This is a genomic window from Pectobacterium polaris (assembly GCF_002307355.1).
Classification (GTDB): Bacteria; Pseudomonadota; Gammaproteobacteria; order Enterobacterales; family Enterobacteriaceae; genus Pectobacterium; species Pectobacterium polare.
The window spans coordinates 3,226,970-3,284,640 of record NZ_CP017481.1 but is presented as its reverse complement, the minus strand read 5'-3'; the positions used below and the strand labels follow the sequence as shown (position 1 = coordinate 3,284,640).

The 57,671-nt window shown below is 51.0% G+C and carries 49 protein-coding genes, 1 tRNA gene and 2 pseudogenes (2 of these 52 running past the window's edge); 20 read left to right on the top strand and 32 right to left on the bottom strand.

What is annotated here, in order from left to right:
• On the bottom strand, positions 1-171 hold the 5' portion of the coding sequence (ftnA, locus tag BJJ97_RS14735; RefSeq protein WP_039480733.1) for a non-heme ferritin. 336 nt of this gene lie to the left of the window's left edge; 171 of the gene's 507 nt are visible here — the first part of the coding sequence; its start codon is at positions 169-171; the stop codon falls past the left edge of the window.
• Between the two features lie 372 nt (positions 172-543).
• Here ftnA and BJJ97_RS14730 point away from each other — a divergent pair, with 372 nt between their 5' ends.
• Positions 544-774, top strand: coding sequence for a DNA polymerase III subunit theta (locus BJJ97_RS14730; protein WP_039480736.1), 231 nt, complete (start codon positions 544-546; stop codon positions 772-774).
• 345 nt (positions 775-1,119) lie between these two features.
• Here BJJ97_RS14730 and BJJ97_RS14725 read toward each other — a convergent pair whose 3' ends face one another.
• Positions 1,120-3,171: a S9 family peptidase gene (locus tag BJJ97_RS14725; RefSeq protein ID WP_095994415.1), complete on the bottom strand. Its 2,052-nt coding sequence runs from the start codon at positions 3,169-3,171 to the stop codon at positions 1,120-1,122.
• Positions 3,172-3,370: 199 nt separating this feature from the next.
• Here BJJ97_RS14725 and purT point away from each other — a divergent pair, with 199 nt between their 5' ends.
• Positions 3,371-4,549 (top strand): formate-dependent phosphoribosylglycinamide formyltransferase, encoded by a 1,179-nt coding sequence (purT, locus tag BJJ97_RS14720; RefSeq protein ID WP_095994414.1) that lies wholly within the window; start codon positions 3,371-3,373, stop codon positions 4,547-4,549.
• 95 nt (positions 4,550-4,644) lie between these two features.
• Here the strand turns inward: purT and BJJ97_RS14715 are convergent, their stop codons facing one another.
• Both BJJ97_RS14715 and zwf read right to left on the bottom strand, forming a co-directional pair.
• Positions 4,645-5,286, bottom strand: coding sequence for a bifunctional 4-hydroxy-2-oxoglutarate aldolase/2-dehydro-3-deoxy-phosphogluconate aldolase (locus tag BJJ97_RS14715; protein ID WP_039480467.1), 642 nt, complete (start codon positions 5,284-5,286; stop codon positions 4,645-4,647).
• A gap of 172 nt (positions 5,287-5,458) precedes the next feature.
• On the bottom strand, positions 5,459-6,934 hold the full coding sequence (gene zwf / locus BJJ97_RS14710) for a glucose-6-phosphate dehydrogenase (protein ID WP_039480464.1): 1,476 nt from the start codon (positions 6,932-6,934) through the stop codon (positions 5,459-5,461).
• A gap of 383 nt (positions 6,935-7,317) precedes the next feature.
• Here zwf and BJJ97_RS14705 point away from each other — a divergent pair, with 383 nt between their 5' ends.
• Both BJJ97_RS14705 and pyk read left to right on the top strand, forming a co-directional pair.
• Positions 7,318-8,187, top strand: a complete 870-nt coding sequence (locus BJJ97_RS14705; protein ID WP_010275858.1) for a MurR/RpiR family transcriptional regulator — start codon at positions 7,318-7,320, stop codon at positions 8,185-8,187.
• A 383-nt stretch (positions 8,188-8,570) separates the two neighbouring features.
• Positions 8,571-10,013 (top strand): pyruvate kinase, encoded by a 1,443-nt coding sequence (pyk, locus tag BJJ97_RS14695; protein WP_011094029.1) that lies wholly within the window; start codon positions 8,571-8,573, stop codon positions 10,011-10,013.
• A gap of 151 nt (positions 10,014-10,164) precedes the next feature.
• On the opposite strand, the pseudogene lpxM reads toward pyk, so the two are convergent.
• The 3 genes and pseudogenes from lpxM to znuA form a co-directional block, all read right to left on the bottom strand.
• A pseudogene (gene lpxM, locus BJJ97_RS14690) lies at positions 10,165-11,135 on the bottom strand (lauroyl-Kdo(2)-lipid IV(A) myristoyltransferase).
• Positions 11,136-11,322: 187 nt separating this feature from the next.
• Positions 11,323-12,645 carry a murein DD-endopeptidase MepM gene (gene mepM / locus BJJ97_RS14685; RefSeq protein ID WP_095994412.1) on the bottom strand — a complete coding sequence of 441 codons (1,323 nt, stop codon included), beginning with the start codon at positions 12,643-12,645 and terminating at the stop codon, positions 11,323-11,325.
• Positions 12,646-12,657: 12 nt separating this feature from the next.
• On the bottom strand, positions 12,658-13,659 hold the full coding sequence (gene znuA, locus BJJ97_RS14680; RefSeq protein ID WP_095994411.1) for a zinc ABC transporter substrate-binding protein ZnuA: 1,002 nt from the start codon (positions 13,657-13,659) through the stop codon (positions 12,658-12,660).
• A gap of 76 nt (positions 13,660-13,735) precedes the next feature.
• On the opposite strand from znuA, the gene znuC reads away from it, so the two are divergent.
• Together znuC and znuB are read left to right on the top strand one after the other, a co-directional pair.
• Positions 13,736-14,494 carry a zinc ABC transporter ATP-binding protein ZnuC gene (gene znuC, locus BJJ97_RS14675; protein WP_010275871.1) on the top strand — a complete coding sequence of 253 codons (759 nt, stop codon included), beginning with the start codon at positions 13,736-13,738 and terminating at the stop codon, positions 14,492-14,494.
• Positions 14,491-15,276: a zinc ABC transporter permease subunit ZnuB gene (znuB, locus tag BJJ97_RS14670; protein WP_095994410.1), complete on the top strand. Its 786-nt coding sequence runs from the start codon at positions 14,491-14,493 to the stop codon at positions 15,274-15,276. Before znuC ends, znuB begins: the two co-directional genes overlap by 4 nt.
• An 87-nt stretch (positions 15,277-15,363) precedes the next feature.
• Here znuB and BJJ97_RS14665 read toward each other — a convergent pair whose 3' ends face one another.
• On the bottom strand, positions 15,364-16,323 hold the full coding sequence (locus tag BJJ97_RS14665; RefSeq protein ID WP_095699304.1) for a LacI family DNA-binding transcriptional regulator: 960 nt from the start codon (positions 16,321-16,323) through the stop codon (positions 15,364-15,366).
• Positions 16,324-16,782: 459 nt separating this feature from the next.
• Between BJJ97_RS14665 and BJJ97_RS14660 the strand changes: the two genes are divergently transcribed.
• The 3 genes from BJJ97_RS14660 (at position 16,783) to BJJ97_RS14650 (ending at position 20,128) form a co-directional block, all read left to right on the top strand.
• Complete coding sequence (locus tag BJJ97_RS14660; RefSeq protein WP_095994409.1) at positions 16,783-18,111, top strand: PTS sugar transporter subunit IIC; 1,329 nt, start codon at positions 16,783-16,785, stop codon at positions 18,109-18,111.
• 167 nt (positions 18,112-18,278) lie between these two features.
• Positions 18,279-18,584 (top strand): PTS lactose/cellobiose transporter subunit IIA, encoded by a 306-nt coding sequence (locus tag BJJ97_RS14655; protein ID WP_039481540.1) that lies wholly within the window; start codon positions 18,279-18,281, stop codon positions 18,582-18,584.
• A 164-nt stretch (positions 18,585-18,748) separates the two neighbouring features.
• Positions 18,749-20,128, top strand: coding sequence for a carbohydrate porin (locus tag BJJ97_RS14650; protein ID WP_095995382.1), 1,380 nt, complete (start codon positions 18,749-18,751; stop codon positions 20,126-20,128).
• Between the two features lie 76 nt (positions 20,129-20,204).
• Here BJJ97_RS14650 and ruvB read toward each other — a convergent pair whose 3' ends face one another.
• The 6 genes from ruvB to aspS all read right to left on the bottom strand — a co-directional run bounded on the left by ruvB (position 20,205) and on the right by aspS (position 25,525).
• On the bottom strand, positions 20,205-21,215 hold the full coding sequence (ruvB, locus tag BJJ97_RS14645; protein WP_095701903.1) for a Holliday junction branch migration DNA helicase RuvB: 1,011 nt from the start codon (positions 21,213-21,215) through the stop codon (positions 20,205-20,207).
• A gap of 7 nt (positions 21,216-21,222) precedes the next feature.
• Positions 21,223-21,840, bottom strand: a complete 618-nt coding sequence (gene ruvA / locus BJJ97_RS14640; RefSeq protein ID WP_039480444.1) for a Holliday junction branch migration protein RuvA — start codon at positions 21,838-21,840, stop codon at positions 21,223-21,225.
• Positions 21,841-21,931: 91 nt separating this feature from the next.
• The gene (gene ruvC, locus BJJ97_RS14635) at positions 21,932-22,453 is read right to left on the bottom strand and encodes a crossover junction endodeoxyribonuclease RuvC (RefSeq protein WP_010307920.1); all 522 of its coding nucleotides are present in this window, start codon (positions 22,451-22,453) and stop codon (positions 21,932-21,934) included.
• A gap of 63 nt (positions 22,454-22,516) precedes the next feature.
• Positions 22,517-23,260: a YebC/PmpR family DNA-binding transcriptional regulator gene (locus BJJ97_RS14630; RefSeq protein WP_039480440.1), complete on the bottom strand. Its 744-nt coding sequence runs from the start codon at positions 23,258-23,260 to the stop codon at positions 22,517-22,519.
• 23 nt (positions 23,261-23,283) lie between these two features.
• The gene (nudB, locus tag BJJ97_RS14625) at positions 23,284-23,727 is read right to left on the bottom strand and encodes a dihydroneopterin triphosphate diphosphatase (protein WP_095994408.1); all 444 of its coding nucleotides are present in this window, start codon (positions 23,725-23,727) and stop codon (positions 23,284-23,286) included.
• 1 nt (position 23,728) lies between these two features.
• Positions 23,729-25,525 carry an aspartate--tRNA ligase gene (gene aspS, locus BJJ97_RS14620; protein ID WP_095994407.1) on the bottom strand — a complete coding sequence of 599 codons (1,797 nt, stop codon included), beginning with the start codon at positions 25,523-25,525 and terminating at the stop codon, positions 23,729-23,731.
• Between the two features lie 542 nt (positions 25,526-26,067).
• Between aspS and BJJ97_RS14615 the strand changes: the two genes are divergently transcribed.
• From BJJ97_RS14615 to cmoB, 5 genes are all read left to right on the top strand, one after another.
• Positions 26,068-27,285, top strand: a complete 1,218-nt coding sequence (locus tag BJJ97_RS14615) for an EAL and HDOD domain-containing protein (RefSeq protein WP_095994406.1) — start codon at positions 26,068-26,070, stop codon at positions 27,283-27,285.
• Between the two features lie 91 nt (positions 27,286-27,376).
• Positions 27,377-28,189 (top strand): DUF72 domain-containing protein, encoded by an 813-nt coding sequence (locus tag BJJ97_RS14610; RefSeq protein ID WP_095699298.1) that lies wholly within the window; start codon positions 27,377-27,379, stop codon positions 28,187-28,189.
• A gap of 154 nt (positions 28,190-28,343) precedes the next feature.
• Positions 28,344-28,739, top strand: a complete 396-nt coding sequence (locus tag BJJ97_RS14605; protein WP_011094055.1) for an MAPEG family protein — start codon at positions 28,344-28,346, stop codon at positions 28,737-28,739.
• Positions 28,740-29,020: 281 nt separating this feature from the next.
• Positions 29,021-29,764 carry a carboxy-S-adenosyl-L-methionine synthase CmoA gene (gene cmoA, locus BJJ97_RS14600; protein ID WP_095994405.1) on the top strand — a complete coding sequence of 248 codons (744 nt, stop codon included), beginning with the start codon at positions 29,021-29,023 and terminating at the stop codon, positions 29,762-29,764.
• Positions 29,761-30,744, top strand: coding sequence for a tRNA 5-methoxyuridine(34)/uridine 5-oxyacetic acid(34) synthase CmoB (gene cmoB / locus BJJ97_RS14595; protein ID WP_039480427.1), 984 nt, complete (start codon positions 29,761-29,763; stop codon positions 30,742-30,744). The genes cmoA and cmoB overlap by 4 nt, the downstream gene beginning before the upstream one ends.
• Positions 30,745-30,916: 172 nt before the next feature.
• Here cmoB and cutC read toward each other — a convergent pair whose 3' ends face one another.
• Positions 30,917-31,675: a copper homeostasis protein CutC gene (gene cutC, locus BJJ97_RS14590; RefSeq protein ID WP_095994404.1), complete on the bottom strand. Its 759-nt coding sequence runs from the start codon at positions 31,673-31,675 to the stop codon at positions 30,917-30,919.
• Positions 31,676-31,957: 282 nt separating this feature from the next.
• Positions 31,958-32,506, bottom strand: coding sequence for a VOC family protein (locus BJJ97_RS14585; RefSeq protein WP_095994403.1), 549 nt, complete (start codon positions 32,504-32,506; stop codon positions 31,958-31,960).
• A gap of 653 nt (positions 32,507-33,159) precedes the next feature.
• Between BJJ97_RS14585 and argS the strand changes: the two genes are divergently transcribed.
• Positions 33,160-34,890 (top strand): arginine--tRNA ligase, encoded by a 1,731-nt coding sequence (gene argS / locus BJJ97_RS14580; RefSeq protein WP_095994402.1) that lies wholly within the window; start codon positions 33,160-33,162, stop codon positions 34,888-34,890.
• A gap of 113 nt (positions 34,891-35,003) precedes the next feature.
• Here argS and murJ read toward each other — a convergent pair whose 3' ends face one another.
• The 4 genes from murJ to rimJ all read right to left on the bottom strand — a co-directional run bounded on the left by murJ (position 35,004) and on the right by rimJ (position 38,905).
• Positions 35,004-36,539: a murein biosynthesis integral membrane protein MurJ gene (gene murJ, locus BJJ97_RS14575; RefSeq protein WP_095994401.1), complete on the bottom strand. Its 1,536-nt coding sequence runs from the start codon at positions 36,537-36,539 to the stop codon at positions 35,004-35,006.
• Positions 36,540-36,666: 127 nt separating this feature from the next.
• Complete coding sequence (locus BJJ97_RS14570; RefSeq protein ID WP_095994400.1) at positions 36,667-37,647, bottom strand: Gfo/Idh/MocA family protein; 981 nt, start codon at positions 37,645-37,647, stop codon at positions 36,667-36,669.
• A gap of 28 nt (positions 37,648-37,675) precedes the next feature.
• A complete protein-coding gene (locus BJJ97_RS14565) occupies positions 37,676-38,311 on the bottom strand; it encodes a YceH family protein (protein ID WP_095994399.1) in 636 nt (211 codons plus the stop codon).
• Positions 38,312-38,320: 9 nt separating this feature from the next.
• The gene (gene rimJ, locus BJJ97_RS14560; RefSeq protein ID WP_039480408.1) at positions 38,321-38,905 is read right to left on the bottom strand and encodes a ribosomal protein S5-alanine N-acetyltransferase; all 585 of its coding nucleotides are present in this window, start codon (positions 38,903-38,905) and stop codon (positions 38,321-38,323) included.
• Between the two features lie 315 nt (positions 38,906-39,220).
• On the opposite strand from rimJ, the gene mdtH reads away from it, so the two are divergent.
• From mdtH to BJJ97_RS14545, 3 genes are all read left to right on the top strand, one after another.
• Positions 39,221-40,426, top strand: a complete 1,206-nt coding sequence (gene mdtH / locus BJJ97_RS14555) for a multidrug efflux MFS transporter MdtH (protein WP_095699288.1) — start codon at positions 39,221-39,223, stop codon at positions 40,424-40,426.
• A gap of 182 nt (positions 40,427-40,608) precedes the next feature.
• On the top strand, positions 40,609-41,256 hold the full coding sequence (grxB, locus tag BJJ97_RS14550; protein WP_095994398.1) for a glutaredoxin 2: 648 nt from the start codon (positions 40,609-40,611) through the stop codon (positions 41,254-41,256).
• Between the two features lie 199 nt (positions 41,257-41,455).
• Complete coding sequence (locus BJJ97_RS14545; RefSeq protein WP_095994397.1) at positions 41,456-42,022, top strand: lipoprotein; 567 nt, start codon at positions 41,456-41,458, stop codon at positions 42,020-42,022.
• A 93-nt stretch (positions 42,023-42,115) separates the two neighbouring features.
• Here the strand turns inward: BJJ97_RS14545 and BJJ97_RS14540 are convergent, their stop codons facing one another.
• Together BJJ97_RS14540 and BJJ97_RS14535 are read right to left on the bottom strand one after the other, a co-directional pair.
• Positions 42,116-42,694 (bottom strand): TorD/DmsD family molecular chaperone, encoded by a 579-nt coding sequence (locus BJJ97_RS14540; protein ID WP_095994396.1) that lies wholly within the window; start codon positions 42,692-42,694, stop codon positions 42,116-42,118.
• 64 nt (positions 42,695-42,758) lie between these two features.
• Positions 42,759-43,496: a phosphatase gene (locus tag BJJ97_RS14535; RefSeq protein WP_095994395.1), complete on the bottom strand. Its 738-nt coding sequence runs from the start codon at positions 43,494-43,496 to the stop codon at positions 42,759-42,761.
• A gap of 279 nt (positions 43,497-43,775) precedes the next feature.
• Between BJJ97_RS14535 and BJJ97_RS14530 the strand changes: the two genes are divergently transcribed.
• Positions 43,776-43,865, top strand: a tRNA-Ser gene (locus tag BJJ97_RS14530).
• Positions 43,866-44,130: 265 nt separating this feature from the next.
• On the opposite strand, the gene BJJ97_RS14525 is transcribed toward BJJ97_RS14530, so the two are convergent.
• From BJJ97_RS14525 to rlmKL, 7 genes are all read right to left on the bottom strand, one after another.
• Positions 44,131-45,690 (bottom strand): methyl-accepting chemotaxis protein, encoded by a 1,560-nt coding sequence (locus tag BJJ97_RS14525; RefSeq protein WP_095699281.1) that lies wholly within the window; start codon positions 45,688-45,690, stop codon positions 44,131-44,133.
• Between the two features lie 428 nt (positions 45,691-46,118).
• Positions 46,119-46,286: a ribosome modulation factor gene (rmf, locus tag BJJ97_RS14520; protein ID WP_010276992.1), complete on the bottom strand. Its 168-nt coding sequence runs from the start codon at positions 46,284-46,286 to the stop codon at positions 46,119-46,121.
• Between the two features lie 316 nt (positions 46,287-46,602).
• Complete coding sequence (gene pqiC / locus BJJ97_RS14510; protein WP_095994394.1) at positions 46,603-47,172, bottom strand: membrane integrity-associated transporter subunit PqiC; 570 nt, start codon at positions 47,170-47,172, stop codon at positions 46,603-46,605.
• Positions 47,172-48,839 (bottom strand): intermembrane transport protein PqiB, encoded by a 1,668-nt coding sequence (pqiB, locus tag BJJ97_RS14505; RefSeq protein WP_370761854.1) that lies wholly within the window; start codon positions 48,837-48,839, stop codon positions 47,172-47,174. Before pqiB ends, pqiC begins: the two co-directional genes overlap by 1 nt.
• On the bottom strand, positions 48,799-50,043 hold the full coding sequence (gene pqiA, locus BJJ97_RS14500; RefSeq protein ID WP_254592939.1) for a membrane integrity-associated transporter subunit PqiA: 1,245 nt from the start codon (positions 50,041-50,043) through the stop codon (positions 48,799-48,801). The genes pqiB and pqiA overlap by 41 nt, the downstream gene beginning before the upstream one ends.
• Positions 50,044-50,263: 220 nt before the next feature.
• Positions 50,264-52,174: an ABC transporter ATP-binding protein gene (locus tag BJJ97_RS14495; protein ID WP_095994391.1), complete on the bottom strand. Its 1,911-nt coding sequence runs from the start codon at positions 52,172-52,174 to the stop codon at positions 50,264-50,266.
• A gap of 3 nt (positions 52,175-52,177) precedes the next feature.
• On the bottom strand, positions 52,178-54,295 hold the full coding sequence (gene rlmKL / locus BJJ97_RS14490; protein WP_095995381.1) for a bifunctional 23S rRNA (guanine(2069)-N(7))-methyltransferase RlmK/23S rRNA (guanine(2445)-N(2))-methyltransferase RlmL: 2,118 nt from the start codon (positions 54,293-54,295) through the stop codon (positions 52,178-52,180).
• A gap of 110 nt (positions 54,296-54,405) precedes the next feature.
• Here rlmKL and BJJ97_RS14485 point away from each other — a divergent pair.
• Positions 54,406-55,508, top strand: a pseudogene (locus BJJ97_RS14485) (YcbX family protein).
• Between the two features lie 53 nt (positions 55,509-55,561).
• On the opposite strand, the gene BJJ97_RS14480 reads toward BJJ97_RS14485, so the two are convergent.
• From BJJ97_RS14480 to pepN, 3 genes are all read right to left on the bottom strand, one after another.
• Complete coding sequence (locus BJJ97_RS14480; protein ID WP_095699275.1) at positions 55,562-56,149, bottom strand: cell division protein ZapC; 588 nt, start codon at positions 56,147-56,149, stop codon at positions 55,562-55,564.
• Positions 56,150-56,349: 200 nt separating this feature from the next.
• Positions 56,350-57,360, bottom strand: coding sequence for a quinone-dependent dihydroorotate dehydrogenase (gene pyrD / locus BJJ97_RS14475; protein ID WP_095699274.1), 1,011 nt, complete (start codon positions 57,358-57,360; stop codon positions 56,350-56,352).
• Between the two features lie 205 nt (positions 57,361-57,565).
• Positions 57,566-57,671, bottom strand: partial view of an aminopeptidase N gene (gene pepN, locus BJJ97_RS14470; protein WP_095994390.1) — the final stretch only. It continues 2,510 nt past the right edge of the window; the window shows 106 of its 2,616 coding nt (coding positions 2,511-2,616); its start codon lies off the right edge, out of view; the stop codon is at positions 57,566-57,568.

The following is a 57,671-nucleotide window of genomic DNA, read 5'->3' as shown; positions in this document are numbered from 1 at the left end:
CAGACGCTGCATGTGCTGCATTTCTTCCTGAGAATGTGTCTTCAGGAAACTGGATGCGCCTTCAAAACCTTTGTCACCGCACCATGCGCTCATTTGCAGATACAAATTCGCGGAATAAAACTCCAGATTAAGTTGCTCATTCAGCTTCTGAATCATTTCTTTTTTTAACATGCTAACTCCCTATTTTCCCGGCAGGTGAAATTATTCAGGGCATTATGCCTGAAAAAACAAAATAAAAAACACTTTATTAACATTGATGGGAGATCAAAATAAAAAACATAATAATCAATAAATTAAATATAAATTGATTGATATTTATTATCATTTAACTCTTAGTTTAAATATATTATTGCGAATCGTTTTTATTATCAAAAATAACAACCTCGAGCGATATCATTTATGGCACACCTGTATTAAAAATGATTCCCATTTCATAATGAGAATAATAAACATCCACATGCTCAGGTGAACACTTGCCATTTTCCTGTCGCTACTTTACCGTGGCACACATCAATTTGTGGTCAGTAGGCAGGAGAAAACGGTATGGGATACAATCTGGCAGAATTGTCCAAAGAAGAGATGGATAAAGTTAACGTAGATTTGGCGGCCTCAGGCGTTGCCTTCAAAGAACGTTACAATATGCCGGTCATTCCAGAGGTCGTTGAGAGAGAGCAACCTGAGCACTTGCGTAACTACTTTCGCGAACGCGTGATGTTTTACCGCCAGCGTTCACTGCAATTCTCTCGTTTACCCTACGAACCCAAGTCTAAATAGCGATTCCCCTCTAAGGCTACCTTACCGTGGAAAACATCCCTTTCCACGGGTTACATTCTTACACAGCAAAAACGATTTTCTGCTTGCATATCGGTCCGCACAAGAGGTTAATGGAGTGGCAACCTACCCTTTTATCACGCGAGGCAAGATATGAGTAAAGGTCTGGATAGCAAAAAGAACAGTAAGAAGAAGCCCCTGAAAACGGCCGCCGAAAAACGGGCTGATAAAAGGGCAAAGAAACCGCAGGCAGATATTACCTGAGTTGTGATGTGATCTAAGTAATGAGCCATGCCGATCGGGTAAACCCAAAAATGGGTTTACCCTCATAACCGCAGTTGTTAGCTCTTATTCATGTGTTTCCTCAACCATTTCAAGCACCATCAACAAAAAAGCATATTCCAACGCAATATCATCATAGCGTTTAAAACGACCGGATTTTCCACCGTGCCCCGCATCCATATCGGTGTATAGCAGCACCAGACGATCGTCCGTTTTAACTTCCCGTAATTTCGCCACCCACTTCGCAGGTTCCCAATACTGAACCTGAGAGTCGTGTAACCCAGTCGTCACCAGCAAATGCGGATAGCGTTGCGCGGTAATACCGTCATAGGGACTATATTGCTTGATGTAGTCATAATAGATTTGTTCATTCGGATCGCCCCACTCGTCATATTCTCCGGTCGTCAACGGGATAGATTCATCCAGCATTGTCGTCAGTACATCAACGAAGGGAACCTGAGCAACAACGCCCTTAAATAGATCGGGAGCCATGTTCACTACCGCGCCCATCAATAGTCCGCCCGCACTGCCTCCCATCGCGAACATGTTATCCCTGTCGCCATAGCCTTTTTCTATCAATGCCTGAGACACATCGATGAAATCAGTGAAGGAATGCATTTTATTGAGCAGGCGACCATCGTCATACCACTGTTGACCTAGCTCACCGCCACCGCGAATGTGCGTTAAGGCAAAAACGAACCCTCTGTCCAGTAAGCTCAGACGGCTAACGCTAAAATCGGGATCCATACTATGGCTATAAGCGCCATAGCCGTAGACCAGTATCGGGTTCTTACCAGGGCTGAAATGATCGCGATGATAAACGAGGGAGACGGGCACATCGACGCCATCCCGAACCGTGATCCACAAGCGTTCGCTCCGGTAATTGTCCGGGGAGAAATCCTTCACTTCGGCTTGTTTAAGTAACTGCTGTTCACCCGTATCCAGATTCAATTCATACAGCGTGCTGGGCGTTGTCATTGATGAATAGCCATACCGCATCAATGCCGTTTCTGGCGTAGGGTTGTACGACAGCCACGTCACATAGCTCGCATCATTAAAGGTGATCGCTTTTTCTTCCTGCGTATGCCAGTGAATCTGGCGTAAGCTGGTCAAACCGCGTTCCCTTTCTTCAACCACCAGCCAATCACGGAAAAGCTCAAAGCTCTCCAGCACACGGTTTTCACATGGTGCAATCAGCGTTTCCAGCGTTTGCTCATCGGGCTTAGCTGAACGGTAGAGGCCAAAATTTTTACCCTCTCGATTGGAACGCAGATAAAACGAGTCCTGATAGTGATCGATACCATATTCATGATCTTTTCGACGTGGAATGCATACCTGCGGCACCGCATCCGGGCGCGTCGCGTCGAGTAATAACACCTCGCTCGTCGTGGTACTACTGAGATAAATGGTGATGTAGTGCTCTGATGTTGTCTTACTCAGGCTAACGTAATAGGTATCGTCTTTCTCTTCATAAACCAGCTCATCCTGTGCCGGATCGCTACCCAAGCGATGTCTGTAGACCTGATACGGCAACAGCGTTTTCTCATGTTTGCGCACGTAATACAGAACCGTCGAATCCGCCGACCATTCCGCCCCTGCGGTCACATTTTCGATCACATCCGGTAGCCACTCACCGCTGTTCAGATCGCGAAAACGAAGCGTGTACTGCCGACGGGATAAAAAATCCTCCGAGAGCGCCAGCAGTGTGTTGTCAGGGCTAACCTCAAGCGTGCCGAGACTGTAAAACTCATGCCCCTCAGCACGTTGATTCCCATCCAGCAGCGTTTCCCACGCGTCTGTTGCCTGCTCAGGCTGACGCAGATAAATGGCGTACTCTTTACCCTGCTCATAGCGACTTTGGTAGCGATAGCCTTTTCTGACATACGGCACAGACATATCCGTCGATGGAATACGTTTGACCATTTCGTCATACAGTGACCGTTTGCGTGCGTCATGAGGTGCCATGACGGCTTCGCTATAGGCGTTTTCCTGCTTAAGATAGTCCAACACCTGCGGATCGGTACGCTGGTCATCACGCAGCCAGTAATAATTGTCAATACGCGTATCGCCATGCGTACTTAGTGCGTGGGGTCTTTTTTCAGCTTGCGGTGTCTTCATGGCGTCGGATCTCGTTGTCTTGACATAAAATTTTCGCTTTCAAGAAGAGTGGCACGATTGCCCAGCAATGCCAAGCCACGTCCTTGTCTCTTGGTGCGCTTTTGCGCACCGCATTCCACTGCACGCCCTCTTTAATGCGCACGCAAACGTTTTCGTTTATACTACGGCCATTTTTCACAACCCGATCAGGTATAAGGTTATGTTAACAATTGGAACCGCCCTGCGTGCGGATGCCACACGAGTGATGCTGCTTGGCTCCGGTGAATTAGGCAAAGAAGTGGCGATTGAATGTCAGCGCCTGGGAATCGAAGTGATTGCGGTCGATCGCTATGCCGACGCCCCCGCCATGCAGGTTGCGCATCGCAGCTACGTCATCAATATGTTGGATGGCGACGCATTAAAAGCGTTGGTTGAAGCCGAACGCCCTGATTACATCGTGCCGGAAATTGAAGCTATCGCAACTGACATGTTGGTGACGCTGGAAAAACAGGGTCATCATGTTGTTCCTTGTGCTGAAGCAACACGCCTGACGATGAACCGTGAAGGTATCCGTCGTCTGGCTGCCGAAACACTCGGCGTTCCCACTTCCACCTACCGTTTTGCCGACAGTGAAGAGAGTTTTCGTCAGGCGGTAGATGCGATTGGCTATCCTTGTATTGTTAAACCGGTCATGAGTTCTTCTGGCAAAGGGCAAAGCCTGATTCGCTCTGCTGAGCAATTAGATCAGGCGTGGCACTATGCCCAGCAGGGTGGACGAGCAGGCGGTGGCCGCGTCATCGTGGAAGGACTGGTTAATTTTGATTTTGAGATCACTCTGCTAACCATCCATGCGGTTGACGGCATTCATTTCTGTGCGCCAATCGGTCACCGACAGGAAGACGGCGACTATCGTGAATCCTGGCAGCCACAGCAGATGAGTGCGCTGGCACAGGAACGCGCACAGAAGATGGCTAGCGACGTCGTGAAAGCGCTCGGCGGCTATGGCCTGTTCGGCGTTGAGCTGTTCGTCTGCGGCGATGAGGTTATTTTCAGTGAAGTATCCCCTCGCCCGCACGATACCGGCATGGTGACGATGATTTCTCAGGATCTGTCCGAGTTTGCTCTGCACGTTCGTGCTTTCCTGGGGCTGCCAATTGGCGCGGTTCGTCAGTATGGCGCATCGGCTTCCGCCGTGATTTTACCGGAACTGGATAGCAACAATGTGCGTTATCAGGGGCTGGAAAGCGCACTGCTCCCTCATACGCAAATTCGCCTGTTTGGTAAACCGGATATCAGCGGTAAGCGCCGTATGGGCGTGGCGTTAGCCAGTGCGGAAACGACAGATGATGCGGTGGCCATCGCTAAGCGCGTTGCAGCGGGCGTAAAAGTCAGCGGCTGATACCGTTCTATTGCTGGTGGGGTGAAGTAAGACGTCACTGCCATAAAAAAGGCCACTCGCAGTGAGTGGCCTTCGTCATTCAGTCACGAGCAAACTTATGCTTTTGCACCGGCAACGGCTTCACGTGCCAGTTCCGTAATACGTGCGTAATCACCGCTTTCCAGCGCGTCGTTCGGCACCAGCCAAGAACCACCCACGCACAGCACGCTTTTCAGCGCCAGATAGTCGCGGTAGTTATTCGGCGTAATACCACCGGTTGGGCAGAAACGGATCTGAGCAAACGGACCGCCGATCGCCTGAAGCGCTTTCACGCCGCCGTTCGCTTCCGCTGGGAAGAATTTGAACTCACGCAGGCCGTAATCCATACCCAGCATCAGTTCAGATACGGTGCTGATACCCGGGATCAACGGGATGTTGCCTTCCGTCGCCGCTTTCAGCAGCGGCTCGGTCAGGCCAGGGCTGATGGCAAACTGCGCACCCGCCTCAACTACCGCAGCCAGTTGCTCAGGATTTGTTACCGTACCTGCGCCTACGATGGCTTCCGGTACTTCTTTCGCAATCGCGCGAATCGCTTCGATGGCACAGTCGGTACGCAATGTCAGTTCCAGAACGCGAACGCCGCCCGCGACTAACGCTTTTGCCATCGGCACTGCGTGTTCCAGTTTGTTGACCACAATCACAGGAACAACGGGACCCGTTGTCAAAATCTGTTCCGCGCTCGTTTTCCAGTTTTTCATCAAAAGTTATCTCCAGTCATGCCCGAAGGCACCATTAATTATATAGCGCGCCCCTGCCACAGGGATCTGCGTCACCGCAGATGTCCGACCGCACCGTGAGCCATACATTAAAAACTGTGGGAGGCTGACCGTCCTCGATCAGCCTCCCCATTACTGACGTATTATCAAAAAATTACTCAAACTCATTCCAGGAACGGCCATCGCGGGTAATCATCGCCACGGATGCCACTGGCCCCCAGCTTCCGGCCTGATACGGCTTCGGTGCATCGTTGTCCATCGCCCACGCATCCATGATGGAATCCACCCACTTCCAGGCTTCTTCAACTTCATCACGGCGGACGAACAGCGCCTGAATCCCACGCATGGTTTCCAGCAGCAGACGCTCATAAGCATCCGCTAAATGCTGCTGATTAAAGGTTTCCGAGAAGCTCAGATCCAGTTTTACTGTTTGCAGGCGGTGTTTGTGCTCTAGCCCCGGAATTTTGTTCAGAATCTGGATTTCTACACCTTCATCTGGCTGCAAGCGAATGATCAGCTTGTTCTGCGGCAGCTGTTGGTAAGAATCATGGAACAGGTTCAGCGCCGGGTTTTTAAAGTACACGACGACTTCTGAACATTTGGTCGGCAGACGTTTACCGGTACGCAGGTAGAACGGCACACCAGACCAGCGCCAGTCGTCAATATCAACGCGAATCGAGACGAAGGTTTCCGTGCTGCTGCTTTTGTTCGCGCCCTCTTCTTCAAGATAGCCCGGCACTTTATGTCCCTGAACAAAACCAGCCGTGTATTGGCCACGAACGGTCGTTTCATGCACGTTGGAGCGATCGATACGACGCAGTGAACGCAGCACTTTCACTTTTTCATCACGGATGCGGTCGGTCGTCAAATCAGACGGCGGCGACATCGCAATCATCGTCAGAATCTGTAACAGGTGGTTCTGGATCATATCGCGCATCTGGCCGGCTTTATCAAAATAGCCCCAGCGCCCTTCAATCCCAACTTCCTCGGCTACCGTGATCTGCACATGGTCGATCGTCCGGTTGTCCCAGTTTGAGGAGAACAGCGAGTTGGCAAAACGCAGCGCCAGCAGGTTTAGAACGGTTTCTTTACCCAGATAGTGGTCGATGCGGTAAACCTGACACTCGTTAAAGAATTCCGCGACCTGATCGTTAATGACGCGAGAAGACGCCAAATCGGTACCTAGCGGTTTTTCCATGACCACGCGCGCCGGCTCTTTATTCAGCCCTGCGGTTCCCAACCCTTTGCAGATCGCACCGAATGTACTCGGCGGCATGGCAAAATAGTTGATGGTGGTACGATTTTTCTGGTCAAGCATCTTGCCCAGTTTGTTGAAGGCTTTCGTGTCTTCCACATCAAGATTGCAGAAATCCAGCCGACTGCTTAACGTTTCCCACAACTTATCGTCGATGGCTTCTTTCATAAAGGTGTCAAGCGCTTCGCGCACGACGCGGGTATACTCCGCTTTATCCCAATCCGCACGACCCACCCCGATAATTCTGGTGTCCGCATGGATGTGACCTGCTTTTTCCAGTTGATAAAGGGAAGGCAGCAATTTACGGCGTGCCAGATCGCCCTTAGCACCGAAAATAACCAGATCGCACGCTTGGGCTGTTGAAGTTACCGCCATTTTCATCTCCTCGTTGCAGGATGCTGTAATTTTATTACAGCGATAATGTACTCTTTTTGACTACAGCCAGTAAACCCATCATAAAAATGCCAAATAATGGTCGGTATTGACTGAAAACCATGCATAAATCGGTCTGTACAGTGGCTGAAGTCACTTATGCATTCGCCCTAAAACGAAATTTTTCGTCGTTTCTGACAGCCGATTACTTTTCTGAAAGTTAGACACATGTCATGTTCTGGCAAAAAAAGGACCCAACTTAGCATGTTGCCCTCTGCCAACCACTACAGGGTCGTAGTATATTTTCACGACGTGTATTTTTTCACGTAATGCATGCCAGTGTACCTTTAGTTGAAATTGGAAAAAACTTACATGGCCTTTGTCGTATGAATATGCTGGAAAAAATCCAGAGTCACCTGGAGCTCTTGAGCAAATCAGAAAGAAAAGTTGCTGAAGTGATCCTGAGCACGCCACAGACAGCCATTCACTCCAGCATCGCGACCTTAGCCAAAATGGCCGATGTCAGCGAGCCAACGGTTAATCGTTTCTGTCGCCGCCTTGAAACTAAAGGTTTTCCCGATTTTAAACTACATCTGGCGCAAAGTCTGGCAAACGGTACACCGTATGTGAACCGTAACGTTGAAGAAGATGACAGCGTTGACGCCTATACCAGTAAAATTTTTGAATCCGCCATGGCTGGTCTGGAGCAGGTGAAATCCAGTCTGGATGTCACCGCCGTCAACCGCGCCGTGGATTTGCTGACGCAGGCGAAGAAAATCTCGTTCTTTGGCCTGGGCGCTTCCGCCGCTGTCGCACATGATGCGATGAACAAATTTTTCCGCTTCAATATCCCCGTCGTTTATTTCGACGATATCGTCATGCAGCGCATGAGTTGCATGAATTCCAGCGACGGCGACGTCGTGGTATTGATCTCCCACACAGGCAGAACCAAAAGTCTGGTCGAAATGGCGCAGTTGGCACGCGAGAACGACGCGACCGTCATCGCCATCACCTCGGATGGCACGCCGCTGGCGCGTGAGGCATCGCTGGCCTTGCGGCTTGATGTGCCTGAAGATACCGATGTCTACATGCCGATGGTGTCCCGTATTGCTCAGTTGACGTTGATCGACGTTCTGGCAACAGGGTTCACGCTGCGCCGCGGGGAAAAATTTCGTGATAACCTGAAACGGGTCAAAGAAGCCCTGCGTGAATCACGCTTTGATAAAGACGAGCGGCTGATTAACCCCTTCAGGTGATAGATAAGTTTTACATTGTGCTTTGTTTTTTAGTTATATTTTATACCCTAAATAATTCGAGTTTCAGGAAGGCGGCAAGCGAGGGAGTCCCGATGAGCTTACTCAAGTAAGTGATTCGGGTGAGTAAGCGCAGCCAACACACATGCAACTTGAAGTATGACGGGTAATGAAAATGAGCGGTATCATCAACCTGCTTCATCTTGATATGGTCACAAACTACGGGCATGGAAAGATGGCGGGGATTACCTGTACAGTATGATAATCAGACTCAACACGATGTTCGGATAACGCAGGTGAAATAGTTTTGTTGTAAAGTGACATTTTGCACCGTTATTCGACGCTTAATCGCAACACTACAGCTTCACAAGTGAACGGAGTTATACATGTCCAGACGGCTCAGAAGAACCAAAATTGTCACCACCCTGGGGCCCGCTACCGACCGCGATAATAATCTTGAAAAGATTATCAATGCGGGCGCTAACGTAGTACGCATGAATTTTTCTCACGGCACAGCAGAAGATCATCAATTACGTGCCAACAAAGTTCGTGAAATTGCGGCTAAATTAGGCCGCCACGTTGCCATTCTTGGCGATCTACAGGGTCCAAAGATTCGTGTTTCTACCTTCAAAGAAGGTAAAATTTTCCTGAATATCGGCGACAAATTTTTGCTGGATGCCAATTTAGCGAAAGGCGAAGGCGATAAAGAAAAAGTCGGGATCGATTACAAAGGCTTGCCAAGCGATGTGGTGCCTGGCGACATCCTGTTACTGGATGACGGCCGCGTACAGCTGAAAGTCCTTCAGGTTGAAGGCCTGAAGGTTTACACCGAAGTCACCGTTGGTGGACCACTGTCTAACAACAAAGGCATCAACAAACTCGGTGGTGGCCTGTCTGCCGAAGCCCTGACGGAAAAAGATAAAGCCGACATTATTACTGCCGCAAAAATTGGCGTCGACTATCTGGCCGTCTCTTTCCCACGTACCGGTGAAGACCTCAACTACGCACGCCGCCTCGCACGCGATGCAGGCTGTAACGCCAAGATCGTATCAAAAGTTGAACGTGCCGAAGCCGTCTGCTCAGATGCCGCCATGGATGACATTATTCTGGCTTCCGACGTGGTGATGGTAGCAAGGGGTGATCTGGGCGTTGAAATCGGCGACCCAGAGCTGGTAGGGATTCAGAAGAAGTTGATCCGTCGTGCTCGTCAGTTGAACCGTGCGGTCATTACCGCCACGCAAATGATGGAATCGATGATCACCAACCCGATGCCAACGCGTGCAGAGGTGATGGACGTCGCCAACGCCGTGCTGGATGGCACCGATGCCGTGATGCTGTCAGCAGAAACCGCTGCGGGCCAATATCCGGCTGAAACCGTCGCGGCCATGGCGAAAGTGTGTTTAGGTGCGGAGAAAATCCCAAGCATCAACGTCTCCAAACACCGTCTTGACGTACAGTTTGATAACACGGAAGAATCCATCGCGATGTCTTCCATGTACGCCGCCAACCACCTGAAAGGAGTTACGGCGCTGATCGCCATGACGGAATCTGGTCGTACCGCCCTGATGATGTCCCGTATCAGCTCCGGTCTGCCAATTTTCGCAATGTCTCGTCATGAGCACACGCTGAATCTGACCGCGCTGTATCGTGGCGTCACCCCCGTACATTTCGACAGCTACACGGATGGCGTTGCTGCCGCCAATGATGCGGTGATCCTGCTGCGTGACAAAGGGTTCCTGATGTCTGGGGATCTGGTCATCGTCACACAGGGTGACATCATGGGTACCGTGGGCACCACTAACACAATCCGCATCCTGCGCGTGGAATAAGCATTGTCATCACCGTCCGTGATTGAGTTAGCGGACGGTGGTGATAACGAGATGTGTGAGAGTAAAAGTGTCATAGCAAAAAGCCGGACGATTTCTCGTTCGGCTTTTTTATCTATGCGGCTTATCAGCCCACAATTAGCTACGGTATAAGCTAGTCGCGGTATAGATCATCCCGACAGTACGGTTCAATCTCACCCGGTTTGCGGGTTTTCAGCAGCTTTAGAATCCAGGTGTACTGCTCAGGGTTCGGTTTGACCAGAATTTCCACTTCTTCATTCATGCGCCGCGCAATGTATGCATCATCCGCATCCGCCAAATCGTCCATCGGCGGGCGAATATACACATCCAGACAACCGTCTTTAGCGTTATAGACTGGGAACAACGGCACAATGTCAGCGCGACACACTTTCATCAGACGTCCGACGGCAGGCAGCGTCGCCTTATAGGTTCCAAAGAAATCAACGAATTCGCTATGTTCAGCGCCGTGATCCTGGTCGGGAAGATAATAGCCCCAGCACCCGGAGCGCACAGAGCTGATAAACGGCTTAATACCGTCGTTGCGAGCATGGATACGGCCACCGAAGCGGCGACGTAACCGATTCCACCAGTAATCCACCAGCGCATTCTTCTGGTTGTGGAACATGGCCGCCATACGCTGGCCGCGTGAGGTCAGCAGCATCGCGGGGATATCAACCCCCAACCGTGCGGAACCAGAAAAATCACGTTCTTCTCTTGTTCCTTAATGCGATCCAGAATGTCTTCGCCATGCCAGCGAACGTATTTCTCGATTTTCTTCGGGTTACGAATTCCCACTTCCACCATCATGATCATCGACTGAGGAGCCGTCGCAAACATGTCATCGATGATAGCTTCGCGCTGTGCTTCCGTTAATTCCGGCATGCAATACAGCAGATTAATGCGGGCACGGCGGCGTGCGCCTTTTGATATTTTCCCGACAAAACGCCCTAACCCACCCAGAACCGGATTTCTTAATCGCGCGGGAACATAGGCAGCGAGCGCCATCACACCAACGCCTAACCAAACGCCCCAATAGCGCGGATGAAAAAAGGCGCGTTGAAACTGGGGAACAAATTCAGCGTTCGATTTTTTTTCTTTTTCCATGCCTAAACTCTTCAGATCAATCAATAAACATAATCATAATTGCCGCTCGGCGTTTAGCAAAACCGACGACAGTTACGCAAAAACACGCCTGCTCGATAATAAAGAATCAGGAACCCGTGTTCTATCAAATGTTCTATAAATGAAAATGCCGGCAGCAAGCCACCGGCATAACATGCAGTCAGTAGAATTAATCAAACTTAAGCTGCGGTACGACTTCCTTCACCTGTGCCAGATAATCACGACGCTCTTTACCCGCCAGCCCTTCAGAACGCGGCAGTTTAGCCGTTAACGGGTTTACCGCCTGCTGGTTGATCCAGAATTCGTAGTGCAGATGCGGGCCAGTAGAACGACCAGTGTTACCGGACAACCCGATGCGATCGCCACGTTTCACTTTCTGTCCCGGTTTAACCAGGATGCGATGCATATGCATGTAACGCGTGGTGTACTGACGACCATGACGGATGGCAACATAGTTTCCTGCTGCTCCACTGCGTTTCGCAATCACGACTTCCCCATCCCCGACGGCCAGAACCGGCGAACCGACCGGCATGGCAAAATCGACACCTTTATGCGGTGCGACGCGCCCTGTTACCGGGTTCAGACGACGTGGATTAAAGTTGGAGGAAATACGGAATTGTTTCATGGTTGGGAAACGCATAAAACCACGCGTCAAACCGGAACCTTCACGATCGTAGAATTTACCGTCTTCTGCACGAATCGCGTAATAGTCTTTGCCACCGGTATTCAAACGGACGCCGACCAGTTCGCTCTGCTCACTTTTACCATCGAGTATTTCGCGGGACATCAAGACAGAGAAGGTGTCGTCTTTGCGTAATTTACGGAAATCCAACTGCCATTGCAGTGCTTTGATCACGTCCCGCACTTCTGTGCTGGTCAAACCGGCGTTTTTTGCACTGCTAACGAAGCTACCACTGACTCGGCCATTCAGGACGCTATTGCGCCACTCGCCTTTCAGCGTCTCAATGCGCTCTTTAAAATCGTTACCCACGCGCTCATAAATGCGTGTTTCACGGCGGGACATCTGCCAGGTCAAACTTTGCAGGTCGCCGTTCTCTGCCAGAGCCCATGAAATTTGCTGACCGATCTTCAGGTTCCGCAAATCTTTATTCTGCTCGGCGAGCTGGGTGACATCCGCAATATCAATACCGTACTGCGTCAAAATGCTGCTTAAGGTATCGCCCGTAGAGACCACATACTCGTGTACGCCGCCTTCATCAGCAACCTTATCATCCAGCTCATCTTGTGGAATGTCGTCATCCGGCGAGGGTTGGTCTATCGGTTCACTGGCCTCAGGTGTTAGCGTACGCAGCTGGCTGGTTTCCAGATCGATATCTTTCACGATGACGGGGGCATCATCGACGTGGGGATAAACAAAAGGCCGCCAAACGGCAACGGCCAATGTCACAACGGTAAGCGACCCCAGCATGACGCGATGGGGCCGAGGTAAGCTGTTATACGCCAGAGCGATAGTTCGGACTATCTGCTGCACTTATTCGTATCCTCATAATTTTTCCTCCAGACAGCTCACATACTGGTTCGATAGCTGCAACAAGAAATCGGCATAGCTATCTCTACCCAGTGCAATATTGCTTCCCAATGGGTCGAGTACACCCGAGCGCACGTCGGTTCCCTTGGCAACAGCATTAATAACGGCTGGCCTGAATTGTGGTTCAGCAAAAACGCATACGGCTTTGTGCTCAACCAACTGTGTTCGTATTTGATGTAAACGCTGTGCCCCGGGTTGGATTTCGGGGTTAACCGTGAAGTAACCCAAGGGGTTTAACCCATAGTGTTTCTCAAAATACCCATAGGCATCATGGAACACGAAATACCCTTTACCCTGCACAGGCGCTAGCATCTTAACAATTTTTTCATCTGCTTGCCCGATTTTATCCGTGAAATAAAGCAGATTCGCGTCTAGTTTGTCCTTATTCTGAGGCATAAGTTCCAATAATTTTGCATGAATGGCAATTGCCGCCTGTTTTGTCATCTCCGGCGACAGCCAAATGTGCATATTGTACTCACCATGGTGGTGGCCATCGTCGCCGTCATCATGGGCGGCATGGCTATGATCGTGCCCCTTTCCATGGTCATCATGCGCCTGTTCATGGTCATCCTCATGATCGTGTCCGGCCTCTTTTTCCAGCTCAGATTTAATCGCTGGCAGCGCGGAAAGCGCAATCTGCTTTTCAGGTGAGACTTTCGCTAACGGCTTTCCGAGAAAGGCTTCCATTTCCGGCCCCACCCAAATCACCAGTTCTGCGGACTGTAAACGCTGGACATCAGACGGGCGCAAGGCATAATCGTGGGGCGACGCGCCATCAGGTAACAAAACCTCAGTAGGCGTCACGCCATCGGCAATAGCCGACGCAATGAATCCCAAAGGACGAATTGACGTAATGACCGCTGCGGATGCCGCGCTGATTGACATCCCGCTTGCGAGTAGCGCGCTGGCAACAAACACACTTTTTAACCATTTTTTTTGCTGAATAGATTGCTGCATGAAAGTCGATCCCATCGATTTTTATGGTGTTGTTTGTTATATTATAACGTTACATGGGTTATGCAAACCAAATTCTATGTCCACATTGGTATCACTTAATAATATTTCAGTTACATTTGGCAGCCGCAAGGTTCTGTCAGATATCTCTCTTACCTTGCAGGCAGGTCGAATTCTGACGCTGCTCGGGCCGAATGGCGCAGGGAAATCGACGCTGGTGCGCGTGGTATTGGGTCTACTGTCCCCCACCTCCGGTTCGCTAGTCCGCGATCCTGCACTGCGTATCGGCTACGTTCCGCAGAAGCTGCATCTGGATACCACCCTGCCCTTGACCGTCAGCCGTTTTATGCAACTGCGCCCCGGCGTGAAAAAGCAGGATATTTTACCGGCACTTAAGCGGGTTCAGGCTGCGCATCTGCTGGAACAGCCGATGCAGAAACTTTCCGGTGGCGAAACCCAACGCGTGCTGTTGGCGCGTGCGTTGCTCAACCAGCCCCAACTGCTGGTATTGGATGAACCGACACAGGGTGTCGACGTCAATGGGCAACTGGCGCTGTACGATCTCATTAACCAATTACGGCAGGAATTTCACTGCGGCGTGCTGATGGTGTCGCACGATCTTCATTTGGTGATGGCGAAAACTGACGAAGTTCTTTGCCTCAATCAACATGTTTGCTGCTCCGGCACACCCGAGGTCGTTTCGCTTCATCCCGAATTTTTAGCAATGTTCGGGCACCGCGGCGCAGAGCAATTGGCGATTTACCGCCACCATCATAATCATCGTCACGATCTACAAGGACGTATCATTTTGAAGAGACAAGGTGGAAACGACGCATGATAGAACTGCTGTTTCCCGGTTGGCTGGCAGGAATTTTGCTGGCGATTGCGGCTGGCCCGCTCGGTTCGTTCGTCGTCTGGCGACGGATGTCTTACTTCGGCGACACGCTGGCGCACGCGTCTTTACTCGGCGTCGCCTTCGGCCTGCTGCTGAACATCAACCTGTTTGCTGCCGTTATTGCCGTGACGCTCATTCTGGCGTTGGGGCTTGTCTGGCTTGAGCGACGCCCCTATCTGGCTATCGATACGCTGCTCGGCATCATGGCACACAGCGCGCTGTCACTTGGATTGGTGGTCGTCAGCCTGATGAATAACGTGCGCGTGGACTTGATGGCTTATCTGTTTGGCGATTTGCTCTCTGTCACAACAGAGGATCTGTGGGTTATCGGCGCTGGTGTTATCGTTGTTGTGGCCATTATGTGCTGGCAATGGCGCGCACTACTTTCTATGACAATCAGCCCAGAACTGGCGCACGTCGATGGCGTGAAGCTACAACGCACCAAGCTGCTCTTGATGCTGACCACCGCATTAACGATTGGTATCGCCATGAAATTTGTTGGTGCGCTGATCATTACGTCACTGCTGATTATTCCCGCCGCCAGCGCCAGACGCTTCGCACGGACGCCGGAACAAATGGCGAGTATCGCGATTATTGTGGGAATGATTGCCGTAACGGGCGGTTTGGCCTTTTCAGCTGGCTACAATACGCCCGCTGGGCCGTCGGTGGTGCTGTGCGCATCGCTGCTGTTTATTATCAGCCTGATTAAGCGGCAACCTGCCTAGCCCGCGAGTAAAAAATCAAAAGGAAAAAGCCCTTCTGAATATACATCTCAGAAGGGCTTTATATTTTGAAGGCTGCACGAGCCGCGTTTATTGCCGGTTAGCCATATCTGGAATGATTAAATCACCCCGTAAGACATACGATCCCAGCACATCCTGTGTTTTCTCATTGAGCCAGGACACGATTCTGGCCGCTATCGCATCCATCGAATATTCAATGGCCGGTATCGCCGGAATGCCCGGAATATCGAGAGACCCCGCCAGGCTGAATACCATGATGTCTTTTGGCACGGATTTGTTAAACGCCTGAAGCTGAGTAATAACCCGTTTGGCTTCCAGCTCATCCGCCACCAGAAGCGCATTGAAATTCAGCGTCGTGCTGTTATTGAGCAACACTTGCAGCGCCACCGACGACGATGAAGATGCATCCATAAAGATCAGGTTGCGGTTGAACGGTAAGAAGTTATTCTCCAGCGCCCGCTTATACCCTAAAAGCACCTGCTCCGCTGAACTGCTGGCGGCGGGATTGATCAACGCAATTTGTCGTCTTCCTTGCCGAATCAGGTAATTACATGCGGTTTCTGTGGCAAAAGCGTGATCAAATTGCAGGCTGTTCGTGGTATCCGTTTCCATGCAATCGATCAGAATGATGTTCTTATCGGCCAGATTCAGCGGAAAACGCGCGCCGATGATTAAAATGTCATCACACAGGCCGCTGGTCAGCTCATCAAGCACGTTCATCACTTCAGCCCTGCTGCTGGCAAAGCGCAACAAGAGATGCTTTTGATGTCGGCTAAAGTGTTTTTCCAGCGCATAAAGATAGCCGGTCGTTTGATTGATGTTGTCCTGAGCGCAAATGACGCCAATACATCCGGTTGACTGACTCAGCAGAGACTGGGCGATGACGTTCGGCCGATATTTAAGCTCATCAACCGCTTTTAACACTGCAAGACGGCTAGCTTCCTTTACGCCGCGTGAACCACTCAACACCCGGGAGACTGTGGCTTTGGACACCCCAGCTAAACGCGATACATCGTTGATTGTAGACATCATTTGCCCCTGAAAAACGCTAAATCTGACTCAAAACCCTAAACACCAACCGCGCATTGCGTTGCTTCGCAGTATAACTGTTTCTATCCGGCATGGAAACCGATTATCCATTTAACATCCAATGCGTATTTCTGCCAATAAGATGTGATGTAAATCTAATTAATACCGCCAGAAATCATCACATCTTGACGGTCATCACACTTCTCTTTTCTTTGCATGGAAAACGGTTTCCATATGATATCCAATCATATTAGCAATAACTTTTTACATTGTGCGTGGCGGAAAATGCGGTCCGCAGCGGAAAAAATAGACTGGTCTAGGTGCACGTTTATAAAAGACTGCCACACTTAAAACCTTCGTTAAGCCTGTCGATACAGCAGGTTACGGTACAAAACGTGGTGATAACGCACTTGGTGACAATCTGTCGTCATCACGGCGACACATGAAAAAGGTGTTCACATGAGTTCCTTATATCAATCAATGATTGCCGCTATCGAACAATCGATTACCCCGCTTGCAGGGCGTTTGGGGCAGCAAAAATATGTGATCGCTATCCGCGATGGCTTTACCGCCGCGCTACCTTTTATGATCATCGGCTCATTTATGCTGGTGTTTATTTTTCCTCCGTTCTCCGCCGATACGACCGTCGGATTTGCCCGTACCTGGCTCGATTTTTCTATCACCTATCGCGCACAGCTGATGCTGCCTTTCGAGCTGAGTATGGGGCTAATGACCTTTTTCATCTCCGTCGGTGTGGGTGCCAGTCTGGGACGACAGCTTAATCTCGATTCCGTCATGTCCGGCCTGCTGGCGTTTATGGCTTTCCTGCTCGTCGCCGCGCCTTACGCCGATAACAAAATTTCCACCGAGTATCTGTCAGGGCAAGGGATCTTCACCGCCTTACTGACGTCTATCTATGCCACCCAAGTTTATGCGGCGCTGAAACAGCACAACATTACCATTCGCTTACCGAAAGAAGTGCCGACGGGGGTCGCTCGCTCGTTTGAAATCCTCATTCCCGTGTTGGTGATTGTCGCAACGCTGCACCCGCTCAATCTTTTCATTGAAGCGCAAACGGGCATGATCATTCCCGAAGCGATTATGCACCTGCTGGCACCGCTGGTTTCTGCCTCAGACTCGCTGCCTGCCATTCTTCTGTCCGTGCTGCTATGCCAGCTTTTCTGGTTTTCAGGGATCCACGGTTCACTGATTGTCACGGGCATCATGAATCCATTCTGGATGACCAATCTGGCCGTGAATCAGGCCGCGCTGGCAGCCGGTGAAGTCTTACCACATATCTATTTACAGGGCTTTTGGGATCACTATCTGTTGATTGGCGGCGTCGGTTCGACGCTACCGCTGGCATTTCTGCTGTTACGCAGCAAGGTCACGCACTTGCGCACCATCGGTAGAATGGGCGTCGTACCTAGCTTCTTTAACATCAACGAGCCGATCATGTTCGGTGCCCCCATCATCATGAACCCGATGTTGTTCCTCCCCTTTGTCTTCGTACCGATGGTTAACGCCGTGCTGGCTTACACCGCAACCAAGATGGGATGGCTGGCGCAGGTGGTGTCGTTAACGCCGTGGACAACCCCCGCCCCCATTGGCGCATCGTGGGCCGCAAACTGGAGTTTCAGTCCGCTAATCATGTGTTTGCTGTGTATGGTGTTTTCCGCGCTGATGTATTTGCCGTTCCTACGGGCCTACGAACGTACATTAATGAAAACCGAGGAACAAAAAATACAGGGCGATCTGTCACTGACAAAAACGGTGAACAGTAATTAATGGGATTAATAAAAAACAGCGATAGATATTAAATAGAAGAAAGGAAATAAAGCGTTCAGGGTCGGGATATTTTTATTATTCGCATTCACCGACCTAGACGACATTCAAGAACGTGGCATAGAAAATACGTGCTGCGAATATTCGTTCACATAAAAATAGGTCATATGATGATTACATTAGAAGATGCAGTAATGGAAATTATCGTCAATGCTGGACAATCGCGCAGCCTGTGTTTTGAGGCGCTACACGCCGCGCGTAAAGGCCACATCGATGAAGCCAAAAATCTGTTGAAGGAAGCCGATGGCTACGCGCGTAAAGCCCACCATATGCAGACCCAACTGATTGAACAGGATGCGGGAGAAGCCAGACAGCCGATGACATTAATTATGGTGCACGCCCAAGACCATTTAATGACATCACTACTCGCTCGCGAATTATCAGAAGAAATTATTCATCTTTACCAGAGGCAATAGTTCATTTTAATACCCTTATAGGGAGGGTCGATTACGTCAGTTATTTAATTAACTTGTACCCGTAAAAAATAACAATCACCTTGTTCTGAGCGCCGTGCCATTATTCACGTCAATCAGAGCGGGATGGTTATTGTCTGAAAATAACTTACCGAATTGAGATGATGATGAAAAATTCCAAAAAACTGCCCGTTACACTGGCGGTACTGGCTGCCCTTTGCTCCGGTTCCGCATTCGCACAAGAAACGATTACTCCAGAGCAATTAGATCGTATCGTTGCTCAGGCAGTGGAAAAAGCGCTGGCGGAGCGTCAGGAAAAATTAGACGCGATTGCCAGTAAACAGATCGACCCGCTGACCACGCCGGACGCTCCCAAGACACCTGACATGGCGATACCTTATGGTATCAATTTCACCGGCTATGCGCGTTATGGGGCGCAATTCCAGAGTGGTGACCAGAAATATGTTGCGGTTGATGGCTCCTATAACGGTGCCTCAGCGCTGGGCCGTTTGGGCAACGAAGGTAATGGCGGTGAATTCCAGCTTTCCAAGGCTTTCAAAAGTGACAATGGCGCAATCTGGGATGTCGTCGTGATGATCGACCACTGGGGCGACGAAGTTAACCTGAAAAAAGCCTATGCGGGCGTCACCAACCTGTTTGCTTCTCAGCCAAACGCCTATCTCTGGGCCGGACGTGATTTCCACCAGCGCCCACAGCAAGGGATTAACGACTACTTCTGGATGAACCACGATGGTCAGGGCGCGGGGATAAAGAACTTTGATATCGGCGGTATTCAATTCGATGTCGCGACCGTCGCGGCCGTGGAATCTTGTAACCCCGAAGTGATCACGAATAATGCGAACCCCTCGCGCATCAGCTGTACAGGCAGCTCCGGCACGGGCGATAAAGGCAATTATGCACTGACGTCCAAAGTGCATGGCATCAAGTTAGGGCCGTTGGATCTTGCGCTGTACGCGAACTACGGTTTTGACTCGAAAGCAGTGGATAACGATGCACGCCTGAAAGCCTGGCAAGGCGGCGCGGTCCTGAGCCACACGGGGAAAAATAGCCTCAATCAGTTTATCACTCGCTATTCGAACAATGCGGATAACAGCGTTTACAACAAAACGGACAACCTGAAAACCTTCTATGCCAGCTTTGAAGGTAAATACAAATTCACGCCGCAAACACAGGTCGAATATCTGCTGGCCTACCACGACTACTCGAATGATTCAGCCAGTCAGGACGATCGTCGTAACTACAATGCCATCGTTCGCCCGATGTATTTCTGGAATGATGTACATTCCACCTGGCTTGAAGCGGGCTATCAACATGTAGATTACGGTCAGGGAGGTGATAACAAAGGGTGGAAACTGACGCTTTCCCAGAATGTCTCGATCGCCATGGGGCCGGAGTTCAGACCGATGCTGCGCTTCTATGTCACCGGCGGGGAAGTGGATAACAAACACACCGCACGGACAACGACTGGCGTCAACACGCAGCTCGATTCGTTCAACGTTGGGGCAATGTGGGAAGCCTGGTTCTAATCACATAAGCTCAGGGAGACCGCGTGGTCTCCCTGAATGTGGAAATGATTTCTTAGGCAATACGCTTCTTCGTACGTTAACCCAGGTCTTCACGCGTTAAGCCAAAATGACGATAGGCATGCTGTGTCGCCATTCGACCGCGTGGCGTACGCTGAATGAACCCTTGCTGAATCAGAAACGGTTCCAGCACGTCTTCAATGGTTTCGCGCTCTTCGCCAATAGCGGCTGCTAAATTGTCCAGCCCGACGGGGCCGCCCATGAATTTATCGATGATCGCCAACAGCAGCTTACGGTCCATGTAGTCAAAACCTTCGGTATCCACCGCCAGCATATCCAGCGCCTGTGTTGCCACGTCACCGGTAATCGCCCCTTCCGATTTAACCTCGGAGAAATCGCGCACCCGCCGTAATAATCGGTTGGCAATACGCGGCGTACCCCGCGCGCGCCGCGCTACTTCAAGCGCGCCCTCGGATGTCAGATCCAGCCCTAAACACTGTGCGCTGCGGCTGACGATATACTGCAAATCCTCAACTTTATAAAACTCCAGACGCTGCACAATGCCGAAACGATCGCGCAGCGGCGAGGTTAACGAGCCTGCACGCGTCGTTGCGCCAATCAGCGTGAAAGGCGGCAAATCGAGTTTGATCGAACGGGCAGCAGGCCCTTCGCCGATCATGATATCCAACTGATAGTCTTCCATCGCCGGGTACAGCACTTCTTCCACAACGGGTGACAGGCGATGAATTTCATCGATGAACAGTACGTCATGCGGTTCAAGGTTGGTCAGCAGCGCGGCGAGATCGCCTGCCTTTTCCAGCACCGGGCCTGACGTCGTGCGCATATTCACGCCCATCTCGTTAGCAACGATGTTCGCCAGCGTCGTTTTACCCAGACCAGGAGGACCAAAAATTAACAGATGGTCCAGCGCATCCCCGCGCTTGCGGGCCGCCTGAATGAAAATTTCCATCTGCTCACGCACCTGTGGCTGCCCCACATACTCGGTGAGGAATTTAGGGCGGATCGCACGGTCAATAAATTCTTCTTCGGGAACGGCGTCAGCGGAAATCAAACGATCGGCTTCTATCATGAATACCTCACAGCGCCGCGCGCAGTGCATCCCTGATCAGGGTTTCACAGTCAGCATCAGGACGCGCAATCTTGGAGATCATGCGGCTAGCTTCCTGTGGTTTATAGCCCAGCGCAACCAGTGCAGCGGCGGCTTCCGCCTCGGGTTCGCCAACACGGCTGTCTGCGGTAGCAGGCGATGCCAGCGGAATATCACTGACCGGATTAAACAGATCGCCACTCAAGCCTTTGAAGCGATCTTTCATTTCAACAACCAATCTTTCCGCCGTTTTCTTACCGACGCCCGGCAGTTTAATCAATGTGCCGATTTCTTCGCGTTCAACTGCGCTGACAAACTGCGTCGCAGACATCCCGGAGAGAATCGCCAGCGCCAGCTTCGGCCCGACACCATTCACTTTGATCAGCTCACGGAACAGCGCCCTCTCCTGCTTATCATTAAAACCGAACAGCAGCTGTGCGTCTTCGCGGACAACAAACTGGGTAAAGATGATCGCTTCCTGATTGAGTTCAGGCAGTTCGTAAAAGCACGTCATCGGCATATGGACTTCGTAACCCACGCCGTTAGCTTCTATCAGCACCTGCGGCGGCTGTTTTTCCAGAATAATGCCTCTGAGACGACCTATCACGTTGCGCTTCCTTTTACGTAGGGAAAGAATGGCTTGAAGTATGACGAGTATATAACATAAAAAAGGCTGGATGAATATCCAGCCTCCTGTTTCAGCGCAGTCTTCCTGCCAGTGGGTTCACTTTCGCCGCTGCGGTGCGCAGCAGGCTTTGGCTAAAGTGGCAGTGAGTAATGGCAATCGCCAGCGCGTCGGCGGCATCCGCCTGCGGGCTGGCCGACAGTTTCAGCAGTGAGCGAACCATATGCTGCACCTGTTTTTTATCCGCTGCGCCCGTTCCTACCACCGTTTGCTTAACCAACCGCGCCGCATATTCAAACACGGGCAGATCCTGATTCACACCCGCGACGATAGCCACACCGCGTGCCTGTCCCAGCTTCAAGGCTGAATCCGGGTTTTTCGCCATGAAAACCTGCTCAATCGCCATACAGTCTGGACGAAATTGCGTAATGATTTCACTGACACCGGCGTAAATCAGCTTAAGCCGCGTGGGCATGTCATCCACCACGGTACGGATACAGCCGCTGCCGAGATACGTCAGATGACGACCCTGCTGACGGATAATGCCATAACCCGTCACGCGCGAACCGGGGTCAATGCCGACTATTATTGTCATAGTGCCGCTCCGCCGATTCGCCCGTGTGGATAGCTGTTGCTACGTTGCATTACCAACCTGCCATTACAGCAGTTCAGCTATCTCATCGGAGATCTCACCGTTATGGTAAACCTCCTGCACATCGTCGCAGTCTTCCAGCATGTCGATCAGACGCATCAGCTTCGGTGCGGTTTCTGCATCCATATCCGCTTTGGTAGACGGAATCATAGAGACTTCAGCCGATTCCGCTTTCAGGCCAGCCGCATCTAATGCGTCCTTCACATCACCGAACGTTTCCCACGGCGTGAAGACATCGATCGCACCGTCGTCGTACGTCACGACATCATCGGCACCAGCTTCCAGCGCTGCATCCATTATCGCATCTTCATCCAGACCCGGTGCGTAAGAAATGACGCCTTTCTTGGTGAAGAGGTACGAAACGGAGCCATCGGTACCCAGATTGCCGCCAGTTTTCGTAAACGCGTGACGCACTTCGGAAACGGTACGGTTACGGTTGTCACTCAGGCATTCCACCATGACGGCCGTGCCGCCTGGGCCGTAGCCTTCATAAATGATGGTTTCCATGTTGGCATCATCGTCACCGCCGACGCCACGGGCAATCGCGCGGTTCAACGTATCGCGCGTCATGTTGTTGGACAGTGCTTTATCGATCGCGGCACGCAGACGTGGGTTAGAACCCGGATCGCCACCGCCCAGACGGGCTGCGGTAACCAGTTCGCGGATAATCTTGGTAAAAATTTTACCGCGTTTGGCGTCCTGTGCTGCTTTACGATGCTTTGTGTTAGCCCACTTACTATGACCTGCCATAAAAATCTCCGAAAAAAGCCTGTTCAGGCCGGATAAATAACAAATTCCTCAATCGCCTGCCGGTTGCTCCAGGACTTGGTCAACTGCGCCGCGTGGGGCACATCCAGCCACTGGTAAGCAAGATGCTCGGATAATTGCACCTCGCGCTCAGCAGGTAACGCCAGACAAAACCAGTGTTCGGTATTGTGCGTAACCCCCGGCGCATAGCGACGTCTCAAATGAGCAAATAGCTCAAACTCAATACAGCGCTGACAGTCAAAGAGTGATAACGCTTCCGCGGATATATCGATGTTAACTTCTTCTTTGACTTCACGCTGTGCGGCATACGGCGCGCTTTCCCCTTCTTCTATGCTGCCAGTTACTGACTGCCAGAATTCAGGATCGTCGCGCCGTTGCAACATCAGCACCCGCCTGGTGTCACGGGCATAGATCACCACCAGTACCGAAACGGGTCGCTTATATACCATCTTATTCGTTCTCGGATTTTCCATCCTGAGCCGCTTTCCCTTTCACGACAACCGCAATGGCAAGCTCTTCCAGCGAAGCCGAGTTGGCGAAACTTGGCGCTTCCGTCATCAGACACGCTGCTGCCGTCGTTTTCGGGAAGGCGATAACGTCACGAATGTTATCAGTGCCCGTCAGCAACATCACCAGACGGTCAAGGCCAAACGCCAGACCCGCGTGCGGCGGCGTACCATATTTCAGTGCGTCGAGCAGGAAGCCAAATTTCTCACGCTGCTCTTGTTCAGTAATACCCAGAATGCTGAACACGGTTTGCTGCATCTCACCACGGTGAATACGCACGGAACCGCCGCCCACTTCATAACCGTTAATGACCATGTCATAGGCATTGGCGATCGCCGAAACCGGGTTCGCAGCCAGTTCAGCAGGCAGCATGTCACGCGGTGCGGTAAACGGATGGTGCATCGCAGCAAGACCGCCGTCGCCATCTTCTTCAAACATCGGGAAATCGACAACCCACAGCGGTTCCCAGCTATTGTCTTTTGTCAGGCTCAGATCGCGACCCAGCTTGAGACGCAGCGCGCCCAGCGCATCGGTCACCACTTTCGCGCTGTCCGCACCAAAGAACAGGATGTCGCCATCTTGTGCCGCAGTACGATCCAACACGGCAGACAGAATGTCTTCGCTCAGGAATTTTGCTACCGGGCTTTGAACGCCTTCCAGACCCTTGGCACGCTCATTGACCTTGATGTAAGCCAGCCCTTTCGCGCCATAGATTTCAATAAACTTGCCGTATTCATCAATCTGCTTACGGCTCAGCTGTGCGCCGCCCGGTACACGGATAGCGGCAACGCGGCCTTTGGCATCGTTTGCCGGGCCGGAGAAGACTTTGAACTCAATGTCTTTCACCAGATCGGCAACGTCGACCAGTTCCAGCGGGTTACGCAAATCTGGCTTGTCGGAACCGAAACGGCGCATGGCTTCTGCGAACGTCATGATCGGGAAATCGCCCAGATCGACGCCTTTCACGTCCTGCCACAGTTCACGCACCAGTTTCTCCATCACTTCACGCACCTGTGGTGCGGTCATGAAAGAGGTTTCCACATCGATCTGGGTAAATTCTGGCTGTCTGTCGGCACGCAGGTCTTCGTCACGGAAGCATTTGACGATCTGATAGTAGCGGTCAAAGCCGGACATCATCAGCAGCTGTTTGAACAGCTGTGGGGACTGCGGCAGCGCATAAAATTTGCCTTTATGTACGCGGCTCGGCACCAGATAGTCACGCGCGCCTTCCGGCGTTGCTTTCGTCAACATCGGGGTTTCGATGTCCAGGAAGCCGTGGTCGTCCATAAAACGACGCACAAAACTGGTGATGCGGGCACGCGTTTTCAGGCGCTGCGCCATTTCAGGACGGCGCAAATCCAGATAGCGGAATTTGAGACGCGCTTCTTCGGTATTGGTTTGGTTGGAGTCCAACGGCAGCGCTTCAGAACGGTTAATGATCGTCAGTGCGTTGGCAAAAATCTCGACTTCACCCGTCGCCATATCTTTGTTGATTTGGCTTTCTGGACGGGCGCGTACGACACCGGTAAGTTGGATGCAGAACTCGTTACGCAACTCGGATGCCAGTTTAAATGCGTCCTGACGGTCTGGGTCAAAGAACACCTGAACCAGCCCTTCGCGGTCACGCATATCAATAAAAATCAAACCACCCAGATCGCGGCGGCGGTTAACCCAACCGCACAATGTCACTTCCTGGCCCACATGGGACGAATTCAACTGCCCGCAATAATTAGTACGCATCACGATGTCCTTTTACTCATCCGCCAGCTCACACGTTCTCACGGTAGATTACTTTTCACGGTAGATCACAGTGCAAAAACAGTGGCATTTTCGCTGCACGGCATGGTTTTTCTGGGTTACTGTCTGATGAAAAAAGGCGGCTATTATAAAGGATATTCGCCCGAACGATAAGCATGAAGGTAACGCTCTGCGACGCCACCGCCTACTCTTTTTACGAAATTTCCTTTCTGGTTAACAGAATGTTCACGAATAGAGATGGAGTTGTTGCAAAATTGAACGGCAGGGGAAACCCAAGTCAGCAGAATACGGTGACCCGAAAACCGTCAGAAAGGCAGCGTCTCAGCAGGCCAATTTTCTGAAATGTCATCGCCCAAAGGCATAGGGCATGCCAACGCGCACAGCGTGAGGATTTGAGGAAACCGATCTTCCCTTTTAATAAAATCTGCTAAAATTACCAAGTAACTGCTTATTTTTATAAAAATTTTAATAAAAAACGCTTTTCCATTATTGGCTAATGCGTATGGTTTACATGGAGAACAAGTATGTATTCATTTGTTGCCCGTCAACCCATTTTAAATCAACACCTCCAAACCGTTGCCTACGAGCTACTTTTTCGCATGGACATCACCAATAGATTTCCTGACGTGAGTCCTGAATTTGCAACCGCACAGCTTATTTCCGATCAGTTCTTAACCAATCCGTTGACGAAATCTGTGGTTGAACAGCCTTACTACATTAATTTCCCCCATCAGATGTTGATCAATGGCCAGGCTGAGGTATTGCCACAGGAAAAGGTCGTTATTGAGATCCTTGAAAATTCGATTCCCAATAATGATCTCTTTGCTGCCGTAAAAAAGCTAAAAAGAAAGGGCTTCAAAATTGCACTTGATGATTTTTCGATGGATTCAGAATGGGATCGGTTTTTGCCTTACGTTGATATCATCAAATTCGATTTAACTCTGTCGACCTTTGATGATATTGAAAATTTCATCAAAAGAACCACGCAGCGCAAGCTAATCTATCTGGCAGAGAAAGTAGAGACACATGAGCAGTACCTGAAAAGTAAGAAACTGGGCATCTCACTGTTTCAGGGCTATTTTTTCAGTCGTCCTGAAATGATCAAATCCAAAAAATTGGTCAATAACTCCAGCAATACCATCAGGCTGCTGAGAGAGGTCAATAAACCTGAGCTCAACTATGCCACGATCGAAGAATTGGTCTGTGCCGATCTGTCGCTTTATTATAAATTGATGCGCTACATCACCAATATCAAATACAACACCCGCTTTGGTATCACGGCAACCACCATGTCTTTCCGCGCGATGGCGATGCTGCTTGGACAACGCGAGCTTAAACGTTTTGTGTCATTAATTAGCATAACCAACAGTAATGAAAATAAACCCAGCGAGCTTTATCGCACGAGTTTAATTCGCGCCAGATTCTTCGAGTTGTTGCATGCATCTTTCAATGTGAAGGACGATACCACCGAGGCGTTTCTCTGCGGATTATTATCGCTGCTTGATGCCGTATTAGATTCACCCATGCCGCTATTGCTCTCACAAATCGCCCTATCGGAAAAAATTAACCAGAGCTTATTAGAAAATACCGGCGAGCTTGCTATTTATCTGACGTTAATCGCGAAATATGAACAGCAAGAATGGGAAGAACTTGAACAACTGTTAACCCAGTTGGGTGTCGATGAGGAAAACTTCTTTAGCATGATCATGGAGGCCACACAGTGGGCGGACGAGATTTTATAAACGATATCTCTCGGTTCGCTCGCGCTGCCCCGACAATTACGCGATAATCGTCGGCATTCTGCTTGAGATTCAATGACGTTATGGTGCGATGATGTATATCGGATTACCACAATGGCAGCATCCTGCCTGGAGTCGGTTGGGCTTAAACGACCTTGCCGACTACAGCCGCTATTTTACCTGTGTTGAAGGTAATACGACCTTTTATGCGTTACCTTCACGCGAGGTTGTCGGACGTTGGCGTGATATGACGCATGATGACTTTCGCTTTTGTTTCAAGTTTCCCTCAGCGATCAGCCATAAAGCTGCCTTGCAGAACTGTGATAGTGATGTAAGCCTTTTTTATCAATGCCTTGAACCGATTGAACACCGTATCGGACAATTATGGCTGCAACTCCCAGCGACTTTCAGCCCTGCGCAGTTGCCCGTTTTGTGGCGCTTTCTTGATGCCTTACCGCAAGGATTTAGCTACGGTGTGGAAGTCCGTCACCCGCTGTTTTTTGCCAAAGGCGATGAAGAGCGTGCGCTGAATCAGGGGCTACAGCAGCGCAGAATTAACCGTGTGATTCTCGATAGCCGTCCGGTTCACCACGCCGCACCAGATAGCGCAGCCATGCGTGAAGCCCAACGGAAGAAGCCTCGCGTGCCGGTACACGCCGTGCTGACTGCCACGCAACCGCTGATTCGCTTTATCGGCAGTGAAAAGCAGGAAGAAAATCTTCGCTGGTTCGAGTCATGGCGTAACAAGCTGCCACAGTGGCGTGAGGCAAATCCCTTCTTCTTTATCCATACACCCGATATCGGTGATGCTCCACCGCTGGCACAACAACTTTGGCCATTACTCGCCGAGATCGACCCGACCCTGCCACCCCAGCCGGATTGGCCACAGCAGGCGACACTCTTTTGAACCGCCCAATACCGCATGTGTTAGTTCATTTAGTTATAAACAATTTCGTAACGTAATCCATTTCCGCTAAAAAAATCAGCCTTTACAGGCGACAGTTGCGTTAGGTAAAGCTATTATTCTGCAAGCCGTTTTCGGTTAGGTTACGGAGTAAAAAATGGTAAGTGCGCTCTATATCGTGCTTGGCGCAATCTTGTTGATAAAGCTGTCTATTGATGTTGTAAAACTCAGAATGCAGTATCGCGTGGCGTATGGCGACGGCGGATTTTATGAATTGCAAACGGCGATCCGAGTACATGGCAACGCGGTGGAATATATTCCGATTGCGGCGATTCTGCTGGTGCTGATGGAAATGAACGGCGCCCTTATCATCATGATCCACTTCTGCGGTATTTTATTGATTACTGGGCGTTTAGCGCACTATTACGGCCTTCGGCATCGCGAATTCCGCTGGCGGCGTTCCGGTATGTCGGCAACCTACGCCTCACTCATCCTGATGATTGCAGCAAACCTCTACTACCTCCCCTGGGATCTGGTTTTCACGCTGTATTGATGGCGTGAAACAAGAACGACACCTGTTCCTCCCGGACGCACGAACATTTATGCGCCCGGGAATCAAAAAGCTTGTCCACACCCTATGGAAGGTGAAGACCATATACCCTAAATAATTCGAGTTTCAGGCAGGCGGCAAGCGAGGGAGTCCCGATGAGCTTACTCAAGTAAGTGATTCGGGTGACTGAACGTAGCCAACGCACATGCAACTTGAAGTATGACGGGTATGGCGTATTCTGCTAGAATACGCGCTTCTTTATTACTCTCAGTGCACTTTCCGCCATGCCAAACCGCGATATGCTTTTCTCTGTGCCAATTGCCAATTTAGGCGACTGGACATTCGACGAACGCGTTGCCGACGTCTTCCCCGATATGATCCAACGCTCCGTTCCCGGCTATTCCAACATCATCTCGATGATTGGCATGCTGGCAGAACGCTTCGTCCGCCCGGATAGCCATGTTTACGATCTAGGATGCTCGCTGGGTGCGGCTACGTTGTCTATGCGACGTAATATCGCTGTACCGGGCTGCAAAATTATCGCGGTAGATAATTCTCCGGCAATGGTGAAGCGCTGCCGCAGCCACATTGACGCTTTCCGTTCCGATACGCCTGTCGACATTATAGAAGCCGATATCCTGAATATTGATATCGAAAATGCGTCTATGGTGGTTCTGAACTTTACCCTTCAGTTTCTGGAACCTTCTCAGCGTCAGGTGCTCATCGAGCGTATTTATCAGGGATTGAATCCCGGCGGCGTGCTCGTGCTCTCAGAGAAATTCAATTTTGCGGACAAAGACGTCGGCGAATTGCTGTTCAACATGCATCTCGATTTCAAGCGGGCAAATGGCTACAGCGAGTTAGAAATCAGTCAGAAACGCAGCATGCTGGAAAACGTCATGCTGACCGACTCGGTAGACACCCATAAAGCTCGACTGGCAGATGCCGGTTTTGAGCACAGCGAGATTTGGTTTCAGTGTTTTAATTTTGGTTCGTTATTAGCCGTGAAAGCAGAGGAAAAGGCGTGATCGATTTCGGCAATTTTTATCAACAAATCGCAAAAGGCCCACTCAGCCACTGGCTTAACACGCTACCTTCACAGCTCAGTAGTTGGCAGCAGGAATCGTTGCACGGTAAGTTCAAACTCTGGTTTAACTCGCTGGAACACCTTCCATCGCTGACGCCAACCTCTCTGGATTTGAACGACAGCGTCACGGCGCGCATGGAACCCGATATTTCCATCGGCCAGCGTGAAGGCATCGAAAAGTTGCTGCGTAACCTGATGCCCTGGCGTAAAGGCCCCTTTTCGCTTTACGGCGTAGATATCAACACGGAATGGCGTTCTGACTGGAAATGGCAGCGCGTTCTGCCGCATATCAGCCCGCTGAAGAATCGCCTAATTCTGGATGTAGGCTGCGGCAGCGGCTATCACCTGTGGCGGATGGTTGGCGAAGGCGCCACGATGGCAGTTGGCATCGATCCTATGCAGCTGTTCTTATGCCAGTTCGAAGCTGTGCGTAAGCTGCTCGGCGACGATCAGCGTGCGCACGTTCTGCCGCTCGGTATTGAGCAACTCCCCGAACTTGCTGCGTTTGACACCGTGTTTTCTATGGGCGTGCTGTACCACCGCCGTTCCCCGCTTGATCACCTGTGGCAATTGAAGAATCAGCTGGTGGCGGGTGGCGAACTGGTGCTGGAAACGCTGGTTATTGAAGGCGATGAAAATCAGGTGCTGGTACCGGGAGAACGCTACGCGCAAATGCGCAATGTGTATTTCATCCCTTCCGCCGCAGCCTTGACGAAATGGCTTGAGAAATGCGGCTTTGTTGATGTCCGCGTCGTGGATATCTGCACCACGACAACGCAGGAGCAACGCAGAACCGACTGGATGATCACGGAATCACTGGCTGAATTCCTCGATCCTGAAGATCCGACGAAAACGGTGGAAGGTTACCCTGCACCAGTACGGGCCGTTCTGGTTGCCCGTAAACCTGGGATCTACCAGTAAGCCTCATTCGTTCTAAATTACTGCGCTTGACAAAAAAAGCCCCAGCAACACGCTGGGGCTTGGTACTTGCCATGCACACCTGATGGTATGCGGCGCGGCAAAATTGAAGAATGACGGTGTGGTGTTTAGAACAACGCTGTCTCTCTACCCCTACACCGTGAAATCCCTTACGTTATGACACGTACTGCATTTCACGGTCCGGGCTGACGGCCCGTTTCATGGCTTCCACCACATCACCATCCACGCAATACTGGCTGAACTCATCTAATTCCGTATCAGAACACATCGACACGCCGATTTTACGATAGCGCATCGGAGACGGTGTCCACTGGCCTGCCGAACTGTGCAGTTCTCGGATACCGGCCTGCTGAAATTTATGCACGTTAGTCAGCCGCACACCGGAACCCGCCATAATAATTGGACCGCGACTGGCCTGTGTTAGTTCACGTAATAACCGGAGCCCATTTTCCGCTGTCTGCTGCTGCCCAGAGGTCAATATACGCGATACGCCAAGTTCAGTGAGCTGTTCCAGCGCAATATACGGGTTCAGACACATATCGAACGCGCGATGAAAAGTCACCGCCATCCCTTGAGCCGCCGCCATAATTTCGCGCATTTTGGGCAAATCGATGTGCCCTTCCTCATTGAGTGCGCCAACAACAACGCCGGGAAAACCCATCTCACGAATCTGCTCAATGTCGTATTTGATGGCAGCAAATTCCGTCTCGCTGTAGCAAAAATCGCCCCCTCGCGGGCGCACAATCGGGTGAACAGGAATCGCGACCTTTTCGCGCGCGCCACGCAGCGCACCATAGGATGGCGTTAACCCGCCTTCTCGCTGTCCTGCACAGAGTTCAATCCTGTCAGCCCCAGACTGCGCTGCTGTTATCGCACAATCAACGCTATAACAGCATACTTCCAGTTTCGTCATCGCTGCTCCTCCATGTAAACTCCCAGACCACTTTTCTTAATTATCGAAAAATCGACGAATCATCACGCCGATTAAAGTAATAACTATGGCATTCGCATTCATATCGTGAGGAGACAGGAGTCACAATGAACGCGATACATTGCCGAAATAAACATGACATAAACCACAATTTTATTAATCTTTTCCACAGCAAAAGAAATTGGCATGAATAAAGCGACACGCCACGCTACCTTCCAGCCAATGTTATCTTTCTGATTACTTTAGGTACTGCTATTCGCTATTTCATAGTGATGACATTTCGCTTGCGACAACATCGCGTATATCAAATGGATGAAATTTTATTGTCACTTTCCCGTTGGTTACCGCCAGCGTCGGATTAGGGATTCGTTCTTTTTCACCTTGCGGAGAACTGAATTTAAGCTTGATGCCCGGCGTACGCAGTGCGTCATCAGACAAGCAGGCCAGCGCACGCTGATGCAGCGTTTCCGCGTCACCAGGTAACACCAGCTCCACATGCTCCCATCCTTCATGCGGGTAATGCTTTTTCCCCGGCCACGGTAGCTCGATACAGGTAATCTGCCAGGGGCCGACCGCGATGGCATTATCCAGAATAAACAAGCAGATTGTGCGGCCATTGATTTGGTTTTCAGACAGCAGGCTGCCGACCTGTAGCAGCGCCGCTTTCCATGATTCAGCCGTCGCATTCTGATGGCAGCGCAACGAGATATGATCAGCATGAAATGCGCCTAAATCCAGTTGAAGCACATCGGCCAATTCCTGTAGCGTTTGCTCAAAACGCGCTAAATCCGTTATCAAATCATCGGGTAACATATCGGGTAAAACTCCTGCGGCATCTCATATTGTCAATCACCATTTACGCAGTGAGAATATCACACCCATAACACATTCTAATTAAATTCTATTTTCTCCAGGTACATTTATTTACACCTTCATTACGTGGAACGCATTAAATGCAAAGAAAAGGTAATGATGCCGTTTGATTAATAAGCGGAAATGTTTTTTACCTGGTGTAATCTGCGATACTTCTCGCAATCTATTCTGGGAGGAATCTTAAATAATAACCGTCCCATTGAACGCCGAAAAGAAAACGTATAAATTAATAAAACAAATAATAACGCAGAGATATCACTATGGTTTTACTCATTATATCCATCGCACTTATCGCTATTGCGGCATATGCTATTTTTCGTCATTTTAAAACCAGAGACTCACATAAAATTGGTTCACATAGTCGGTCAAAAAAACGTTAAGATCGCGATTTGATTTATTTTTATTCTACCTAAAACTACTTTTTCTTTTTTGTCGTGTTCTCCTTAATCCTTTTTTATCTCGTTCCCTCTTCTTTACTCTCACACCTGCCGGGTGTTTTTTCACCTGAACATCCCTTTGCCTCGCCCCGTCTGCTGACGAGGAAAGGCAAATATGGTATAAGCAAGGCTTAATTTTTTATTTAAGGTAAACCGGTGAATATTCAGGCTCTTCTCTCCGAAAAAGTCAGCCAGGCGTTAACCGCCGCGGGCGCGCCAGCAGACAGCGAAGCTCAGATTCGTCAGTCGGCAAAAGCACAGTTTGGTGATTATCAGGCCAACGGCGTCATGGCCGTGGCAAAAAAACTGGGCATGCCGCCGCGACAATTGGCAGAAAAAGTCGTCCAATTTTTGGCGCTGGAGGGCATTGCGGAAAAAACAGAAATCGCAGGCCCGGGATTTATTAATATTTTTCTCGATAAGCAGTGGGTTGCGAGCCAGGTTGAGAACGCCCTGAATGCACCAAAACTGGGTTTAACGCCCGTTGAGCCACAAACAATCGTGATTGACTACTCTGCTCCTAACGTCGCGAAAGAAATGCACGTCGGTCACCTGCGCTCAACCATCATTGGTGATGCATCGGCCCGTACGCTGGAGTTTCTCGGCCACAACGTAATTCGTGCGAACCACGTTGGCGACTGGGGTACGCAGTTCGGCATGCTGATCGCCTACCTTGAAAAAATGCAAAACGAAAGCGCCAACGAGATGGATTTGTCCGATCTTGAAGCGTTCTATCGTGAAGCGAAAAAACACTATGATGATGATGCCGATTTCGCCGAACGCGCGCGCGCTTACGTGGTGAAATTGCAGGGTGGCGATGAATATTGCCGTCAGATGTGGCGCAAGCTCGTCGATATCACCATGACGCAGAACCAGATCAACTATGAACGCCTCAATGTTACGCTGACCAAACAGGATGTGATGGGTGAAAGCCTGTATAACAGCATGCTGCCGGGCATCGTTGCCGACCTGAAGGCAAAAGGTCTGGCGGTTGAGAGCGAAGGCGCAACGGTTGTTTTCCTTGATGAATACAAAAACAAGGAAGGCGAACCGATGGGCGTCATCATCCAGAAAAAGGATGGTGGCTACCTCTACACCACAACGGACATCGCCTGCGCCAAATACCGTTATGAAACCCTGAACGCCGATCGCGTGCTTTACTACATCGACTCCCGCCAACATCAACATTTGATGCAGGCCTGGACCATCGTGCGTAAAGCGGGTTACGTACCTGATTCTGTCAGCCTGGAACACCATATGTTCGGCATGATGCTGGGCAAAGATGGCAAACCATTCAAAACGCGTGCAGGCGGAACGATCAAACTGTCCGAGCTGTTGGATGAGGCCTACGATCGTGCATTGAAGCTCATCGCAGAGAAAAATCCACAGATGGAAAGCGATGAATTAACCGCGCTGGCGAAAGTGGTTTCTATCGGCGCGATCAAATACGCCGACCTGTCAAAAAGCCGTACCACGGACTACGTTTTCGATTGGGACAACATGCTGGCGTTTGAAGGCAATACCGCGCCTTACATGCAATACGCCTATACGCGCGTCGCGTCTATTTTCAAACGTGCAGGCATACAGGAAGACAGCTTAACGCAGCCGATTACGCTGAGCGATGAGCGCGAATTTGCGCTTGCCACGCGTCTGCTGCAATTTGAAGAAACCATCACCTCCGTCGCCCGTGAAGGCACGCCGCATGTGATGTGTAGCTACCTGTACGATCTGGCGGGTCTGTTCTCTGGTTTCTACGAGCACTGTCCGATTCTCAATGCCGAAAGCGACAACGTGCGTCAAAGCCGTCTGAGACTGGCACTGCTGACTGCGAAAACGCTGAAGCAAGGTCTGGATACGCTGGGCATCGAAACCGTCGAGAAGATGTAATTCTCCATCGACTGAAAATCGATCCGTCGATTGACAGCAAAAACGCCATTGGTGCTGCCACCAATGGCGTTTTACGTTATAGGCAAAGACAGTTGCGCTACGACTTAGCGCTGTCACACGCTACGGCGGGCGAAATCCCGAGGGCGGAACCCCAACAGCGCTAGCGTGGCAAAATAGGATCCGGCCCCTGCGACCACGACCAGCAACAAACGCAGAATTCGCATCGTCATATTGCCGTCATCCCACGCGGGCATCCACCACAGCATACCCAGTAAAACCAGCGACATTACGATAACCGCAACGAGAAGGCGAACCAAAAACCCCCGCCAACCCGGTAGCGGCTGGAAAATATCCTGTTTACGCAGTTGCCAATACAGTAATCCTGCATTCAGGCAGGAGGCCAGACCGATAGACAACGCCAGACCCGCATGTTGTAGCGGACCGATAAAGATCAGGTTCATCACTTGCGTCAGAATCAGCGTAACTATCGCTATTTTGACTGGCGTCTTGATATCCTGCCGGGAATAAAAACCGGGCACTAACACTTTGACGACAATCAGTCCCATCAGCCCAACTGAGTAGGCAATCAGCGCCCGCTGGGTCATCAGCGCATCAAAGGCGCTAAATTTGCCGTACTGGAACAGCGACACGGTTAAGGGCTTAGCCAAAATGCCTAATGCCACCGCGCTCGGCAGCGCCAACAGGAAACACAGGCGGAGCCCCCAATCCATCAGGCGGGAGTATTCGTCATGATTACCACTGGCAAAACTCTTCGCCAGTGATGGCAGTAAGATCGTCCCTAACGCCACGCCGAGAACGCCGGAAGGAAATTCCATCAGACGGTCAGCGTAATACATCCATGACACCGCCCCTTCGCTGAGGAAGGACGCGAAAATAGTGTTGATGATTAACGAAATCTGGCTCACCGAGACGCCCAGGACCGCAGGCCCCATTAGCTTCATGACGCGCCAGACGCTCGGGTCACGCCATTTCAGGCGCGGCAATACCAGCATGCCAATCTTTTTCAGATGCGGTAACTGATAGCCGAGCTGCAGTAAGCCGCCAACCAAAACCGCCCAGGCCAGCGCCATCACTGGTGGGTTAAAATACGGGGCGGCAAACAGCGAAAAGCCAATCATGCTGACGTTAAGCAATGTCGGAGCAAACGCGGGCACCGAGAAACGGTTCCAGGTATTTAGCACCGAACCGACCATCGAGGTCAGCGAGATCAGCAGGATATAGGGAAACGTGACTCTTAATAGATCCGAAGTGAGCTCAAAGCGCTCTGGCGTCGCGGCAAAACCGGGCGCGGTCACCATGATGACCCACGGTGCGGCGACCATCCCCGCCACGGTGACTAACGCCAGAATCAACGTCAACATGCCGGAAACATAGGCAAGGAATGTTCGCGTGGCCTCGTCGCCCTGCTGGCTTTTATATTCGGCCAGAATCGGCACAAAAGCCTGTGAAAATGCGCCTTCCGCGAAAATTCGGCGGAGCAGGTTAGGCAGTTTAAACGCCACAAAGAAGGCGTCTGTCGCCATACCTGCACCAAAAATACGAGCGACGATAGCATCACGCACAAAGCCTAAAACGCGCGATACCATGGTCATGGAACTGACGGCAGCCAGTGATTTAAGTAGATTCATCCGATTATGTTCTGAACGGTTCAGGACCGATTATTAACCCGTTGAGGTTATCCTGATTGCGAGGTGGGACTAGTCTACGCATTGCACGTGTAATAGCTACCGCACATTGTCATAACCGCTGAACTTTTCAGCTTTTTCCCAGCAATTTTTCAATCATGCGCTGGGACAGTAACGCCTGGTTACCTGATGTTTCCGCTGGTTTCCGTTGTTCAATGGCCGCGATGAAATGCTGCACTGCACCGACAAACCCGCGTTGTTCCAGCGTCGTTTGCCAGGATGGCACGGCCGGGCGGATCGTTATTCCTTCGCGATCTTCACGCCATTCACGCATCTCATCGACCTGATAAAGCCCGCCCTGGGTAACAGCCTGAACCCATTCGCGCTGACTTCCAGCCTGACGATGCATGCTGGTCGTCACCTGACAATCGCCGCTCTGGAAATGGTGCTCGGCATACAGCAATTGACCGTTCGCATTCGCATGCAGCACGCCATCAATCAGTTGAGCGTCGCCGCCCGCGAGCCAAAGTGCAGTGTCCACCACGTGCAGATAATCATCCAGCAGAGTAAAACGGACATCCTGCGGCCCAACACCATTAATACGGTGTTTATCCATGCGCAAAGACGCCGGCTGATCCAGCCGCTGTTTTAGCTGCTGATAGCACGGTGCGAAACGGCGATTAAAACCAACCATCAAAATTTTTTGTTGTTGATCTGCCAATTCGACCAGCGCTTCCGCCTGCTCCAGCGTCTCTGCCAGTGGTTTATCCACATAAACATCGACACCCGCGTTAAGCAGTTGGCTCACAACGGAAAAATGGCTGGCGGTACTGCTGTGCACGAAAACGGCATCGCACTGTGCTGCCAGCGCGTCCAGCGCCGAGAAGTTCGTCATCCGATACTGCTGACAAATCCGCTGCGTTTTTTGCTGGTCGGGAGAAAACGCGCCTACCAGCTCCCAGCGTTCAGCCTGACTGAGAATGGGCAAATAGGCTTTCTGCGCGATGGAGCCCAGCCCGACGACGCCGATACGAGGACGTCGGGCGGAGGCGTTATGTTCTGAAATACGATGTTCTGCAACGTTTTCCGCAGACGTAAATTGAGGCTTCATGACGAGTGTTCTCCCTGATACAGATTTATTACGCTAACAGCGCAGCAAGCTGGCGTTTGAGTTCAGCAACCTCTTTTTCTAATGCCTCAACGCGCTCAGCTAGCGGTGAATGATCGCTTCCGCTGTCCACTTCGGGAGCGGCAACATCACTGACATCACCACTGAAAAGATGCTGATAGCGGCTTTCCCGCTTCCCTGCTTCACGCGCCAACCGGACGACAAACGGCCCATCCTCACGCTGTTGCAAATGTTCAAGGGTGGATTCCGCTTCACCGACATCTGAAAATTCATACAATCGGGCCGCGCGCGTACGCAGTTCACCCGGTGTCTGTGGTCCGCGCAGAAGCAGCGTCGCCACCAACGCCACTTCCGCAGGTGAGAGCTTCAGGTCACCAAATTCAGAATTGCAAAAACGATGTTCATACTTCACGACACGGTTACCAAATCCGCTGAGCGTGCGCAGAAAATGTTTCTTCACGAGCAAATCCAGCGTTTGCTGAACCTCGCTTTCGCTCAGTTCCATCACAGGTTCACGGTTGGTTTTCTGATTACAGGCCGTGGTGATACCGTTTAACGACATCGGGTATTGATCCGGCGTGGTGATCTGCTTTTCCAGCATGCAACCAATCACGCGGGCTTCACGAGCATCTAATTGGTATTTCATCATTTTTCCTTAACGCGGAGACTTCCACTCGGCGTTGGTCAGCGCGGTTAATACATGATCCTGCCATTTGCCATCAATGAGCAGATAATTCTTCGCATAGCCTTCACGCTCAAACCCCAAACGCGTCAGTAACCCCCCACTACGCTGGTTATGCGGCATATAGTTAGCCATGATGCGATGCATATGCTGCTGACGCTGCATATAACGTATTGCCGGTTGCAACGCTTCATACATCAGCCCTTGCCCCTGCCATTTTTGACCGAGTGAATAGCCCAGATAGCAGGCGTGAAACGATCCCCGCAGCACGTTGCTGAAATTCGCCACGCCGTATACTTCGTTTTCATTCTGATCCAACAGAAGGAAGTAATAGGCGCTGCCCTGCTTATGCATATCGTTAATCACACTCAGACGCGCTTGCCAGCCTGATGGATAGCAATGGCTGGCGTCTCTCACGGGTTCCCACGGCTTAAGAAAATCACGGTTTTCAGAATAGTATTCGGCCAGACGCCATGCATCGCGTTCATGGGCCAGACGCACCACCAGCCTGTCAGTTGTCAATTGCACTCTTGCTGGCGTTGAACGGTAGCCAAACATTTTTCCCCCTGCCTCTCCATGTTATCGATAAGTAAAATTCATCGCCGCTGAAAAAGTGACTATTCCACACAAGCAGAAAATATCGGTATTTCTGATAATCCTTACTATAACCACATAAATTCATAGACGTAAAATCCCCGTCGTCGAGTTATTGCGCAGTTGAGTCAGGAAAGGCATTTTTTCTCGCCGAAATGCTACTCGGATAACGTTAAATCGATAAAAAAATATTATCCAACAATAGGCTATACCAAAGTCGAATTAGAGTACAAAATAGTCACGTCTGTTATTTTCCTCCTTTCTTTGTTGTGGTGAAACATGCCTCTGATGTCGCAAGCTCGGAGCTTGGGTAAATATTTTTTATTACTCGATAATATGCTGGTGGTTTTGGGATTCTTCGTTGTCTTTCCCCTTATTTCCATTCGTTTTGTCGACGATCTCGGCTGGGCTGCATTATTAGTCGGTATCGCATTGGGATTGCGCCAGTTTATTCAGCAAGGGCTCGGTATTTTCGGCGGGGCCATTGCTGACCGTTTTGGTGCCAAACCGATGATTATTACCGGGATGCTGCTACGCGCCTCCGGTTTTGTGTTCATGGCGATTGCCGATGAACCCTGGCTGCTTTGGCTGTCCTGTGCGTTGTCCGGTTTGGGTGGCACGCTATTCGATCCGCCGCGTACCGCACTGGTCATCAAGTTAATTCGTCCGCAGGAACGTGGTCGTTTTTATTCTCTGTTAATGATGCAGGATAGCGCGGGTGCCGTTATCGGTGCCCTAATCGGCAGTTGGCTGCTCCAGTACGATTTCGAGATTGTCTGCTGGACGGGTGCGGTCATCTTTGTGCTTGCCGCTGCGCTCAATGCCTGGCTGCTGCCTGCCTACCGCATCTCAACGGTCAAGACACCAATCCGGGAAGGCCTGACGCGCGTGATTCGCGACCGCCGTTTCCTGATGTATGTCTTAACGCTGACGGGCTACTATATGCTGGCCGTTCAGGTTTTGCTGATGCTGCCCATTATGGTCAACGAGCTCGCCGGAACACCGTCTGCGGTGAAATGGATGTACGCCATTGAAGCGGTGCTGTCGCTGACACTGCTGTACCCTATCGCCCGCTGGAGCGAGAAACGCTTCCGGCTGGAACAGCGCCTAATGGCGGGGCTTTTCATCATGTCCGTCAGCATGTTCCCAATCGGGATGACGACGGAGTTGCAAACTCTGCTGCTGCTGATCAGCCTGTTTTATATTGGTTCCATTATCGCCGAACCTGCGCGTGAAACTTTAAGCGCTTCGCTGGCGGATTCCAGAGCCAGAGGCAGTTATATGGGCTTCAGCCGCCTTGGGCTGGCGCTCGGTGGTGCGATTGGTTACAGCGGCGGCGGCTGGTTATTCGATACCGGACACGCACTGAATCAACCGGAACTACCGTGGTTCATGCTCGGTACCATCGGGTTCCTGACGTTAGCCGCACTGTATTGGCAGTTCAATCAACGCCGCATTGAGCCCGCGATGCTGGGTGGTCATTAGTCTGAATTTTGCCGACGAGTTTGATCTCGTCGGTAAAGCCCTTCTATACTTTCCTAATACATTCAAACAATTGTTATCGTCGCGAGCCTTCTCGCACACTCGGTCTATCTTGTTTGATGATGGGTTACACGCTTGGTCGCCCCGCGGCCTTTGTCTACAACCTGTGATTTAGGAGACGATGCATGAAGCTCTACATTTACGATCACTGTCCCTACTGCGTTAAAGCGCGCATGATCTTCGGCCTAAAAAATCTTCCTGTCGAACTGCAAATAGTGGCGAACGATGACGCTGCAATGCCAGAGCGATTAATCGGCCAAAAGATGGTGCCCATTCTGCAAAAAGATGATGGCAGCTACATGCCAGAAAGTATGGACATCGTTCATTTCATCGATAATTACGACCGCAAACCGCTGCTGACTGGCTCAACCAATCCGGCCATCGCCGCCTGGCTGCGTAAAGTCACCGAGTATACGCCACGTCTGATTATCCCCCGCTTTGCTCAGGCGGCCTTTGAAGAATTTGCCTCCGCTTCCGCCCGACACTATTTCGTCAATAAGAAGGAAGCCCAGCTAGGCAATTTTGCTGACCATCTGAGCCATTCACAGGGGCTGATTAAGAAATTGAACAATGACCTACAGGATCTGGATCCGCTGATTGTTCAGCCGAATGCCTGTAACGGTACGTTATCAACAGACGACATCAACCTCTTCCCGCTGCTACGTTCGTTGTCCATCGTTGCGGGTGTTACGCCGCCTTCCCGCGTTGCGGACTATCGGGATAATATGGCAAAACAGACTCAAGTCACGCTACTCAGTAGTCTGGCAATCTAACCGTTTAGTTTTACTCCGCCGCTTCGTTCTGAAGCGGCATTATCCGCCATTTCAGTGCTATCCTATTGTTTACCCTGCGCATCAGGCGCACGCTGCTCGTGCAGAATCGTGTTGATTATTCACATAAAGAGATCGTTCATGTGAATAGACCGCTATATGAATAAATTGTGCGCGTAAATAGCATCAAGAGGTCAGAATAATGAAAAAATCAGGATGGATGGCAGCGACCGCAGTGCTGCTGGCTTTTACACTAAGCGGCTGTAATAAACTCACGCAATACACGCTCAGTGAGCAAGAAGTGAATGAGTACCTGCAAAAACACAATGATTATCAGAAACAGTTGGGCGTGCCTGGCGTGGTAGATGCCAATATCGTGTTGACAGAACTGTCCAGCCAGATTGGTCGGGCAGAACCGGGGAAAGTGACTCTGACAGGCAACGCGAAGGTCGATATTTCGTCTCTGTTGGGCAATCAGGCTGCCGACATGAAGCTGACACTGAAAGCACAGCCAGTCTTTGATAAAACGCAGGGCGCGATTTACCTGAAAGACATGGAACTGGTTGATTACACCGTACAGCCGGAGAAAATGCAGGCGGTAATGAAAACACTGAGCCCGTATCTTAATCAATCGCTAAAAAGCTATTTTGACCAAAAACCGGCTTACGTATTGAATGCGGATAAGAGCACGGCGGAATCAATGGCGAAGAAGATGGCGAAAGGCATCGAAATCAAACCCGGCCAGATCGTTATCCTATTTACTGACTAATACTGACTCGCCGATAGCACACATCATGTCTGCTATCGGCGCACTAGGTTTCATACTGCGAAGTTTCATACTGCGAGGTTTCATACCGCGGTATTATTCTTCCGCTTCCGACTCGTCTTCTTCGTCGCTTTCGCCCAGTTCATCTCGCATCGCTTCCAGCGCTTCACGGCACACTATCGCCAACGTACGATAAAATGCGGTAGTGGCGTGGCTTTCCACTTTCCCGAGAAAACGATCGCTCCACGGTAAAAGATACTCATCAAACAGGGTAATCTGTGCCGCCGTTTCGTCTTCTTGTGCCTGATCTTCCAACCATGACGCAGCAAGCAATAAGCTACCAAAATGACCAACCGCACCACCATCATTTAATGGCATGCCACGCTGTTGCAAAAAGGTACGAATTTCCGCGTCATCAGCATCGCTTTCATAGGACGAACGCAACGGTGACACCGCACCGTTCTCACTGTCGAACAGCGCCTGATAATCCGCCGCCATTGCGGGCAAATCCAGCCCCTTTTGCAAACGCTCCAACAACGCATCCTGTTCTAACGGCCAGTGCTGCGCCAGTTTCCCGTCTTTAATCAGCGTGAATAACGGCGTCAGCAAAGGATCCTGCGGCTGGCGATAAAACAGCGTGCCCAATAGGCGGCACACAATAGAAAACTCGTTCATTCATAACCCTATTTATTGTTAAGTGACATTGGCTTTTAAGTGACACTACCCTTAAGTGACATTGTCACAAATCAGCAAGTTCAGCGATAGCAGGCATTCCACGCTGTTCGAGGAAATCCAACACGCGCCGAGGGTTTACGTTCAATATCCGATCCTGCGGAAAATTCACTTCCTGCAAAATACGTTCGCAGTGGGTAAAGTCTCCCAGAGAAAACGCAATATGGGAATCAGAACCTAAAGAAAGTAACCCACCTGCGTCGCGAACGGCTTCCGCAATCGCCCGACAGTTTGGCTCACTGCCTTGGCGTGAATGCATGAAAGAGGAGTTATTTAGCTCCAGCGCAACGTTGTATTTCGCCGCGGCTTCCGCAATCGCACGGATATCGACAGGAAACTTCGGGTTACCGGGATGGCTAATGATATGCGCATCGCCACGTGCCATGGTCGCAATCATCGCCGTAGTATGCGTGTCTTTATCCTGTGGTGGAAAAACCGGCTCATGAAAGCCCGCAATAATCACATCCACCTGACCCAGCATCGGTCCGGTGCAGTCGATATCGCCTTCAATGTTTTTAATATTCGCTTCGATACCGCGCAGGATTCCGACGCCATCCACCAGACGCGGCCAAACGCGCATGTTCATGAAGTGCCAATAATGCGGCGCATCCGCCATATCCGGACCATGATCGGTAATAGCAAACAGGCGGATGTTCTTCTGCTGTGCTTCGGCGATGTAATCATGCAGGGTACTGTAAGCATGTGTGCTGGCAACGGTGTGCATATGTAAATCGACGGGATACATAGGTTCTCCTGGGTCAACGTTTGCAAATCAGCATACCATTTTCAGGGCTATTCCGCAGCCAGCGAACGAAATTACAACGCATGATTAACACAAATGAAACATCGTCTTTTTGCGTCACGACGGGGAAATGGATGAAGGCGAACGCAAAAGCGGCGAGCAAAGCAACAAATTGCGTTAACTTTAGCTAATTGCGCGTATTGAATGCAGAAGTTTGTTGACGCTGTTCGGCAATTTCCCTACATTAGCGCCGTCCGCTGCTATGCGATACAGCGAGGCCACGGTGAGGTGTCCGAGAGGCTGAAGGAGCACGCCTGGAAAGTGTGTATACGTGAAAACGTATCAAGGGTTCGAATCCCTTCCTCACCGCCATATAAAAGAAAACGCCCTTGACGCAAGTCAAGGGCGTTTTCTTTTATATCGTTGGAACGGATGAGAAGCCTTGACAGGGTTCGACAAAACGACAGGACTGGCGTTTTGGACCGCCAAAGGCGGCCCGCAGGGCGAGCGGCAGGACGCCGCGAGTCAATCTGCCCTTAACGTAAGTTAAGGGCGTTTTCTTTTATATCGTTGGAACGGATGAGAAATCTCGGCAGAGTTCACGCTGATATCTGAACCCTGCTGTTTGTTGTTTCTGTTATCTTGCCCCCAGCGCCAAATAGTTGCCCGCAGACTCATCGACGCGGAATTGTTCAACGGTGCGTGACAGATCCTGTGCCTGCTCATTCAGCGATCTCGCCGCAGCCAGTGCTTCTTCAACCAGTGCAGCATTCTGTTCGGTACTCTGATCCATCTGCGATATCGCGAGATTGACCTGTTCAATACCCGAACGCTGTTCTGCACTCGCCACGCTGATCTCGCCCATCATGGACGTGACGCGGTGCACGCTTTCAACCACTTCACTCATGGTATCGCCAGCCTGCTTCACGAAATCCGTGCCCTCGCCCACTTTGGCAACGGAATCATCAATCAAGCCTTTAATTTCCCGAGCGGCGGATGCCGAGCGCTGCGCCAGCGTGCGGACTTCACTCGCGACTACTGCGAAGCCGCGGCCTTGTTCTCCGGCACGTGCCGCTTCTACCGCCGCATTCAGCGCCAGAATATTCGTCTGGAAAGCGATGCTGTCAATAACGCCGATAATATCCACAATCTTACGTGATGATGTACTGATGGAGTCCATCGTCACCACAACTCGGCTGACAACATCCCCACCGCGCACCGCCACATCTGATGCCGACACCGCGAGTTCATTCGCATAGCGCGCGTTATCCGCATTCTGTGTCACCGTCGCGGTCAGCTGTTCCATAGCCGCAGCCGTCTGCTCTAATGCGCTGGCCTGCGATTCGGTACGAGCAGACAAATCGCCGTTACCCGATGCAATCTGCGTCGAGGCTGTGGCAATAGAATTTGTGCTGCTGCGAACCTGATTAACCAGATGCGACAGGTTGTCACGCATCGCACGGATAGCGTAAAGAATACTGGTTTGATCGCCCGGCTTCGTTTCAACATCGACGCGCAAATTGCCTTCCGCAATTTCGCGCACAACCTCCACCGCATATTGCGGCTCGCCGCCAAGCTGGCGCATCAACGTTCGCAACATATTCCATGCAAACGCGGAGATGATTAACAGCAGAACCAACCCTAAAGACAGCAAGATCAGCGCATTGCGCCAGAACGTTTGTTGGATATCGTCAATATAGTCACCGTAGCCAATCGTCCAGTCCCAAGGTTCGAATTTAATGACGGCATAAAGTTTCTCAACTTTATTCTGCTGCCCTGGACGTGTCCCTTCCGCGATCACCGTGCCAATCGTATTGCCTTGAAGCGACGCGCGGTAGCGTTCTCCCGCTTCTTTACCGCCATTGGCGTCGATGATGCCAATGCGTTTAGGGTTAGGGTGAACGTAGTTCACATCATTCGTATAGCCGCGCACGAAGAAATAGCGATCGTCCTGATGGAAACTGCCAATCGCCCGCTTGGCCTCTTTCTCTGCTTCCTCGCGTGACAGCTGACCGCTTTTCTCAAGGTCATATGCCTTTTGAGCCGCCGCGTGAGCCAGTTGAACCAGCGTAGAAAGCTGGCCGGTGCGTTCGCTCATCATCGTGTTATAGAGCGTATTCAGCGCCACCGCAGATAAAATTAACATCCCTAACAAGGTCGTACTGCACAGCAGTGCAATTCTGGTTCGTAATTTCACGATATTCTTCTCTCTAACCGCTTTTCAGAAAATTCCGAGCAAAAAACTACACTACATTGCCGCCTTGAGCCATACCATCCAGGTAGTAATGATAGATTTTTTAACAATAAATAATGAACAATTACCTAAATCGCTCAATTTAAAATCAATATCGAGCAATAACGACTAAAAAAATGACTAAAATGATCGAAATCGAAATTAATAGGTAAATAACGTTACAGAAGTAACAACGCTCTGGATCGTTGTGAGAGGCCATCTATTTGTTGAGGACGTGTATCGATCGAGTGTATCGATCGTGTCTGTCGGTTGAACTTTGTATCGATTGAACTCTGTATCGATTGAACAGAGAGAAGCAGAATCGGGCATTTAGCCCCTAAAAACAAAAGCCTCCGCAAAAGCGGAGGCGTTCCCTTTAATGACAAGGCGCGCTAAGCGGTAACAGCCCTGTCCTCCATGGCTTTTCGCCAACCTCCCAACCAGTAAGACCGGGCATTAATTGATTGATAAGGACAAAATTCCTTTGGTCTACCGACAATACCTGCTTGATAACCACGTGAATGAGCCCGTTCCAGGCGATCGCGTTTCTGTCTCTTCATGCCTTATTTCCCTCATCATTTATCTGGTGGAAAGAAAACAATGATTACTTTATAAGCAACCACAGACTATCAATACCGATTCTGTCGCCAAAGGTCAAGGCGCAAAATTCACGCCAGTGTCATATTTGTGATCCAAAATAGGAATTTTCCCCACTAAAAAACGCAAAACCCTAATTGATTGAAAACAATAAAAAACCTCTAAAAACGTAATGCAATCACAGCATTACATCTTTAGAGGCCTGATTTTTAGGGATTTGGCTTTTAGAACCCTCGATATTTCAAACCGTGACCGGATAATACCGAGCACCTGTCATCGTTATTTCAGTGTCCCCGCCTGCTGAGCAATCGACTGAGAAACCTGCTGCCAGCCTTGTGCCAGCGTTCTTACCAGCGCGTCATAACCATCTTCTGTTTGTGGCAGCATCACGCTAAAGGGGCGTTTAACCACTTTCCCCTGATAGGTCAGCATCCATTCGCCACTGACGATAGCATTGCCATCGTAACGGCCGTGAAAGCCCGTGACAGCCACGTTCAGCATAGCCTGTTCACTTCCCTGCGGCTGCGTGGTCACAACCCAGCCGGGCAATTTATTCCCCAGATTAGTCACCAGCGCCTGCTGTAATTGCTGATCCAACGGGCTGGCCCACAGGTTGTTACTGGCAATGACATACTGCACATCGTTAGTCTGATAAACCAAGCCGACATTGACGAGATAATCCGCCACGCTGACATGTTCAACCCATAGCGGATGACCCTGAGTCACCGCAGCCTGCGTCGTATTGGTCTCTGCGATTGTCGGCAGCTGATAGTACGTTTTCTGCGTATTACTACTGCTGCTGCACGCGCTCAATACCAGAGCCAGAACCAATGTCCATGCTTTCATCATTATTTTGCCCTCTTCGGCTGAGGATCCTGACTACCCGAGGCCTCAAAGACCAACGCATTACTTTTCTCGTTCAGGGTACGCAGCACAGGCTGTAGCTCCCTCAGCACCTGATCCAAGCGCTGCATGTCCGCCACCATCTTGTTATACGCTGGTGAACCGGGCTGGAAGCCTTTCATGCTGCGATTCAATTCAAGCAACGTTTTTTGCATATCTTCCGGCAGATCCTGCATCGCTTTGCTGGACGTCAGCTTGTTCAGCGTCGCCAGCGTTTTTTGCATTTCACGCAGCGTTGCCTGACTTTCCGTCAGCGTCTTCGTTGCTTCATTGACCATCGGGTTCAGCGGCAGGTTATTCACCTTATCCAGCACGGCCATCAGCTTCTGCTGAATCTGTGACAGGCCACCGTCAATGGTAGGCAGAACCGGGTAGCCATCCAGAACGAACAGCCGTTTATCCACTTTCTCTTTTGGATAAAAATCGAGATCGATATAGAGCGCGCCTGTCAGGAGGTTAGCCGACTTCATCGACGCTCGCAGCCCCAGAGACTGGGCTTGCTGCAGATGCTGTTCAAAGTCGAACGAGCCGCCAATCTTTTTCTCGAACCGATCGGGCTCAATACGAATCAGCACTGGAATGCGATAATCATCATCCAGTTCCTGCTTCATATTGCGTGGGAAAAACGGTGCTTCAGCAACCGTTCCCAGCCGAATCCCCCGGAATTCAACCGGTGCCCCCGCCTGCAAACCACGGATCGATTCGCTAAAGAACAGCAGATACTCTTTATATTCGGTGTATAGCGAGTCCTGAATACTGCGTTGGTTATCAAACAGTCGGTACTGCGCCATTGTCTTGGCCGCATCGCCCAGCTCCCATCCAGCGGGAACATCAAAGCTGACGCCGCCGCTGAATAGCGTAGTCAGCGAGCCCATTTCGACACGCATGCCCTGCGCCGACATATCGAACGCAACGCCGCTGTCTTTCCAGAAACGGACATTGCTGGTGACCAGACCGTCATACGGCGCAGAGATAAACAGCTGATAGCGCATTTTGCGCGCTTTCGGATCGAATTCGCTGGTTTCGACCGATCCCACCCGATAGCCGCGGAACAGGACCGGATCGCCCGCATTCAGCTGCCCGGATTGCTCGCTGTCTAATATCACCCTGATGCCTTTCGCATCCGGTGAGGCCAGCGGCGGCGCATCCAGCAGGGTAAACTCGTTTTTATCATCTTTACTGGCACCGGGCTGTAGCTCGATGTAAGCACCGGATAAGAGCGTCCCCAGACCGGATACCCCTTCGCGGCCAATTTGCGGCTTCACCACCCAGAAAGCGGAGTCCTGCTTGAGCAGTTTATCCATACCGTCATGCAGGCGTGCTTTGATCTCTACCCGATGGAGGTCGTCACTCAGCACGACACTCTCTACGATCCCAACGTCTACGCTACGACTCTTGATGGCAGTTTTTCCCGCTTCAATGCCTTCTGCGTTGCTGGTAATCAGCGTAATTTGCGGCCCCTGATGGCTGAAATGGTAAAACAGTATCCAGGCACCGATCAGCACTGTGACAATTGGCACAATCCAGACCGGCGACCAGCGTTTAATCGTTTCTACATCCGCAATCGCATGGTTATCTTTCGCCAACGGCAGGCTCCTTATGAAGAACATCATCGCGACGATCCCACAACAAGCGGGGATCAAACATCATCGCGGCAAACATGGTCAGAATCACCACGGCCGCGAACAACACCGCCCCAACGGCGGGATAAATACTCATCAGGCGACCGATACGCACCATCGCAGACAGGACGGCAATAACGAACACATCAATCATCGACCAGCGTCCAACAAACTCAACCATCTCATAGATGACATGCATCCGCTCGCTGTCTTCCGTTTTCTTGGTTTTGCGATTCGCCTGCCAACAAAGCCAGCCTAGCGCCAGCATTTTTAGCGATGGCACCATGACGCTGGCGATAAAAATCACCAGCGCGACAGGATAAGACCCCATTCCCCACAGCAGGATAACGCCCGACATGATCGTCGATCCCATGCGATCGCCGAAGGCTTCGGTCACCATGATCGGCATCAGATTCGAGGGGATATAGAGCATGATGGAGGTAATCAGCAGGGCCAGCGTCCATTGCAGACTGTGCTTCTTACGGGCATGTCCACGTGAGTGGCAGCGCGGGCAGATTAACTGGTTGGCTGGCAGAATGGCGGTGCAACATGTGCATGAACGCAGGCCTTGCGATAGCCCGCTTTGTCCCAGAACCGGTGGCGCAGGCAGCGCGGGGGGTGGCACGATGTCATTCCACAACCAGCGGCGGTCGAGGCTTTGGAAGGCCAGCAGCTGTAGCAGACAGAACAGGACAAACGGCATAAAGCTGGTGCCGATGCCGATATCACCATAGGCCATCAGTTTGACAAAGCTGACCAGCACGCCAGCCAGGAAAATCTCTGCCATACCCCAGCTTTTGAGGTGGAACAGCATTTTGCCCATGTTTTTTTTCAATGCCAGCGGCAGCGAAGCGTGTAGGCAAAGCAGAATGAGGGTGGCCATACTGAAAGCTGGAACCAGTTGAACAAACAGCATAAACAGCGTCGCGACGCTGGCGTAGTTTTCCGCCACCATCACTTTAGGAATTTGTATCAGGGTAATTTCGCTGGTGATTCCCGCTACACGCATAGAAACGAAGGGGAAGAGGTTTGCCAGCAATAGCATGATCAGCGCGCTCACCGCGTAGCCAACCGGCCGTTTACGCGGTTCCGTCTGGTGGTTGGTTAGCGTGGTTTTACAGCGTGGGCAGGTCGCTTTCTGGCCGCGTGACAGCTCAGGTAACTCCACCAGCAGGTCGCACTGCGGGCAAAGCATATAGTCATCATGGTGATGATATTCGTGTTTAGAACCATGTTCAAGGCTATGCCCATGAGCAGGGTCATGTGGAAGATCGTGCTTGTGTTGAAGATCAGGGTCATGCCGATCGTGATGGGAACACACGCATTCTCTCCTTCAAAGTTCGTCAGCTTATAACCAAAAAACCATCAATACGAGACGTTACGCCCGTATTGATGGTGCTACACAGCAACGCGTATTAGCCGTTTTTCTGTGCTTCCAGCTCTTCCCAACGTTCGAAACAGGTTTCCAGCGCACTTTCCGCTTCCGCCAGCGCGCTTAAGACCTGCTGCGTCTCTTCGCGTGGGCGGTTAAAGAAACTGGCGTCATTCATTTGCGCTTGCAGCGACGCAATTTCCTGCTCCAGTTGCTCAAGACGCTGCGGCAATTGGTCTAATTCGCGCTGCTGGTTATAACTTAATTTCCCCGTGCTTCGTTTAGCGGACGGTGCGGTGTTCACCGTCGCCGCTGGCGCGGTTACCGCCGATGCAGCCGTCGTCCGCAGTGGTGTCGCCGTTGCACGCTGCTGTTGCGCATCAAAATACCCGCCGACAAAGCGAGAAATCTTGCCCTCGCCTTCAAAGATCCAGCATTCGGTAACCGAATTATCAACGAACTGACGATCGTGGCTGACCAGCAGAACCGTTCCCTGATAGCTTTCGATTAACTCTTCCAGCAATTCCAGCGTTTCCACATCCAGATCGTTGGTCGGTTCATCGAGAATCAACAGGTTACTGGGTTTGAGGAACAAACGCGCCAACAGCAGGCGGTTACGCTCCCCACCCGACAACGCTTTTACTGGCGTCATGGCGCGTTTCGGATGGAACAGGAAGTCCTGCAAATAGCCCAGCACATGACGTGAACGGCCGTTGACCATCACTTCCTGTTTACCTTCTGCCAGGTTGTCCATCACCGTACGTTCTGGATCGAGTTCAGCGCGGTGCTGATCGAAATAGGCAACTTCCAGCTTCGTGCCACAGTGCACGCGTCCGCTGATCGGCTCTAACCCACCCAGCATTAATTTTAGCAGCGTGGTTTTACCGCAGCCATTCGGCCCTACTAACGCAATCTTATCGCCGCGCTGCACCTGAGCGGAGAAATTGCTCGTCAGCACTTTATTGTCAACCTGATAGCTTACCTCTTCCAGCTCAAACACAATCTTGCCGGAGCGGGCAGCTTCTTCAACCTGCATTTTCGCCGAGCCCATGACTTCACGGCGCTGCGCGCGATCCTGACGCATGGCTTTCAGCGCTCGTACGCGGCCTTCATTACGGGTACGACGAGCTTTGATGCCCTGACGAATCCACACTTCTTCCTGCGCCAGCTTGCGATCGAACTCTGCATTTTGCAGATCTTCTACCCGCAGCGCTTCTTCTTTCCCTTCCAGATATTTTTCGTAGTTACCCGGCCAGGAAACCAGTTTTCCGCGATCGAGGTCGACAATGCGGGTCGCCATATTGCGAATAAACGAGCGGTCATGGGAGATAAAGACAATGCTGCCCTGGAACGTTTTCAGGAAGGTTTCCAGCCAGTCAATCGTCTCAATATCCAGATGGTTAGTTGGTTCATCCAGCAGCAGCACGCGCGGCGAACTCACCAGCGCTCTGCCGAGTGCAGCTTTACGCAGCCAGCCACCGGAAAGCGAAGCCAGCGGCGCATCGGCGGATAGACCAAGCTGTTCCAACACCTCGTGAATGCGACTTTCCAGTTGCCACAGGCCCTGATGCTCCAGAACGTCCTGCAACTTAGCCAGTTGATTCAGGTTCTTTTCACTCGGGTCGCTTTCGACCAAACGCAGCATGGCGTGATAGTTTTTCAGGTGATCCGCCTGCGCGGCGACCCCTTCAGCAACAAAATCAAAGACGCTACCAGCAACATCACGCGGGGGATCCTGTTGCAGGCGCGCGACAATCAGATCCTGTTCATAGGTGATACGGCCATCATCCAGCGGGATTTCTTTGGCCAGAATTTTCAGCAGGGTCGATTTGCCCGCGCCGTTACGGCCAACCAGACAAACGCGCTCATTCTCTTCGATATGGAGTTCGGTGTTATCCAACAGCGGCGCATCGCTGAACGACAGCCACGCACCTGAAACACTGATTAAAGACATCGGTTACTTTTCCTCACCGGCATGCGTTAGCAGCCAGCAGTTATGAATTTGACGATTACGGGCAAAATCCTGCGATTGGGTCTGTGCGGTAATTTCTTTGGCGTTCAGCCCCAGCGCAGTCAGACCAGCGGTATCCATCTGGAAGCCGCGTTTATTGTTCGAGAACATGATGGTGCCGCCACGACGCAGCAGGCGTTTGAGATCTTTCATCAGCGCCAAATGATCGCGCTGGACATCAAACGACTCTTCCATACGTTTTGAGTTAGAGAAGGTCGGCGGGTCAATGAAGATCACATCAAATTGCTCATGGCCGTTATGTAACCATGACAGGCAATCTGCTTGGATCAGACGATGCTGACGCCCGGTCAGGCCATTTACCCGCAGGTTTTTCTCTGCCCATTCCAGATAGGTGCGTGACATATCGACGGTGGTCGTTGAACGTGCACCGCCCAGCCCAGCATGCACACTCGCCGTGCCGGTGTAGGCAAACAGGTTAAGGAAATCTTTGCCACGGCTCATCTCACCCAGCATTTTGCGGGCGATGCGGTGGTCGAGGAATAAACCGGTATCGAGGTAGTCGGTCAGGTTGACCCACAGCTTGGCACCAAACTCTTCCATCAGCAGGAAGTCGCCTTTCTGCGCCAGTTTCTCGTACTGGTTTTTCCCTTTCTGACGTTCACGCGTTTTCAGCACCAAACGATTCGACGGTAATTCCAGCACGCTCAGCGTCGCGTTGATCACATCAAACAGGCGCTGACGGGCTTTTTGTGCATCAATGGTTTTCGGCGGCGCATACTCTTGTACGACGACCCAACTGCCGTAGCGGTCAACCGCCACATTATATTCAGGCAGATCGGCATCATAAATGCGATAGCACTCAACCCCCTGCTGCTTCGCCCACTTCTCCAGCTTGCGCAGGTTCTTGCGTAGGCGGTTGGCAAAGTCTTCTGCGATTTGCCCCGCAGATTCACTCTGTGTTTCCGCCAGTTGATAATTTTTCTGTACACAGTCCAGCGGGCCGTTTTTCGCCTTGAATTGGCGCTCAGCACGCAGTTGCAAACAACTCAGCAGTTCCGGCGATGCGCTGAACAGCGAGAGCTGCCAGCCACCAAAGTCGCTTTTCATCTTACGACCCAGCATATTATGCAGGGCGATCAGCGCGGGTTCACTTTCCAGACGCTCACCGTAAGGCGGGTTGCTGACAACCGTACCTTTCGGGCCTTCCGGCAGTGGATTTTTTAGCTGTGCAGCATCTCTCACGTCAAAAGAAATCAGTTCGGCAACGCCTGCGCGGCGCGCATTAGCTTTGGCGATCTCGATCACTCGACGGTCATTATCCGATCCGAAGAAACGCGACGTCGTCGTCTGCAAACCTTGGCTAGCACGCTGCTGCGCTTCCGTCGTCACCTCACGCCACAGTTCGGCATCGTGTTTTAACCAGGCGTTAAATCCCCAGTGCGTACGATGCAAGCCGGGCGCGCGATCGGACGCGATCATAGCGGCTTCGATCAGCAACGTACCGGAACCACACATCGGGTCGACCAGCGGCGTGCCGTTCTGCCAGCCGGAGCGTAAAACAATCGCCGCCGCCAGATTCTCTTTTAGCGGTGCCAGTCCAGCCAGATCGCGGTAACCACGCTGATGTAAGCCGTCGCCGCTTAAATCCAGCGACACGCTGGCCATATCACGCTGTAAAAAGACGTTAACGCGAATATCCGGCTGCTGTTTCGCCACGTCTGGGCGCTGCCCGGTTTTCCGTGTGAAGCTATCCACAATCGCATCTTTAACTTTTAATGCGCCGTACTGGCTGTTGCGGATATCTTCATTGGTGCCGGTAAAATGCACGGCAAAGGTTTTATCGATGCTGAAGATCGTTGACCAGTCAATCGCCTGCACGCCCAGATATAAATCCAGATCGCTGTGTACCTTGAATTCATTTAGCGGCAGCAGAATGCGCGATGCCAGACGGCTCCACAGCAGGCTCTGGTACAGCAGGCGGTTGTCACCCTCAAAATGGACACCGCCCTGCACAACCGCACAGGACTGCGCACCCAATGATTCGAGTTCGCTTTTTAATAACTCTTCCAATCCCCGCGCCGTACTGGCAAACAAAGCATTCATGTCGTCACTATCACCAAAAAATAGATTCATAAAAGAAATTGAGGCGCATTATAGCTAATCCGAGACGCTTGTCATAAAGTTGCCGTTTTACTTTGGCAAGGAACAGGTCAGTGATTGGCGTAACGCGGCTTTATATTCATCCGGTAAAATCGATGCGGGGCTACAACTCTCCCATGCAATGGCGTCTGTCAGCGGTTTGGCGAACGATCGTGCCTTCATGATTACCGAATCGGATGGCACATTTATTACTGCCCGCCAGTATCCGCAAATGGTGCTATTTACCCCCGCCTTGTTACCCGATGGACTGTTTATTGCTGCGCCGGATGGTCAAACGGCCACTATCCGTTTTGCCGACTTCACCGAAACACCTCAGCCGACAGAAGTCTGGGGGACGCACTTTACGGCACTCGTCGCCCCTGAAGCCATCAATGTCTGGTTAAGCCACTATTTTCAGCGTGCCGTACAGCTTCGCTGGGTGGGCAATGAGCCATCGCGGCGAGTTAAGCATTATCCTGATGTTCCTCTGGCCTTTGCCGATGGCTATCCGTTTCTGTTAATTAATGATGCCTCATTTCAGGCGCTACGCCAGCGCTGTTCCGCCGGCATCAAAATCGAACAGTTTCGCCCCAATTTGGTCGTAACAGGCGCGGAAGCCTTTGCCGAAGACAGTTGGAAGACCATTCGGATTGGCGAGGTTATTTTTGACGTCGTCAAACCCTGTAGCCGCTGCATTTTCACCACCGTCAGCATCGAACGTGGCCGTAAGCATCCGTCAGGAGAACCACTGGCAACGCTGCAATCTTTCCGTACTGCCGAGAACGGCGACGTTGATTTTGGGCAAAATCTGGTCGCCAGAAATACGGGCATCATTCGCGTGGGCGATACATTGGAAGTGTTAGCAACCAAACCGCCACGTCCTTATGGTTCTGGTCAGGTGGTCGAAAGCCTTGTGGTTCCCGAAAAAAGCGAACAGGCCATCACTATCCACTATCAGGGAAAATCGTTACAAGGGAACAATCAGCAGATTTTACTGGAACAGTTGGAGCAACAGGGTATTCGAATCCCCTATTCTTGTCGGGCAGGATTGTGCGGGTGCTGTAAATTGACGTTAGTCAGCGGAGAGGTTTCCGCACTGAAGCAAAGCGCCATCAGAGAAAACGGCGAGATTCTTACCTGTAGCTGTATTCCGCAGAGTGACGTTCATCTGCAATAGTCGAAGAAAAGCCAACGCACATGCAGCTTGAAGTATGACGGGTATATGGTGGTTTAGACGACCTTGGCATACTCAAATGCCGACGTGCCTTCGCCCAACGTGGTTTCCCACTCAGCCCTATTCTGAACGACGGCAGGCATGAGTCTGTCGTGCATGATTTTTATGGCGTCACCCAGCCCCATGGTTTTTCCACTTAATGACAGCTGTTCTTGCGCCAGCAAACAGAGGCAAGCTTTATCCCCGGCTTCCGCCACCAGGAAACAGGCCGTTTCATGGGTTTCCGTGAGCTGTACTTGTACAACATCACCCGCCTGCGGCGAATACATTACGGCATCCGGCTGTTGGATGAAGTGCCAGCTTTTTGGCATAAGCGGTTTTAGGAACCGGCTTGCGACCAGCGCATTCAAAACTAATTCGCCTTGGAGGTCACGATGCAGTGCCGCTTTCTGACATTTGTCGTTATAGGTAAAAAATAGCGCGGCATCGTCAACACAAAATGCACATTCATTGAATGCATCCGGCGTTAGCATTTTAGACGGAAAACGAGAACGGAATAACATGCCGTTAGCCAAATCCAACATCAGGCGATCGTGTTCGGTATCAAAATACCAGCGCCAGTTATCGTCAGGTTTTAGCTTCATATTATTTACCCTTCGCCTTCACAGTAGAAATATCAGAAATGGCTGATTGTGTTTTCTCACATCACAATAATCGTTCATCGTCACAAACATTGTGGCAAGAAGATCAGTCATCGGTTGATAGATTATTTACGCAAACGGATAAAATATAGACTAGCCGGGGGATAAATAAACCCCCAGCTAAAAATGAAAGGCATTTCGGATTAAATATGTGTAACGATATCTTTAATCAGGCGTGGACCGTGGAAAATAAAGCCTGAATATATCTGTACCAGCGACGCGCCAGCTTCCATTTTTTCGCGTGCGGCGACCAAAGAATCAATTCCGCCGACGCCAATAATCGGCAAACGTCCCGCTAATTCCTGTGACAAACGGCGGATAATTTCCGTGCTGCTTGTCTGCAACGGACGTCCACTTAATCCCCCGGTTTGCCCGCAGTGGTTTAATCCCTGAATCAGTTTTCTGTCGAGCGTCGTATTGGTTGCAATCACACCGTCGATGTTATGGCGAACCAAACTGTCGGCAATTTGGATCAATTCTTCTTCAGAAAGATCCGGCGCGATCTTTACCGCCACGGGAACATATTTCTGATGCTTATCTTTTAATTCCGTCTGCTTGTTCTTTATCGCCAGCAAAAGATCGTCCAACGCTTCACCATATTGCAGGCTGCGTAATCCCGGCGTATTCGGTGACGAAATGTTGATCGCGATATAGCCTGCGTGAGGATAAACCTTATCCATGCAGATCAAATAATCGTCTTTACCTTGCTCAACCGGCGTGTCTTTATTCTTGCCGATGTTGATCCCTAATACACCGCCAAAACGTGTTTTCTTTACATTCTCGACCAGATAATCCACGCCTTTATTATTGAAACCCATCCGGTTGATCAATCCTTCCGCTTCCACTACGCGGAATAATCTTGGTTTGTCATTACCGGATTGTGGACGCGGCGTTACCGTCCCCACTTCAATAAAACCAAATCCCATTGCGCCTAACGCATCAATACATTCACCGTCTTTATCTAATCCCGCCGCCAGACCGAGTGGGTTTTTAAAAGATAATCCCATGCAGGTAACGGGTTTAGTCGGAACGGATTGGCGGACGAGAAATTCAAAAGGCGTGTTGGTAATACGGCGTAATTGTTGGAAGGTCAGCTCATGTGCTCGCTCTGGATCGAGCTGAAACAGGGCTTTTTTGATAACGGGATAGAACATATTGTCTCCTGAGATCCCTATCGCAAAGGTATCTTGCCTACGCTGGAAGTAAGCAATAGTGGATTACGGTTTAACTCACGGTCGGTGATGGTAATTCCATCTTTGCGGAAAGTAAAACGTTTGCGGGAACCGGAGATCGTGATGCGGGAATTATCGCCACACGCGGCAGGATACCGCGTGTGGCTGTGCTAATCGCGTGGCAGGATTAGTCTTGCAGTGCCTTGCTGATCTTCTCGAACAGATCGCCAGACAGATTTTCCAACGTCTTCAGTTGCTCCAGCGCCTGACGCATTTGCGCCTGACGTTTAGCA

Excerpts from the sequence above, each read along its gene's own strand:
- murJ (WP_095994401.1), bottom strand. The coding sequence starts at position 36,539 with ATGAATCTACTTAAATCACTGGCTGCCGTCAGTTCCATGACCATGGTA.
- cmoA (WP_095994405.1), top strand. The coding sequence starts at position 29,021 with ATGCCAAACCGCGATATGCTTTTCTCTGTGCCAATTGCCAATTTAGGC.
- BJJ97_RS14570 (WP_095994400.1), bottom strand. The coding sequence starts at position 37,647 with ATGAAGCCTCAATTTACGTCTGCGGAAAACGTTGCAGAACATCGTATT.
- rlmKL (WP_095995381.1), bottom strand. The coding sequence starts at position 54,295 with ATGAATGCTTTGTTTGCCAGTACGGCGCGGGGATTGGAAGAGTTATTA.
- BJJ97_RS14480 (WP_095699275.1), bottom strand. The coding sequence starts at position 56,149 with ATGAAGCTAAAACCTGACGATAACTGGCGCTGGTATTTTGATACCGAA.
- BJJ97_RS14705 (WP_010275858.1), top strand. The coding sequence starts at position 7,318 with ATGAATATGCTGGAAAAAATCCAGAGTCACCTGGAGCTCTTGAGCAAA.
- cutC (WP_095994404.1), bottom strand. The coding sequence starts at position 31,675 with ATGACGAAACTGGAAGTATGCTGTTATAGCGTTGATTGTGCGATAACA.
- BJJ97_RS14725 (WP_095994415.1), bottom strand. The coding sequence starts at position 3,171 with ATGAAGACACCGCAAGCTGAAAAAAGACCCCACGCACTAAGTACGCAT.
- pyrD (WP_095699274.1), bottom strand. The coding sequence starts at position 57,360 with ATGTTCTATCCCGTTATCAAAAAAGCCCTGTTTCAGCTCGATCCAGAG.
- rmf (WP_010276992.1), bottom strand. The coding sequence starts at position 46,286 with ATGAAGAGACAGAAACGCGATCGCCTGGAACGGGCTCATTCACGTGGT.
- pyk (WP_011094029.1), top strand. The coding sequence starts at position 8,571 with ATGTCCAGACGGCTCAGAAGAACCAAAATTGTCACCACCCTGGGGCCC.
- BJJ97_RS14605 (WP_011094055.1), top strand. The coding sequence starts at position 28,344 with ATGGTAAGTGCGCTCTATATCGTGCTTGGCGCAATCTTGTTGATAAAG.
- znuB (WP_095994410.1), top strand. The coding sequence starts at position 14,491 with ATGATAGAACTGCTGTTTCCCGGTTGGCTGGCAGGAATTTTGCTGGCG.
- znuA (WP_095994411.1), bottom strand. The coding sequence starts at position 13,659 with ATGCAGCAATCTATTCAGCAAAAAAAATGGTTAAAAAGTGTGTTTGTT.
- BJJ97_RS14565 (WP_095994399.1), bottom strand. The coding sequence starts at position 38,311 with ATGAAATACCAATTAGATGCTCGTGAAGCCCGCGTGATTGGTTGCATG.
- BJJ97_RS14715 (WP_039480467.1), bottom strand. The coding sequence starts at position 5,286 with ATGAAAAACTGGAAAACGAGCGCGGAACAGATTTTGACAACGGGTCCC.
- ruvC (WP_010307920.1), bottom strand. The coding sequence starts at position 22,453 with ATGACAATAATAGTCGGCATTGACCCCGGTTCGCGCGTGACGGGTTAT.
- nudB (WP_095994408.1), bottom strand. The coding sequence starts at position 23,727 with ATGGTATATAAGCGACCCGTTTCGGTACTGGTGGTGATCTATGCCCGT.
- ruvB (WP_095701903.1), bottom strand. The coding sequence starts at position 21,215 with ATGATAGAAGCCGATCGTTTGATTTCCGCTGACGCCGTTCCCGAAGAA.
- BJJ97_RS14495 (WP_095994391.1), bottom strand. The coding sequence starts at position 52,174 with ATGTCTTTAATCAGTGTTTCAGGTGCGTGGCTGTCGTTCAGCGATGCG.
- BJJ97_RS14615 (WP_095994406.1), top strand. The coding sequence starts at position 26,068 with ATGTATTCATTTGTTGCCCGTCAACCCATTTTAAATCAACACCTCCAA.
- aspS (WP_095994407.1), bottom strand. The coding sequence starts at position 25,525 with ATGCGTACTAATTATTGCGGGCAGTTGAATTCGTCCCATGTGGGCCAG.
- BJJ97_RS14630 (WP_039480440.1), bottom strand. The coding sequence starts at position 23,260 with ATGGCAGGTCATAGTAAGTGGGCTAACACAAAGCATCGTAAAGCAGCA.
- BJJ97_RS14650 (WP_095995382.1), top strand. The coding sequence starts at position 18,749 with ATGAAAAATTCCAAAAAACTGCCCGTTACACTGGCGGTACTGGCTGCC.
- BJJ97_RS14655 (WP_039481540.1), top strand. The coding sequence starts at position 18,279 with ATGATTACATTAGAAGATGCAGTAATGGAAATTATCGTCAATGCTGGA.
- pqiC (WP_095994394.1), bottom strand. The coding sequence starts at position 47,172 with ATGATGAAAGCATGGACATTGGTTCTGGCTCTGGTATTGAGCGCGTGC.
- BJJ97_RS14665 (WP_095699304.1), bottom strand. The coding sequence starts at position 16,323 with ATGTCTACAATCAACGATGTATCGCGTTTAGCTGGGGTGTCCAAAGCC.
- BJJ97_RS14660 (WP_095994409.1), top strand. The coding sequence starts at position 16,783 with ATGAGTTCCTTATATCAATCAATGATTGCCGCTATCGAACAATCGATT.
- mdtH (WP_095699288.1), top strand. The coding sequence starts at position 39,221 with ATGCCTCTGATGTCGCAAGCTCGGAGCTTGGGTAAATATTTTTTATTA.
- BJJ97_RS14730 (WP_039480736.1), top strand. The coding sequence starts at position 544 with ATGGGATACAATCTGGCAGAATTGTCCAAAGAAGAGATGGATAAAGTT.
- BJJ97_RS14545 (WP_095994397.1), top strand. The coding sequence starts at position 41,456 with ATGAAAAAATCAGGATGGATGGCAGCGACCGCAGTGCTGCTGGCTTTT.
- pqiB (WP_370761854.1), bottom strand. The coding sequence starts at position 48,839 with ATGATGTTCTTCATAAGGAGCCTGCCGTTGGCGAAAGATAACCATGCG.
- grxB (WP_095994398.1), top strand. The coding sequence starts at position 40,609 with ATGAAGCTCTACATTTACGATCACTGTCCCTACTGCGTTAAAGCGCGC.
- BJJ97_RS14610 (WP_095699298.1), top strand. The coding sequence starts at position 27,377 with ATGTATATCGGATTACCACAATGGCAGCATCCTGCCTGGAGTCGGTTG.
- rimJ (WP_039480408.1), bottom strand. The coding sequence starts at position 38,905 with ATGTTTGGCTACCGTTCAACGCCAGCAAGAGTGCAATTGACAACTGAC.
- zwf (WP_039480464.1), bottom strand. The coding sequence starts at position 6,934 with ATGGCGGTAACTTCAACAGCCCAAGCGTGCGATCTGGTTATTTTCGGT.
- BJJ97_RS14535 (WP_095994395.1), bottom strand. The coding sequence starts at position 43,496 with ATGTATCCCGTCGATTTACATATGCACACCGTTGCCAGCACACATGCT.
- purT (WP_095994414.1), top strand. The coding sequence starts at position 3,371 with ATGTTAACAATTGGAACCGCCCTGCGTGCGGATGCCACACGAGTGATG.
- BJJ97_RS14585 (WP_095994403.1), bottom strand. The coding sequence starts at position 32,506 with ATGTTACCCGATGATTTGATAACGGATTTAGCGCGTTTTGAGCAAACG.
- pqiA (WP_254592939.1), bottom strand. The coding sequence starts at position 50,043 with ATGCTTTGCCCGCAGTGCGACCTGCTGGTGGAGTTACCTGAGCTGTCA.
- znuC (WP_010275871.1), top strand. The coding sequence starts at position 13,736 with ATGTCCACATTGGTATCACTTAATAATATTTCAGTTACATTTGGCAGC.
- BJJ97_RS14540 (WP_095994396.1), bottom strand. The coding sequence starts at position 42,694 with ATGAACGAGTTTTCTATTGTGTGCCGCCTATTGGGCACGCTGTTTTAT.